This is a genomic window from Burkholderia sp. AU4i (assembly GCF_000466765.1).
Taxonomy (GTDB): Bacteria; Pseudomonadota; Gammaproteobacteria; order Burkholderiales; family Burkholderiaceae; genus Burkholderia; species Burkholderia cepacia.
The window spans coordinates 1-56,843 of the sequence record NZ_ASSI01000100.1 but is presented as its reverse complement, the minus strand read 5'-3'; the positions used below and the strand labels follow the sequence as shown (position 1 = coordinate 56,843).

Sequence of the window (56,843 nt, the reverse complement as noted above, 5' to 3'; positions counted from 1 at the left end):
ATCAACACGTTTCTCGTGCTGGGCCGCGAGACCGGGCTGCTCGGCGGCGCGACGCCGCTCGGCGCGGTGCTCGGGCTCACGGTCGTCACCGCGTTCGCCGCGTGGTACATCGCGTTTCGCGACATCCGGCTGTCCACGCGGTTCACGCTGTTCGTCGAACTCGCGACGCTGCTGCTGATCGCCGTCGTCGTGATCGGCACGATCGCGTTCGGCGGGCATCCGGTCGATCGCGCGCAACTGACGCTCGAAGGCGTGAAGCCGACCCAGCTGCAGCTCGGGATGGTGCTCGCGTTCTTCAGCTTCACGGGGTTCGAGAGTGCAACCGTGCTCGGCGCGGAAGCGCGCGACCCGTTCCGCGCGATTCCGCGCGCGGTGCTGATCAGCGTCGTCGGGCCGGCGATCCTGTTCGTGATCGGCGCGTACGGGATGGTGAGCGCGTTCCACGGGCAGACGCCGCCGCTCGACCGGGTCGACGGCCCGCTCGCGGTGCTCGCGCATCGGCTCGGCGCCGGCTGGGTCGGCGTGCTGATTGACGCAGGGGTGGCGTTGAGCTTCTTCGCGGCGTTCTTTTCGTCGATCAATGCGGCGGCGCGGATCGTCTATACGTTCGGGCGGCAGGGCGTGCTGCATGCGTCGACGGGTCACGCACACGAGCGCAATGCGACGCCGCACGTCGCGGTGGCGCTGATCGCGGTGCTGGCGCTGGTCACCGCGCTGGTATTCACCGCGCGCGGCACCGCGCTACTCGACTCGTATGGCTATCTCAGCTCGATTGCCACCTATGGCTGGCTGCTTGCATACGTGCTGGTGGCGATCGGCGCGCCGCTCTATCTGCGCCGCCAGCGCCGGCTTCGCGCGCGGCATGTGGCGATCAGCGTCGTTGCGGTCGTGCTGCTCGCGATCCCGCTGGCCGGCAGCGTGTATCCGGTGCCGGAGGGCGTGTATGCGTGGCTGCCTTATGTGTTCGTCGCGCTGCTGGCGATCGGGCTCGGGTGGTTCCTGGTGCTGCGCGTCCGCTTTCCGGAGAGGCTGCGCGAGCTGGAGGCCGAGTTGCTGACGAAGTGACGGGGGCGCCGTCGGCCGGTTCGGCGTCCTCGGCGCATGCCTGGCGCGACGACCGGCCGGCGACGCGCCCGGCTCGCCGATTCCTTTTCATGAGCACGCGCGGACGTCACGCCACACCTGCCATCCTCGACGCATCGACCACCATCTGCACGCCGAGCCCGCCGAGGATGAGCCCCATCGCCCAGCGCTGGGCGAGCAGCAGCGTCGGGCGCCCGTGCAGGAACTTCGCGATGCTGCTGGAACAGATCGCCACCGTCCCGTTCGCGCAGGCGAATGCGGCGATCAGCAGCGAACCGAGAAACAGCGACTGGCCGAGCACGCTGCCGTTCCGGTAGTCGATGAACTGCGGCAGCAACGAAATGAACAGCATCGCGAGCTTCGGGTTCAGCACGCTGGTCGTCGCGCCCATCGCGAGCAGCCGCAGCGGCCGCTCGCTGGGCAACGCCCGCACCTCGAACGGCGAACGGCCGCCGGGCCTGACGGCCTGCCATGCGAGATACAACAGGTATGCCGCACCGACCACGGCCAGCCCGCTGCCCGCATAGGGCACGCTCATGAACAGCGTGGTGATGCCGAACGCCGCGCCGAACATGTAGAACAGGTACCCGATCATCACGCCACCGAGTGAAATGAGCCCCGCCGTGCGGCCCTGCGCGATCGAGCGCGACATCACGTAGACCATGTTCGGCCCGGGCGTGACCGCGAGCATGCCGCCGATGACGAGAAACCCGTAGAGCGATCCGGACGTATGCATGTCTGACGATTCCTGCAACGAGTGAGTGCTGACGGGAGTCATTGTCCGATCGTGGAGGTGAACAGTAAAACGGGATAAACTGAATCGATTGATCAGTTTTTCTGAATACGATGAAAAAGCTCGACCTCGATGTGCTCGCGATGGTGGTGGCCGTCGCCGAATCCGGATCGTTCGCTCAGGGCGCGCAGGCCGTGCACCGGTCGCCGTCGGCGGTGAGCATGCAGATCAAGGCGCTCGAGGATGCGCTCGGCAAGCCGCTCTTCATCCGCGACACGCGCAACGTGACGCCGACCGGCGAAGGCACGATGCTTGCCGAATACGGCCGCCGGATGCTGGCGATGCGCGACGAGGCCTGGGCGTCGGTCGTGCGCCCGGAGATTCGCGGCCGCGTGACGATCGGCGTGCCCGACGACTACATTTCGTCGCTGCTGCCGCAGGTGCTCGGCAAGTTCGCCGCGATGCACCCGCGTGTGGAAGTGCGCGTGATCGGCCAGCCGAGCAGCGCGCTCGTGCCGATGCTGAAGGACAACACGGTCGACCTCGCGTGCCTCACGCGGATCAAGGGCGTGACCGGCGAGCTGATCCGGCTCGAACCGCTCGTGTGGGTCGGGTCGCCGAAGCGCAACGTTTGGGAGGAGCGGCCCCTGCCGGTGGCCTTTTTCACGCACGGCGGCAGCATGGCGCGCGATCACGCGGTCAAGGCGCTGAACCGGCGGAAGATCCCGTACCGGATGTCCTACGAGAGCCCGAGCCACCTCGGCCTTCTCAGCATGGTGGAGGCCGGGCTCGCGGTCGCGCCGCTGGCGCGCTGCTGCATTCCCGATCATCTCGTGCAGCTGTCGGAAAGCCACGGGCTGCCGCCGCTGGGCGAACTCGAGGTCGTGCTCGCGCGCAGCGCGCAGTCCGCGCGCCCGCCGTGCGACTACCTGGCCGAACAGATTCTCGGCGAATGGCGTACCTGAACGCGGGCAGTCCGCCGGCGGCCCTGTTTCAGCACGACTTCAGCAGCCATTCGCGGAACGCGACGAGCGACGGCAGCGTCTCGTTCCCCGGCGGATAGACGAGGTAGTAGCTGCGCTGGCTGGTGATCGCGTCGCCGATCGACACGAGTTCGTTGCGGCCCAGCTCGTCTTCCACCAGCACCTTCGGCACCAGCCCGATCCCCATCCCGGCCCGCACGGCCTGGATCAGGTGCGACGTCAGCTCGAAGCTCGGGCCGATGCGCATCTGCCGATGGTCGAGCCGATAGTGCGAAAACCACTCGGCCCACGCCTGCTGGTTGCTCGTCACGCCGAGCAGCGTCTGTTTCGCGGCCCACGCCGGCGAACGCGCGTCGGCCTTGCGGCGGCTGCCGGGGTCCGGCGGCGCGATCGCGATCAGGAACTCGTTGTACAACCGGTGCGCGTGCAGGCCCGGCCAGTCGCCCGCGCCGACGGTGATGGCCGCATCGAGGTCGTCGTTGAGGAAATCGATGGCGCCGATCCGCGAATGGAGGTGCACGGTTACGCCCGGATGCGCGGTGTAGAAGTCGTGCAGGTGCGGCAACAGCCATTTCGAGCCGAACGTCGGCAAGGTGGCGAGCCGCAGCGTGCCGGCGCCCGCCTGGTGGGACATCGCCTGCAGCGTCGCGCCGCGGATGCGCCCCAGTGCGCCGCTCAGCTCGGCGAAGTAGCGGCGCCCGACCTCGGTCAGCTTCACGGAGCGGCCCTCGCGCCGGAACAGCGGCACGCCGAGTTGATCCTCGAGCGTCTGGACTTGCCGGCTGATCGCGCTCTGGCTCAGCGACAGCTCCTCGGCCGCGCGCGTGTAGCTTTCATGCCGCGCGGCTGCCTCGAACACGAGCAGCAGCGACATGGACGGGGTGAGGCGACGGTAATTCATGAGTTTTATGCAATATTTGCCGGGCGAGAATTCGTTTGTTTCTCGCGGAAATTCCAAAGATACTGGAATTCCCGGTCGCGCGGAAACTTGCCAAAAAATCATGTTTTGGAGCGCGCGAACCGGCCGGCTCCACCCACACTGCGCTTTTGCCCCATGTCGATCGCCTCGTTGCCCCGTCCCGCCAGCCCGCCCGCGAATGCGTACCGTGACTTTCTCGCCGCGCTCCGAGCTGCCGGATTCGCGGGGGAGATCCGCGCGGACCATGCGAACCGGACGGTGCAGGCCACCGACAACTCGATCTACCAGCGCCTGCCGCAAGCGGTGATCTGCCCCGCGCATGCCGACGACGTCCAGCTGCTGGCAAGGCTGCTCGCCGAGCCCGTGCATCGCGACGTCGCGGTGGCCGCGCGCGGCGGCGGCACGGGAACCAACGGGCAATCGTTGACCGACGGCGTGGTCGTCGACCTGTCGCGGAACATGAACCGGATCCTCGAAATCGACGTCGAGCGCCGCTGGGTGCGCGTGCAGGCGGGCGTCGTCAAGGATCAGCTCAATGCGGCGCTGAAGCCGCACGGGCTGTTTTTCGCGCCGGAACTGTCGACGTCGAACCGCGCGACCGTCGGCGGGATGATCAACACCGACGCGAGCGGGCAGGGCAGCTGCACGTACGGCAAGACGCGCGATCACGTGCTCGAACTGGATTTCGTGCTGATGGGCGGCGAGCGGCTGCACAGCGACGCACTCGATGCGGAAGAACTGGAGCGCCGCTGTGCGCGGCAGGACCGCATCGGCAAGGTGTACCGCACCGCGCGACGCATCAGCGACGACAAGGCCGCGCTGATCGAAGCGAAGTTTCCGAAGCTCAACCGCTGCCTGACCGGCTACGACCTCGCGCACCTGCGCGAACCCGACGGCCGCTTCAACCTGAACAGCGTGCTGTGCGGCGCCGAAGGTTCGCTCGGCTTCGTCGTCGAGGCGAAGCTCAACGTGCTGCCGATCCCGAAGGTTTCGATGCTGGTCAACGTGCGCTACGCGGGCTTCATGGATGCGCTGCGCGACGCGCGCGCACTGCTCGCGCACCAGCCGCTGTCGATCGAGACGGTCGACTCGAAGGTGCTGATGCTCGCGATGAAGGACTTCGTGTGGAGCAGCGTCGCCGAGTATTTCCCGCAGGACGACGCACGTCCGACGCTCGGCATCAACCTGATCGAATTCAGCGGCGACGACGCGGACGACGTCGACGCACGCGTGCGCGCATTCGTCGACCATCTGCGCACCGATGCCAGCGTGGAGCGCCTGGGCCACACGCTCGCGGCCGGCGACGACGCGGTGAAGCGCGTGTATGCGATGCGCAAGCGCGCGGTCGGCCTGCTCGGCAACGTGCAGGGCGAGGCGCGCCCGCAGCCGTTCGTCGAGGACACCGCGGTGCCGCCCGAGAACCTCGCCGCGTACATCGCCGAATTTCGCGCGCTGCTCGACGGCCACGGGCTGCAGTACGGGATGTTCGGCCACGTCGACGCGGGCGTGCTGCACGTGCGCCCCGCGCTCGACATGAAGGACCCGAAGCAGGCGGCGCTGGTGCGGCCCGTGTCGGATGCGGTGGCCGAGCTCACGCAGCGCCACGGCGGCCTGCTGTGGGGCGAGCACGGCAAGGGCGTGCGCTCCGAATATGCGCCGGCGTTCTTCGGCGAGCTGTATCCGTCGCTGCAGCAGCTGAAGGCCGCGTTCGATCCGCACAACCAGTTCAATCCGGGCAAGATCGCGACGCCGCCGGATCACACGATGCGGCTGCTGAAGATCGACGAAGTGCCGACGCGCGGCGACCACGATCGGCAGATCGACGAGCGCGTGTGGCAGAGCTACGGCACGGCGATGCACTGCAACGGCAACGGCGCGTGCTACAACTTCGATCCGGACGACGCGATGTGCCCGTCGTGGAAGGCGACGCGCGAACGCGTGCAGTCGCCGAAGGGGCGTGCGTCGCTGATGCGCGAATGGCTGCGCCTGCAAGGGCAGGCCGGCGTCGACGTCGTCGCGGCCGCGCGCGCACGGCAGCCGTTCCTGCGCGGCCTGGCCGCGCGCTGGCGCAACAGCCGCGCGGCCCGCAACGGCGAGACCGATTTCTCGCACGAGGTGTACGACGCAATGGCCGGCTGCCTCGCGTGCAAATCGTGCGCCGGGCAATGCCCGGTCAAGGTCAACGTGCCCGAATTCCGCTCGCGGTTTCTCGAGCTGTATCACCAGCGCTACCTGCGGCCGGTGCGCGACTACCTGATCGGCTCGCTCGAATTCACGATGCCGTGGATGGCGCGCGTGCCCGCGCTGTACAACGGGCTGATGCGCGCCGGCTGGGTGCGCACGCTGCTCGAGCGGCACGTCGGCATGGTCGACAGCCCGCTCCTGAGCCGCTTCGATCTCGCCGCCGTGATCCGCGAATGGCGCGTGAAGCCGGCCGACCCGCAGGCGCTCGCCGCGCTGAGCGACGCGCAGCGCGCACGCAGCGTCGTCATCGTGCAGGACACGTTCACGCGCTATTTCGATACCGAGCAGCTGGCGGCGCTGATCGAGCTGGCGGCGCGCACGGGTTTTCAGGTGTGGCTCGCGCCGCTCGCGCCGAACGGCAAGGCGCTGCACGTGCAAGGCTTTTTGCGCGCGTTCGAGAAGGCGGCGATCCGCAATGCCGGGCAGCTGGCGGCGCTGGCGCGCTCGGGGGTCGCGCTGGTCGGCCTCGATCCGGCGATGACGCTCACGTATCGGCAGGAATACCTGAAGGTGACGGGGCTCGCCGATGTGCCGAAGGTGGCGCTGCCGCAGGAATGGCTGCTGCAGGCGCTGCCGGAAGCGGATGCGGGCGGCGTGCCGCGCGTCGCCGGTTCGTACCGGTTGCTGCCGCACTGCACCGAGAAGACCAATGCGCCCGACAGCGGCAAGCAATGGACACAGGTGTTCGCACGGCGCGGGTTGCGCTTGCACGTGCAGGCAACCGGGTGCTGCGGGATGTCGGGCACCTATGGGCACGAAGCGCGCAATCTCGAGACGTCGAAGACGATCTACGCGCAGTCGTGGGCGGCGCACGTCGATGCGGCGGGTGGGGAAGGCGAGGCGCTGGCGACCGGCTATTCATGCCGCAGCCAGGTGAAGCGGATGTCTTCGAAGCAGGTGCGTCATCCGTTGCAGGCGCTGCTCGATCACGTGCGGGCGGCGGGAGGATGATCGGGCGTCGCATGGCGCGGTGCCCGTGAAACGACTTCCGTTCCGGCATCGAGCGTCCAGCGGCAAGCGTTGAGCCGCTGTCGACGCATGCCTGCACTCAGGCGTCGGTCTTCGCCGTTTTTCTGGAACGCGGCTTGTCCGCCGCAGGAAATACGCCGCCGCCGCGCGGCCGTTTCGGTTCGATCCGCATCTGCCGGATCACGCGCCGGAAATCGATCTCGTGCGCGGCCAGCGTGCCGATCAGTTTCGCGATGACCGCGAGGTGGGACGGGACGGTGCCCTTGCTCGAATAGTTCGTGATCGAACTTTCGTTCATCCGGATCAGGCGGGCGAACTCGCGCGCCGTCAACTGTGCCTTCCTCAACTCCTGTTGGAATTCCGCATACGCCATTGCGCACATGATGCTTCGTCTCCGTGAATCAGAAATCGGCCCGCGCGGCGCCGGCGCCGACGAGTGGCGTTCCCGTCGTGCCGGCGCCGCGGCGGGTTACATCTTCACCTGGTCGAGGAAGGTCTTCTTGCCGCTCTTGTAGCCGTAGATCGAGATGATCCCGTGCGTCAGGTCGCCCTTCGCATCGAAGGTCGTCGTGCCGATCACGCCGTCGTACTTCGTCGCCGGCATCGCCGCGAGGATCTTCGCCGGGTCGGTCGAGTTCGCGCGCTTCATCGCGTCCACAGCGATGTAGACCGCGTCATACGCGAACGGCGCATCGAACTTGATGCCCTGGTTGAAGCGCTTCTGGTACTTCGCGAGGAAGTCCGCGCCGCCCGGCATCTTCTCGAGCGCGGCGCCTGCCTGCGAGCACAGCACGTTGTCGGCTGCCGGGCCGGCCAGTTCGGCCAGCGAGTCGGTGCACACGCCGTCGCCGGACAGGATCTTCGCGCGCAGGCCGAGCTGCTTCGCCTGCTTCGCGAGCGGGCCGCCGGTGGCGTCCATGCCGCCGTACATGATCGCGTCCGGGTTCTCGCCCTTGACCTTCGTCAGGATCGCGCGGAAGTCGACGGCCTTGTCGTTGGTCGCGTCGTGCGACAGCACCTTCAGGCCGAGCGCCTTCGCCTTCTTCTCGAACTCGTTCGCGAGGCCCTGGCCGTACGCGGTCGAATCGTCGATCACCGCGACGCTCTTCACGCCCTTCGCCTGCGCGTAGCTCGCGAGCGCCGGGCCTTGCTGCGCGTCGGTCGCGACCACGCGGTACGTCGTCTTGAAGCCTTGCTGCGTGTAGGTCGGGTTCGTGGCCGACGGCGAGATCTGCACGATGCCCGCGTCGCTGTAGATCTTCGACGCCGGGATCGACGTGCCCGAGTTCAGGTGGCCGATCACGGCGACGACCTTGTCGTCGACGAGCTTCTGCGCAACCTGCGTGGCCTGCCGCGGGTCGGCCGCGTCATCCTGCGCATCGAGTTGCAGCGTGATCTTCTTGCCGCCGATCGTCAGGCCCTTTGCGTTGATTTCCTCGACCGCGAGGCGCGCACCGTTCTCGTTGTCCTTGCCGAGGTGCGAGATGCCGCCCGTCGTCGGTTCGACGCTGCCGATCTTGACGACCTGGTCGGCCATCGCGCCCGACGCGGCCGCGAATGCGGCGGCAGCCAGTGCGACGGTGATCAGGGGTTTGCAGCGCATGCCGACAGTGCTTCGTTCCATCTGCCATCTCCGATTTGAATGATCGTTCTATTGGACGTCTCGACCGTCCGACGGCGAGGCCGGGGCGATCGGACGAGTCTCCATACCCATCATGGGCTTCACTTGCATCGCGTCCTGCCCGTCGGTGTGATGCCCGGATGAGCGGGCCGGGGCCTGACGGCGTGCAATTCGTATGAATATATATGAAGCCGATTTTGCGCGCTGCAGCGAATCGCGCCACGGGGCGGGCGCGGCAAGGCCTGCGCCCGAAATCCGGAGGCGCCGGACGCCGGAAATCGTGCGCCGCGGCACGCGATGGATTGCGATTCGCTGTCGACGGCCTTACGGCCGCATCCATTATTCGGCCGACGGCCGGGGCGAAGCCATGGACACTGATGCACGGTCAATCCGGAACTGTTCGGTCGATTTGTCTGCACAGTTTGGACGGTTGTAAATGCGCATCCGGTTGAGTTGCCGGGTTTCATCGGGATCGATGCCCCTATCGATGCAACTAACGGTCAAACCCAGGCGGCGCTGGCGAACTGGCGCGAGTCGACAGTCCGCGCCATCCGATCGGCTTTGCAGGTGCCGGGGTTCATCCGACCGGTTCGCTTGACGAGCGTCGGGCTGACTGTACCGGCCCGATGCGGCGTTGCGCCTAAGCGCGTCCGCGCAACGCCACGAAGATCACGCCGGCGATCGCCAGCAGGCCGCCGCACACCGTCTCGATCCCGGGCCGCTCGCCCGTCAGGACCATCGACAGGGCCGTCGCGACCGCCGGCGTCAGATAGAGGAAGTTGGCGGCGCGCGCCGCGCCGAAGTAGCCGAGTGCGAAGGTCCAGGTCGCGTAGCCCAGCGCGGCCGGGAAGATGCCGAGCATCAGGACGGCCAGCGTCGTGTCGCGCGACCCGCTGCCCAGTGCCCCGAGCGCGCCGGGCAGCCATGGCGCGAGCAGCAGCGCGCCGGCCAGCAGCGTGTAAGCGGTGCAGGCCAGCGCGCCGTATACCGGAATCAGCCGCCGCTGCAGCACGAAATAGCTGGCCGAACACAGGGCCGCGCCGAGAATCAGCGTGCTGCCCGCGCCGAGGACGAGGCCGCCCGGCTGCCCGCGCGCGATCACCGCGATGCCGGCGAGGCTGACGAGCGAGCCGAGCCAGCCCCACCGATTGAAGCGCTCGCCGAGAAACACGGCGGCCAGCAGGGCCGTGAAGATCGGCAGGGTGTTCACGATGAAGCTCGCCGCGCCGGCCGACACGGTCTGCTCGCCGGTATTGAGCAGCGCGTTGTACAGCGCGATGCCGAGAAAGCCGCACAGCAGGAAGCGCAGCGCATCGCTCCGGGTCGGCACGCGCGGCCGCCGCGCCACCAGCCACGCGACGATCAGCACGGCCGCGGTGGCGAAGCGTGCCGCCGCGAGCTGAAGCGGGGTCAGGCCATGCAGGCCGATCCGGATGAACGGGAAAGCGGACGCCCACGAAACGATCGTGAAGGCGACCGCGCCGGCCGCGACCAGCGGCTGCCGCGCAGTGCGCGACGACGGTGTGGAGAGTGTGTTCATGCGGCGATGATGCGGCGTCGCGAGATGTTAAGCTAGCGCACAGATCAGCATCCAGATATGAAGATGATTCACAGCTCGAGCCGGCGGCCGGCCGGCGCTTCAGGCCGCGCGAAGCGTGGCGCGGCGTTGCCCGCCGCGGCGCCGGCGCCGGCTTCGCGGCCGCCGCTCGCGAGCCTGGAGACGGTGTGCACGGTCGCGCGCGAGGGTTCGTTCCTGGCCGCCGCCGACGTCTCCGGCGTGACGCACGGCGCGATCAGCCGGCGGGTGGCCGCCGTTGAAAACTGGCTCGGCCTGAAGTTGTTCGAACGTCATGCGCGCGGCGTGCGCCTGACGCCGGACGGGCAGCGCTTCGTCGGCCGGATCGAACAGGCGTTCGCGATCATCGACAGTGCGGCCGACCAGTGGCGTTCGCCGCGCGCGCCGCGACTGGTCAGGATGAGCGTGGTGCCGGCGTTCGCGCAGCTGTGGCTGTTCGAGCGGCAGCATGCGCTCGAGAGCGAGGCCCCCGCGTTGCAGATCGAACTCGGCATCGATCTTCGCAACGTGGATATCGCCGGCGGCGAAGCGGACCTGTCGGTCCGGTACGGGCGCGGCAACTGGCGCCAGCTCGAAACCCGTGCGTTCATGCCGGAGCGGCTCTATCCGGTCGCGCATCCGCGGCTCGCCGCGCAACTGGCTGCGGAACGCCGCCGGCGCGGCGATGCCGCGTTGCTCGACATGCCGTTGCTGCACGATTCCGATGTGACCGGCTGGCGCACGTGGTTCGATGCGTTGGGCGTGCCGTTCAAGCCGCGCGCGCAGGATCGCCGGTTCGAGGATTACAACCTCGTGCTGGCCGCGGCCGAGGCCGGGCTCGGCGTGGCGCTGGCGCGCGTACCGCTTGCGGACGCCTATCTCAAGCGCAGCGAACTCGTGCGCGTGAGCCGCCACGAGGTCGATTCGGTGCTCCGGTATTACTTCGTGCACGCGAAGGGGGAGAATCGGCCGGAGGTGCTGGCGTTGATGGAGCGGATGCGGGCGGCGGTGGCGGCAGGCAAGTGAGCGAAATGGAAATGGTCGTGGCGACCCGCCACGGCGGGCCGGCTGGTGCGAAGGACGCGGTGTGCGATTCGAGGCACTAGGCCGGCGGCGCCGGATCGACGACAATGCGTCCGCGAAAAAACGATGAGGTGGAGAGATGAACGAAAATCGGAAATGTATGCATCCGTGCGGGTGCAAGCGAGGTCAACAATGAACAGGCCGGACAAATCGTCGAAAGCGCGTGCAGCGCTCGACCAGCTTTTTTCGGGCATGGCGCCCGCGGACGAGACGCGCGCGTCTCGTCCCGGCAACCCGTTCGAAGCGAACGCAAACGAGGCATCCGCCGGCACGGGCGTGCGCGGCGGGATCGAAGTCACGCTGTCGACCCGGATTCAGCTGCGCGGTTATCCGAATGCGGACGCATTCATGAAGCGCATGGCCGAAGCGTGGGGGCTGGATTGGGGGATGTACGACAGCGTCAAGGCCATCGCGACGCTGCCCGCCGGATGGCGAGCGCGCCGGCTTCCGGAAGTCACGCAGATCGTCGACGGGCACGACGTGCTGCGCGCGGAGAGCAGCCTGCAGGGCGGCGAGATGTCGTACCTGAAAGTGCATCCGCGGTACTACATCGACGCACGCAAGGGGTTCGGCTGGGGCAAGTCGTCGAAGGCGTCCGACGATCCGGATCTCGACGGGCCCGACTGGAACTGCTTCGTGGTCGATCGCGAGAAGTCCGTCGAAGTGCATGAATTGACGACCTCGTCGCTGAAAGCCGACATGGACAACGCACGGGCGACCTTGCTGAAATGGCTGGACGAAAACTATCCGAAGCATCGCGATCCGTTCGCTTACTGGACGGATTGCGAACGGGCGTCGTGATGTTGCGTGGCTGCCCGGTTCGGCATCGCGGGCACATGCTGCACGGCCGGCGCCGGAGCGGAGGCGGCACACGCTGCTTCGATTCCTCGGCCGGTTGCGCCGGGGGCGCCAGTTGAAACGCGCGAGTGTCGTCCCGATTCTCTGGGCGGCGTTCGCCGCGGCGGTCGGCTCGACCGTCGTCGAGCTGCTGCTCTGGCCGATCGCCGGCGATGATGCCGTCGGGAACCTGCTGCGCGACGCACGCCTCACGGCCGCCATCGTGATGGGGCGCCGCGTGCTCGACGTGTCCGCCGGCTTCGATCCGCTGGTCATGGCGGTGGCGACCTTCGTGCATCTGGTGCTGTCGCTGGTCTATGCGGCCGTGCTGGCGAAAACGATCCGCACCCTGTCGCTCGCGGCCGCGCTACTCGCAGGCGGCGCGTTCGGCCTCATCCTGTACGGCGTCAACCTGTACGCCTTCACCGCGATCTTCCCGTGGTTCGTTCCGGTCCGTGGTGCGATCACGCTGGTGGCCCATCTGGTATTCGGGATCACGGCGGCAGCGGCTTACCGCTTCGCGAGGCGCTAGGCCGGCGCCGGCCGCCAGCCGCGGCATCGACTGTCGAAGGTTCCCGCGTCGGTCAATCGCACCAGACCCCTGGAATAAGCACGCGCGCCGCATCGTTCAGCAGGCAGGAGACCTTGTACGAAGCGGCGGCGCGTTACCGCCGCGTGGTGAATCGTGCGTGAGCAATCCGATGTGTCGGGCGCCGTCAGCGGCGCCACGCGATCGAGTGGTCGGGGGCAATCAGGAGCCGATCATGTGCAACTTGTTTCGAGCCGGGATAGGTATCGTCTGTCTCGGCTGTTCCGCGGCGGTCTTCGCGCAAACGTACGACGATCTGGCGGACGACACGGCCAACTGCCGTGCAGTCGTCGCGCGAGCGAACATCGACGGTACGGACCAGCAAATCGTGGGGCGTGCGTGCCTGCAGGACGACGGCACATGGCAGTTCGTGCAGAGTCCCGATGGTAGTGTTTTATGGTATCCGGCGGTGGACTACCCGTATGCCGACCTGGGGTACTGGGGGCCGCCGCTTTTCATCGGCGCGGGCGTGAGCTTCGTCTTCATCGATCGTTTCCACCACTTCCACCATTTCCACCATTTCGATCCGGTCGTTCACGTCAACGGGATCGAACATCGCCGCTTCGGCGTGCCTATCGGCGCCGGTTTTCGCCATGGCGCGTTCCCGGTCGGCGCGCATCGCGAATTCGGCGGAATGCATGCGTTCGGCGGCATGGGCGGGGCGGGGGGCATGCGGCGACATTAGGCTCGCATTTCCGGCTTGATCGTGTGCCTTCTTCCAGCTGCGCCAGGCATGGGTGCGCTTACAGGATCGACGCGAGTCTCGGCAACCGGAGCAGGAGGCCGGCAATCAGGTAGCACGTGACGCAGGCGACGCCGCCGGTCACGGCGAATTTCAGGAACGGCGACGCCGGCACGGTTCGCCATACGAGGGCGATACCCACCAGCACCGGGGGATGGATGATGTAGATCGTGTACGCGCGCCGGGACAGCGACCGCCATGCGCCTGTCAGTCGATCGAAGCGCCGCTGGAAACGGCTGGCAAGAAACAGGCTCGTTCCCCACGCGACCAGCGGCTCCCAGAATGCGTAGATCACGTCCTGCGGGCGGCCGTGCAATGCAGGAACGTGCTTGGCGAGCAGGTAAGCGACCGGCAGGACAGGGAGTGCCAGCAGTGCGATGCGCCACCACAGTCTGACCTGCCGTGCCGGCAGGTGCTCGATCCAGTGCACGCGCGCGGTCCGGCACCCGGCTGCGTACAACACGACGTAGCTCGCGAAGTAGCCGAGCTGCAGCCCCCATACGTTGGTACCTACCGGCCATCGCGACCGCAGCGCGAGTGCCGCGATACCCGTGAACAACGCCGCGGCGGCCAACGTCCTGTCGGAAGGAAAGGGGTTGCGGGCGGGGCGGTTCGTATCGCGCGCCACGGTGCGCCGGAAGGCGATGTGCCAGAGTGCTGCGGCTGCGCTGAACATCAGCAGCGCCTCGGCGAACCACATCGGGCCGTTCTCGAACGTGCCTTTGCGCCACAGGCGGCCCAGCGTATCCGCGAACGGGTGGCCTGCGCCCGATTGCGCCAGGGCGATCGTTGCCGGGCCGATCACGAAGCCGTACACCAGCAGAGGCAGGCCGAGCCTGATGAACCGGTCGGCGACGAAACGGGCGGTGCCCTTGCGATCGATGGACGGCGACGTGTAATAACCGGCCAGGAAAAAGAACAGGCCCATGAAAAAGGCCTGGTTGATCGCGCAGAAGAGCGTCAGCAGTGCGGATTCCACGGACGGCCCGGCAGCCACCTCGTGGTAGTACCACCCGCCGAGCGCGCCGTATGTGATCGCGCAGTGGTGAAAGACCACCAGCAACGTCAGGCACGCGCGCAACGCGTCGAGGCCGGCGTTTCGATGGACGGCTGCCGCCGTGTCCTGCTGAAAAGCGAAGTCGACCGGAATGTCCTGAGCGCTCATCACGTTGCCTGCGTGGTTGGTCAGCGATGACCCGCCTGGCGACGATCCTGGTCGCGACGACGCATGCAAATCCGGCGGGCGTACAGGTCGGCACCCTACACCGTTGTTCTTACAACCATCCAACAAGCCGCCTGCCGTTGGCGCGGCGCCCGCTCAGTCGAGCTTGCCCCGCAGGTCGTCGAACGGAATCATCACGTGCGCGCGATACGCGGGCCGCGCTTTCAGCCGTTCGTACCATGCTTGCACGTGCGGCAGGTCCGGCCGGGCGATGTCGAGCTCGAAATAGCGATACAGATGCGTGCCGGCCGCGATGTCGGCGAGCGTGAGCGTGTCGCCCGCGAGAAACGGTTGCCCGGCCAGCACCGCATCGAGCGTGCGGAAGTATTGCGCGCACTGCGCGATGCTTTGCTCGACGCGCGCCGCGTCGCGCTGCTCGGGCGGCGTCCGGTAGAAGCCCCGGAACACGCCGTTCAGGAACGTCGGCTGCAGCGTGGTTTGCGACCAGTCCATCCAGCGGTCGGCGCGCGACTGTTCGGCCGGATCGTCGTGCCAGAAACCGGGGCGCCCGTAACGCGCGGCGAGGTAGCGCAGGATGCTGTGCGATTCCCAGACGACCGTGCCGCCGTCGTCGATCACGGGCACGCGCCCGTGCGGGTTCATCGCGAGAAATCCGGGCGTGTCGAGCACGCCGAACTGCCCGCCGGCCGGCACGTGCCGATGCTCAAGCGCGAGCTCGTCGACGAGCCACATCACCTTCTGGACGTTGAATGCATTGCGGCGCCCCCATACGGTCAGCATGCCGGCCTCCTTGTGTCGTGCGGAACGTGAACGCGGACAGTGTAAACGCCGCAGGCGCGCACCGCGGTGCGCGCCTGCCGGCTGTCGTCCGTCGCTGTCGTCGCCTGGCGGCGACGCGATCAGAACTTGTGGCGAATCCCGACGATCGCGAGTTCCTGCGTATCGGTGCCGGAGTTCACGCCGTACGAGCCGACCGACGCGGCGGCCTTCACGACCGCGCCGTTCGCGTTGAGCGTGTTGCCGCTCGCCTTCTGGTAGCCGAACAGCGCATACAGGTCGGTGCGCTTCGACAGCGCGTAGTCCGCGCCGAGGTTGACCTGGTTGTAGTGCGCGGAAGACGGGCCCGTCAGCGACGTGTAGTTGTAGCCGACACCCGCGCGCAGCGCCGGCGAGAACTGCCAGTTGAAGAACGCGGAGCCGTTGTTGAACTTCGCGTTCTGGCTGAACGCCGACAGCGTGTCCGCGCCGTACTGCGTATTCGAATACGCGAGGCCGAAGGTGGCGGGCCCGGCCACGTACTGGCCGGCCACACGCACGATCTGGATCGACTTCGCGCTCGAGAAGCCCTGGTTGATCACGGTGTTGAACAGCGTGTCCGAGCTGCTCGACCACGTGCGCACGCCGTTCGCGACCGAGGAGCCGCCGTTCGCATAGAAGAAGCCGGCGCCGAGCGACAGCGGGCCGTTCGCGTAGCTTGCGCCGAAGCTGTACGTGCGGCCGCTGCCGGTGGCGCCCGCGACGCCGCCGAAGCCGTACAGGCCCTCGAACTGGAAGCCCGAGATCAGCGGGCTCGTGTATTTCACCGAGTTGCTGACGCGCAGGCTGTTGTCGTAGTTGTCGAGGTCGCCCGGCGTCGCGAACACGCCGCCGAAGTAGTTGTCCTGAGTGAGGCCCTGCACGAGGTCGACGACCGGATCGTACTGGCGGCCGAGCGTGACGGTACCGTACGTGCTGCTCGCGAGGCCGACGACGGCCTTGCGGCCGAATTCGCGGCTGCCCTGGCCGAGTGCGCCCGTGCCGATGTTGAAACCGTTCTCGAGCTGGAACAGCGCGGCCAGGCCGCCGCCGAGATCCTCGGTGCCGCGCAGCCCCCAGCGGCTGCCGGACAGGTTGCCGCTGCTGAACTTGACGAGGCTCGACGCATTGCTGCCGTTCGCGTTCTGCGCGTTGTGGACATAGGCGATGCCCGCATCGGCGATGCCGTACAGCGTGACGCTGCTTTGCGCGTGGGCGCCGGCGGCGAAGAGCGCGGCCGGCAGCGCGAGCAGTGCGAATGAACGGACTGGTTTCATTGTTGGATTCCCCCGTTGGTCGATTGGTCTGACGAGTCGGTGAACGATACGGACAGCGCATCGTCGAGGGAACCAATAAATTGTCGGATCGTTATGAGGCGGCGCGGAGATGGATGCGCGCGCAACCGGCCGGTGGCCGGTGCGTGGGGACGTTATGCGCCGTGCCGCCGCGACGCGTTTTTCAGCACGAGCGTCATCAGTTGCCGGCGCGAATCGACGCCGAGCTTTGCGAAGGCGCGCTTCGCGTACGTGTCGACGGTGGACGTCTTGAGCCCCATCGATTGCGCGATGGCCGCCGAGGTCATGCCCTGGATGAACGATGCGCATACGTGCATCTCGCGCGCGGTCAGGCGTTCGTGCCATTCCGGCAGCCATTGCGCGACGAGGTCGGGATCGAGCTCGTCGCGCGGCGCGTCGTCCGCGGAGATCGCGCCGAGCAGGCGCTTGTGCGTGGACGCCAGCGGCAGCACGACCTGTGAAAGCTGCTTCAGCAGGCTCAGTTCCTTCAGCGAAAACGGCGGTAGCCGCCGCGAGCGCGCGATCGAGATCGAGTAGCGCGTGCCGCCCGTCACGCCCGCGATCACGCATTCGTCGTGAATGTCGCCGGCGTCGAAGAACAGATGCCGGAGTTCGCTCGCCACGCGCTGCGCGGATACCTGCAGCAGCTGCACGTCGTTTTCGGTTTCGATCGCCGCGTACGTTGCATCCTCGCTCGCGTAGCTGCGGTAGTAGTGGCGCATGACCTGCGCGATCAGCTCGGGCTCGCGGCCGAAGCTGCCGATCCAGCCGACGTTGCGCCGGCCCGACGACGGGCCGCGCTCGTAGTCGAGATGCACGGCGTCGAAATCGACGTAGCGCACGAGCGTGTCGTAGACGGCGCGCATGAACCGCGGCGTCCCGACGGCCTGGGCGATGTCGCCCAGCGTTTCGGTCACGAACGCGACGTGGCTCAGCGGGAGATCGGGGGCGGGCAGCGCAGCGTTCATGACGTCGGGTGTCGAGGAATTTCCGGTGGCGCTACAGGTATCACGAATATTTTCGACTGCCTACACGGGAATCTACCCAAACGGGGCCGGTCGACGTCGCCGTTTGTCCCGGTTTTCAGGACTGACGCTGCCGGCCGCGATCTCTACATTGCCTCTTGTGCCGAACACCGCCTGACGGCGTTGACGCGAATCCCGACCCGGACCGGGCGCAACGGCCGATCGCCATCACAAGGAGAATCCCCATGCGTATCCGTATCCGTCGTCAACCGGCGTTGCGCGTCGCGCTCGTCACGTCGGCGGCGCTGGCCTGCGCGGCCAGCCTGCCCGCCCATGCCGGCGATGCCAACCTGAACGTGTACAACTGGTCGGAGTACGTCGCGAAGGACACGGTGCCCACTTTCGAGAAGCAGTCGGGCATCAAGGTGCGCTACGACAGCTACGACAGCGACGATACGCTGCAGACTAAGCTGCTCGCGGGCAGCTCGGGCTACGACATCGTCGTGCCGACGTCGAACTATCTCGCGCAGCAGATCCAGGCCGGCGTGTACCAGAAGCTCGACAAGTCGAAGCTGCCGAATCTCGCGAACCTCGACCCGGTGCTGATGAAGATGGTCGCGAAGGCCGACCCGGGCAACCAGTACGGCGTGCCGTGGGCGTGGGGCACGACGGGTATCGGCTACAACGTCGAGGCGGTCAGGAAGCGGCTCGGCGACAACGCGCCGACCGACAGCTGGGCGCTGCTGTTCGACCCGGCCAACGCGGCGAAGCTGAAGGGCTGCGGCATTTCGCTGCTCGACGCGCCGGACGCCGCGTTCGCGGCGGCACTGCAGTACCTGGGCAAGGACCCCGACAGCAAGAACCCGGCCGACTACCAGGCGGCCTACGACGTGCTGAAGAAGATCCGCCCGTACGTGACGCAGTTCAGCTCGGCCGGCTACGCGGACGACCTGGCGAACAACGATGTGTGCGTCGTGCTCGGCTGGTCGGGCGACGTCGGCGTCGCGCGGCGGCGCACGCTGGACGCGAAGCGCTCGTACGAAATCCGCTACGTGAATCCGAAGGAAGGCGGCCTGCTGTGGTTCGACGTGATGGCGATCCCGAAGGATGCGCCGCATCCGGAAGCCGCGCTGAAGTGGATCAACTACATCGAGGAGCCGAAGACCAACGCGGCGATCACGAACGAGATCTTCTACCCGAGCGCCAACAAGGCCGCGCGCGCATTCGTGACACCGGTGATCGCGCAGGACACGAGCGTCTACCTGTCCGATGCCACGATCGCGAAGACGTCGCTCGCAATGCCGCGAAGCGCCGACATCGCACGGATGCAGAACCGGCTGTGGCTGCAGCTGAAGTCGGGCGGTTGAGGGAGGCGACGATGATCCATACGCTCCCTGCCGCGTCGGTGGCGGCCGGCATGTGCCGCGATGCGGACGCCTTCGTCCGCATCGAAAACGTCGTGAAGAAATTCGGCGACAGCACGGCCGTCGACAACGTGAACCTGACGATCGAGAAGAACGAACTGTTCGCGCTGCTCGGCAGCTCCGGCTGCGGCAAGTCGACGCTGCTGCGCATGCTCGCCGGGCTCGAGACGGCCACCTCCGGCAAGATCTTCGTCGACGGCGAGGACCTCGCGTCGCTGCCGCCATACCGCCGCCCGGTCAACATGATGTTCCAGTCGTACGCGCTGTTCCCGCACATGACGGTCGAATCGAACGTCGCGTTCGGCCTGAAGCAGGAAGGCACGCCGAAGAACGAGATCCGGGAACGCGTGGCCGACGCGCTCGCGCTCGTGCAGATGAGCAAGTACGCGAAGCGCAAGCCGCATCAGCTTTCAGGCGGCCAGCAGCAGCGCGTCGCGCTGGCTCGCTCGCTGGTCAAGCGCCCGAAGCTGCTGCTGCTCGACGAGCCGATGTCCGCGCTCGACAAGAAGATCCGCCAGAAGACCCAGCTCGAACTCGTGAACATCATCGAGAAGGTCGACGTGACCTGCGTGATGGTCACGCACGACCAGGAAGAAGCGATGACGATGGCGAGCCGCCTCGCGGTGATGAGCGAGGGCAAGATCGTGCAGATCGGCTCGCCCGGCGAAGTCTACGAATACCCGAACAGCCGTTTCTCGGCCGAATTCATCGGCTCGACCAACCTGTTCGAAGGGCGCGTGGTCGAGGACGAACCCGACCACATCTTCGTCGAAAGCGACGACCTCGAGGCGCGCATGTACGTGAGCCACGGCGTGACGGGCCCGCTCGGGATGCCGGTCGGCATCTCGGTGCGCCCGGAGCGCGTGCACGTGTCGCGCGAGAAACCGGGCTCGAAACACAACTGGGCGCGCGGGGTCGTGACCGACATCGCGTACATGGGCAGCTACTCGCTGTACCACGTGCGCCTGCCGAGCGGCAAGACGGTCGTGTCGAACCTGTCGAGCTCGCACCTGATGAACGACAACGCGCCGGCGTGGAACGACGACGTGTTCGTGTCGTGGTCGCCGGCCAGCGGCGTCGTGCTGACGCAGTGAGGACGCCACGATGAGAACCTCCGCTTCCACTTCGTCCGCGCCGGTGTCTGCCGGCGCCGCGAGCACCGGCGCCGGCCGATCGCGTCCGGGCCGTTTCTCCATGCTGTCGCGCTTCCTGCCGTCGGGCCGCAGCGTCGCGATCGGCGTGCCGTTCGTGTGGCTCGCGATCTTCTTCGCGCTGCCGTTCGTGCTGGTGCTGAAGATCAGCTTCGCCGACCAGGTGATGGGCATCCCGCCGTACACCGCGCTCGCGCGGCTGGAGGCCGGCACCGTGCACGTCGCGCTGTCGCTGAAGCATTACGCGCTGCTGCTGCAGGACGACCTGTACCTGAACACCTACGTCAGTTCGCTGAAGATGGCGGCCTCGTCGACGCTGATGTGCCTGCTGGCCGGGTATCCGATCGCCTACTTCATCGCGCGCGCGACGCCGGCTCGCCGCAACCTGCTGATGATGGCCGTGATGCTGCCGTTCTGGACGTCGTTCCTGATCCGCGTCTACGCGTGGGTCGGCATCATGAAGGACGACGGGCTGCTGAACCACGCGCTGGCGGCGCTCGGCGTGATCGCGACACCGCTGCGCCTCTATCACACCGACGCGGGCGTCTACATCGGGATGGTCTATTCGTACCTGCCGTTCATGGTGATGCCGCTGTACGCGCATCTCGTGAAGATGGATCTCACGCTGCTCGAGGCGGCGAACGATCTCGGCGCAACGCCGTGGTCCGCGTTCTGGCGCATCACGCTGCCGTTGTCGCGCAACGGCATCGTCGCGGGCAGCCTGCTGGTGTTCATTCCGGCGGTCGGCGAATACGTGATCCCCGAACTGCTCGGGGGCGCAAACACGCTGATGCTCGGCCGCGTGATGTGGGACGAGTTCTTCAACAACATGGACTGGCCGATGGCGTCCGCCGTGACGGTGACGATGGTGCTGCTGCTGCTCGTGCCGATGGCGCTGCTCCATTACAGCCAGACCGAAGCGGAGGCAAAACCATGACCCGCGCGAATCGCATCCTGTCCGTGTGCGTGCTGGGCGCGGGCTTCCTGTTTCTGTACGTCCCGATCGTCAGCCTGGTCGCGTACTCGTTCAACGCGTCGAAACTGGTGACGGTGTGGTCGGGTTTCTCGCTGAAATGGTATGGCGCGCTGCTGCACGACGACGAGCTGCTGACGGCCGCGTGGCTGTCGCTGAAGATCGCGCTGCTGACGGCCACCGCGTCGGTCGCGATCGGCACCTGGGCCGGTTTCGTGCTCGCGAGGATGGGGCGCTTTCGCGGCTTCACGCTGTATGCCGCGATGATCAATGCGCCGCTCGTGATTCCGGAAGTGATCCAGGGCATCTCGCTGCTGCTGCTGTTCGTCGCGATGCAGCAGGCGTTCGGCTGGCCGGCCGGGCGCGGCTGGCTGACGATCTGGATCGGCCACGTGATGCTGTGCCTGTCGTTCGTCGCGGTGATCGTGCAGTCGCGCGTGAAGGAGCTCGATCGCTCGATCGAGGAGGCCGCGCTCGATCTCGGCGCGCGGCCGTGGAAGGTGTTCTTCGTGATCACGCTGCCGCTGATCGCGCAGGCGCTGGTGTCCGGCTGGCTGCTGGCGTTCACGGTATCGATCGACGACGTGATCCTGTCGGCGTTCCTGTCCGGCCCCGGGTCGACGACGCTGCCGCTCGTCGTGTTCTCGCGCGTGCGGATGGGGCTCAACCCGGAGATGAATGCGCTCGCCACGGTGTTCATCACGGTCGTGACGATCGGTGTCGTCGTCGTGAACCGCGCGATGCTGGCCCGCGAGCGGCGGCAGGCGCGCGACATGCGTACGTGGCGCGCATCATCCGCGCCCGAGGTGCCCGACACCCCCGCGTCGCCGTCCGCCATGCCGCCCGCGAGCGCGCCGGCCCCACGGCCGCTGCACGACCGCATTCCGCATCCCACGAAGTGACGAACGACCAGGAGACATTCGATGAAAAAGAAGATGCTCTGCGCGCTGATCGCCGGAGCGCTACCGGGGCTGGCCGCGGCGAATTCGAGCGCCGACCAGATCCGCACACTGCAGCAGCAGATCGCCGTGCTGCAACGGCAGATGGGCGCGCTGCAATCGCAGCTCGCCGCGAAGCCATCGGCCACGCCGGCCGCATCGGCCGCATCGGCCGCATCGGTCGCGGCGAACGCTGCGAACGCGACGACCGGTGCGGCGGCTGACCCGTCCGCACCCGGCTACGGGCAGGCGCCGGCCGTGCTGACCAACGACGACGTGTCGGAAATCCGGCAGCAGGTCGCCAATCAGCAGCTGAAGGTCGATTCGCTGACCGACGCCGCGCGCACGGGCCCGATCGCGGGGCTGTCGGTGACGGGCTATCTCGACCCGACGTACCTGTACAACCGCGGTGGCGGCACCTCGTCGTTCCAGTTCGCGAACCATGAAAACGCGTACACCTACTACAACAGCACGTTCGGCGACGTATTCCTCGACATCAAGAAGACGTTCGGTGTCGGCCCGAGCGCACCGTCCGCGGAAATCACGCTGATGCCGAACCGCGGCGCGGGCCTGTCGATGATGACGGGCAGCGGCGCGAGCGGGCTCGACATCGTGAACACGGCGGTCGTCACGGTACCGCTGTCGGGCACGACGGCGTTCGTCGGCGGGCTCGTGACGGGGTTCGGCGGCTACGAGTACCAGCAGTCGAGCCAGATGCTCACGCTCACGCACAACCTGCTGTACGACTTCTCCGATCCGGGCTCGTCGATCGGCGCGGGCGTCAACTACCAGAGCGCGGACGGCCACTGGGCGTGGAAGTTCTTCGTCGGCAACGAGCAGTTCCGCAGCGCGGGCGCGGTGACGCAGACCGGCGTCAACGCCTTCGGCGACCCGATCACGACGAGCAACAAGGTGCCGACCTTCACCGCGCGTGTCGATTATCTGCGCGGCAGCGCGCTCGATGTCGGCGGCTCGATCAGCATCGGCCGACAGACGCTGCCGAGCGCGGTCGATCCGGCGACCGGCAACGTGCGCTACGGCGTGGGAGGCAATGCGCCGAGCGCATACGGCGCGTTCTTCTTCGGCGAAGCCGATGCGACCTACACGCTCGCCGACGCGCAGTACAACGCCGAGTTCGACTACGGCCAGCAGCAGCACGGCGCGTTCAACGGCGGGCTCGCGCAGTGGTTCGGGCTGTCGCTGCTCGCGCACCGCAAGTTCAACGCGCCGGTGGTCGGCCGCATGGGCGCGACGCTGCGCTACGACCTGCTCGTGAACCGGAAGAACGGCGGCGGCGGATCCTCGATCGGCCTGAACGGCAACGGGATGGATCCGTACAACGGCTTCGGCATCGATGCGGACTGCCTCGCGCTGTCGAAGGCGAACGGCGGTGTCGGCTTCGAGTGCAAGGGCACGACGCGGCAGGCCGCCGCGTTCGACCTGCTGTTCTACCCGACCCAGCAAGTGACGGTGAAAGTCGAATACCGGCACGACTGGGCGAGCAACAAGGTCTTCCTGCGCCACGACGGGTCGTACGAGAAGTCGAACGACCTGCTCGCCACCCAACTCATCTACGCGTTCTGACGCGACGCCGTTCGCGAGTCTTGCACATGCTCAAGTTCGAAAACCAGCAACATGTTCAGTCCTACTATTCAGCGACCGCCAACGACCGCGCACGGCATCCGTCGCTCGACGGGGCCGTGACGGCCGACGTCTGCGTGATCGGCGGCGGGCTCACGGGCCTGTCCGCGGCACTCGAGCTCGCCGAGCGCGGCCATTCGGTCGTGCTCGTCGAGGCGTCGAGGATCGGCTGGGGCGCGAGCGGACGCAACGGCGGCCAGCTGATTGCCGGGTACGCGTGCGACATCGATACGTTCTCGGCCTGCCTGCCGGAAGACGACGTGCGGCGCGTATGGGCGATGGGGCTGGAGTCGGTCGACATCGTCCGCCAGCGGGTCGGGCGCTACGGCATCGATTGCGACCTGACCTTCGGCTACCTGACCGCCGCGAACAAGCCGCGCCATTTCGATGCGCTGCGCGCGTGGCGCGATACCGCGGCGAAACGCTTCGGTTATCGCGGCTACGAAGTCGTCGAGCGCGCCGACATGCATCGCTTCGTCGCATCGGATCGTTACGTCGGCGGCCTGCGCTACGAAGGCAGCGGCCACCTGCATCCGCTGAACTACACGCTCGGCCTCGCGCGGGCGGCGCGCGAGGCCGGCGTGACGATCCACGAGGACACGACCGCGCTCGCGCTCGATCGTGCCGCGCCGCATCACCGCGTCACGTGCGCGCGCGGGCACGTGGATGCCCGTCATGTCGTGCTGGCCTGCAACGCGTACCTGGGGCGGCTGGCACCCGCGCTCGCGCGCAAGATCATTCCGGTCGCGACGTACCTGATCGCGACGGAACCGCTCGGCGACGCGCGCGCGGCCAGGACGATGCCGGCCGATGCGGCGGTCTGCGACACCCGTTCGGCGCTCGACTATTTCCGGCTGACGCGCGACCGCCGGCTCTTGTGGGGCGGCAAGGCCAGCAGCTCGACGAATACGCCGCGCGACCTCGCGGCCGCGATGCGGCGCGACATGCTGAAGACGTTCCCGCAGCTGGCCGATGTGCGGATCGACTATGCATGGGGCGGCCTGATCGACGCGACGATGAATCGCGCGCCGCATTTCGGCAGGCTCGAGCCGACCGTGTATTTCGCGCAGGGATTTTCCGGGCACGGCGTCAACGTGACGGGCCTCGCGGGGCGGCTGATCGCGGAAGCGATCGACGCGCAGGCCGCGCGCTTCGACCTGTTCGGCCGGATTCGCCATCGCGACTTTCCGGGCGGGCGCGCGCTGCGCACGCCGATGCTGGCGCTCGCGATGACCTGGCACCGGATGATGGACCTGCTCTGATGCGCGCGGGGCGGCTCGCCCGCGCGGCACCGAAACGTTTCGATTCACTCATGCCCTGGAGGCACACATGACCAACATCACGACTCTCGTCGACCTGATGCAGGCACCGGCGAAGCTCACGCAGAGCCGCGTGCCGAGCGGGCTGCTGCTCGACGGCAATCCGCTGCAGACGCTGTCGCATCACTACATCAGCCCGTGCGGGCAGTTCAGCTGCGGGATCTGGGAATGCACGCCCGGCCGCTGGACGATCGAGTACGACGAGTCCGAGTATTGCGAGATGCTGAGCGGCGTCGCGATCGTGCGCGACGCGGACGGCCGCGAGCGCGTGCTGCGCGCCGGCGACCGGTTCGTGATTCCACCGGGCTTTCGCGGCACGTGGGAAGTCGTCGAAACGTGCCGCAAGATCTACGCGTCGCACGCCCCGCTGGCCGGACAGCCGTGCGCGTAGCGCGCGTCCGGTACAAGACAATCATCGAGATCAACGAGGAGCAACTCATGACCCAGGAATGGTGGCGTCTCAGCGCGGCCGAGATGGCCGAGCGCGTCGCGCGTCGCGACGTGTCCGCAACCGAACTCACGCGCAGCTGCCTGCAGCGGCTCGACGCGGTGAACCCCGTCATCAACGCGATCGTCGACGTGATGGCCGACAGCGCGTTGCAGGCCGCGTCCGATGCCGATGCCGCGATCGCGCGCGGCGCACCGGTCGGCCCGCTGCACGGCGTGCCGGTGACCGTGAAGATCAACGTCGACACGGCCGGACACGCGACGACCAACGGCGTGCGCGCGTTTTCAGGCCAGGTCGCGCACGAGGACAGCCCGGTGACCGCGAACCTGCGCAAGGCCGGCGCGATCGTGATCGGGCGCAGCAATGCGCCGGCGTTTTCGTACCGCTGGTTCACCGACAACGACCTGCACGGCCGCACGTCGAATCCGTGGGATTCGTCGCTGACGCCGGGCGGTTCCAGCGGCGGTGCCGCCGCGGCCGTGGCCGCCGGCATCGGCGCGATCGCGCACGGCAACGACCTCGGCGGTTCGATCCGCTATCCGGCCTATGCATGCGGTGTCGCGGGGCTGCGGCCGAGCACCGGCCGCGTGCCGGCGTACAACCCGACGCAGTCGAAGGACCGCACGCTCGCGGTGCAGCTCGCCTCGGTGCAGGGGCCGCTCGCCCGCACGGTCGGCGATCTGCGGCTCGCGCTCGACGCGATGGCGGCAGGCGACGCGCGCGACGCTTGGTGGATGCCGGTTGCGCCGATGGCGCGCGAAACCGCGTTTCCCGCGCGCGTGGCCGTGTGCGCGGCGCTGCCGGGCGTGCCGTCCGATCCCGTGGTGGTCGATGCGATCCGGCAGGCCGCGCGCTGGCTCGAGGACGCCGGCTGCATCGTCGAGGAAGCGGTGCCGCCGCGGTTCGCCGAAGCGTGCGAGCTGTGGCTGGACCTGGTGACCAACGAAGCGCGCAGCGGCCTCGGCGACGTGATCATGCAGCACGGCGACGCCGCGATCCGTACCGCGTTCGCGAGCCAGCGCCGTCTCGCGAAGCCGCTGGATCTCGAGGGCTACATGAACGGCCTCGCGCGGCGCACCGCGTTGCTGCGCGACTGGCAGCAGTTCTTCGTGCGCCATCCGCTGCTGCTGATGCCGGTGTCGTGCGCGCGGCCGTTCGCGGTCGACGCCGATCAGCACGGCGACGACGCGATGCGCGCGATCGTCGACCGGCAGGGGCCGCTGCTCGCGACCGCGCTGCTCGGGCTGCCGGGGCTGTCGGTGCCGACCGGCATCCGCGAGGGCGTGCCGACCGGCGTGCAACTCGTCGCCGGACGTTTTCAGGAGGCGCTGTGTCTCGCGGCGGGCGAAGCGATCGAGGCGCGCGCGGGCATCTTGACGCCGATCGATCCGGTTACCGGATCGTGATGCGGGACTTTTCACGAGGATACGCATGAATCAATCGACATTCGAAGACTGGCAGGCCCGCGCGGCCGCGCTGCGGATCGAAGGGCGCGCGTTCGTCGACGGCGCCACGCGCCACGCGCAAACCGGCGCGACCTTCGCCTGCTTGAGCCCGATCGACGGTCGTGTGCTCGCGCACGTGGCCGATTGCGGCGCCGACGACGTCGACCTCGCGGTGGCGGCCGCGCGCCGCGCGTTCGACGCGGGCGTGTGGGCCGGGCTGAACCCGCGCGCGCGCAAGGCGGTGCTGCAGCGCTGGGCCGCGCTGATGCGCGAGCACCTCGACGAGCTCGCGCTGCTCGAGACGCTCGACACCGGCAAGCCGATCGCCGATACCACGGCGATCGACGTGCCGGCCGCCGCGCATTGCGTCGAATGGTATGCGGAAGCGATCGACAAGATCGGCGGTGAAGTGGCGCCGGTGGACCCTCGGCTGGTCGGGCTCGTCACGCGCGAGCCGATCGGCGTCGTCGCGGCCGTCGTGCCGTGGAATTTTCCGCTGCTGATGGCCGCCTGGAAGTTCGCGCCGGCGCTCGCGGCAGGCAACAGCGTGGTGCTCAAGCCGTCCGAGAAATCGCCGCTCACCGCGATCCGCGTCGCGCAGCTCGCGTGCGACGCCGGCATGCCGGCGGGCGTGTTCAGCGTCGTGCCGGGCGGCGCGGAACCGGGCAGGGCGCTCGCGCTGCATCGCGACGTCGACTGCATCGCGTTCACGGGGTCGACGCGCACGGGGCAGCAGATCATGGCGTGCGCCGCGCAGTCGAACCTGAAGCGCGTCTGGCTCGAGCTCGGCGGCAAGTCGCCGAACATCGTGCTGCCCGATTACCCCGATCTCGACCGCGCCGCACAGGCGGCCGCCGACGCGATCTTCTTCAACATGGGCGAAGTGTGCACGGCCGGCTCGCGCCTGCTCGTGCATCGCGACATCAAGGATGAATTCGTCGCGAAGCTGGTCGACGCGTCGCGGCGCTTCGTGCCCGGGCATCCGCTCGATCCGTCGGTGACGATGGGGGCGATCGTCGATCGCATGCAGCTCGATCGCGTGATGGGTTACATCGGCGCCGGGCGCGACGAGGGGCGCCTCGTGACGGGCGGTGCGCGCGTGCGCGAGGAGACGGGCGGGTTCTATGTCGAGCCGACGGTGTTCGAGGTGAAACCGGATGCGAAGATCGCGCGCGAGGAGATCTTCGGGCCCGTGCTGTCGGTGATCGTGTTCGACGACGTCGACGAGGCCGTGCGGATCGCCAACGACACGGAGTACGGGCTGGCCGCGGCGGTATGGTCGGCCGATCTGTCGACCGCGCATGCCGTTGCGCGGCGGCTGCGCGCGGGCACCGTGTGGGTCAACTGCTACGGTGACGGCAGCGACGACCTGAATTTTCCGTTCGGCGGCTACAAGCAGTCGGGCAACGGCCGCGACAAGTCGCTGCACGCGCTCGACAAGTACACCGAGCTGAAATCGACGGTCGTGCGGTTGTAGCGTCGGGCCGCGCGGCACGCTTGCACGGTGCCGCGCGATCCTGCGCGCGGGTCAGTGGTGTTGGTTGCCGGCGCCGAACAGGCGCGGCTGCGCGGCGTTCAACGCGTCGTCCGCTTCCGGCTGCCACGGGAACACCCCGTCGCGGTCGGGCCACAGCAACTGCACGCACGGGAACTCGTCGTTGCCGTAGAACCAGCGGTTCCAGCCGAGATGGGCTTCGTAGTGCGCCTTCTCGACCGGCATCAGCAGCGCGTTCGCGTTGCCGAAGACGGCATCCGTGACTTCGCCGACCGGCGGCGGCGTGCCGGCTGCGACCATCCGGTAGACGTCCCACAGCACGTCATGGACGATGCGCGCCGGCATCGAGAACACGATGAGTTCCGGAAAACCGTGGTTGACCCACAGCCCGGTCGTGAAAGAAAACCCGGGCGCGTCCCCTTCCGCGAACACTTCCGTGCGGAACCACCCGTGCTGACGAATCCGCTGCACGAATCGCTGCTCGTCTTCCTCGAGCACCGAATCGGGCGCGTCGAGCGCGGTGGCGATATCCGGTCGCGTGGTCATGCGGGGCTCCTTGGATCTGCGTCGGGCGACGGCAAGCCGGGGGCGGGCATCCCGCCGGCGGGAATGCGACCGCGGCCGAACCGGCCGACGATCGCCGTGCGCCATGTTGCCACAGCGCTCCCGCCTACTGCGCCGCCTTCTCCACCTCCGCCGTTTCACCGAGGAACCCGCCGCTCTGGTGCGCCCACAGCGCCGCATAGATGCCGCCGGCCTGCAGCAGTTGCTGGTGCGTGCCTTCCTCGACGATGCGCCCTTCGTCGAGCACGATCAGCCGGTCCATCGCCGCGATGGTCGACAGCCGGTGCGCGATCGCGATCACCGTCTTGCCGCTCATCAGGCCGTCGAGGCTGCGCTGGATCGCGACTTCGACCTCGGAATCGAGCGCGCTGGTCGCTTCGTCGAGCACGAGGATCGGCGCGTCCTTGAGCATCACGCGTGCGATCGCGACGCGCTGCCGCTGGCCGCCCGACAGCTTCACGCCGCGTTCGCCGACCTCGACGTCGTAGCCGCTGCGGCCGTGGCGGTCGCGCAGCCGGTCGATGAACTCGGACGCTTCCGCGCGCTCGGCCGCGTCCTGCATCTCGCGCTCGGTCGCGTCGGGGCGGCCGTACAGCAGGTTCTCGCGCATCGTCCGATGCAGCAGCGACGTATCCTGCGTGACCATCCCGATCGCTGCGCGCAGGCTGTCCTGCGTGACGTGCGCGATGTCCTGCCCGTCGATCCGGATCGCGCCGCCGCTCACGTCGTAGAAGCGTAGCAGCAGGTTCACGAGCGTCGACTTGCCGGCGCCCGAGCGGCCGATCAGGCCGATCCGCTCGCCCGGCCGGATCGTCAGGTTCAACCCGTCGAATACCGCGCGATCGTTGTCCTCGTGCGCGAACTGCACGTTGTCGAACACGATTTCGCCACGCTGCACCGTAAGCGGCTTCGCATCGGGCGCGTCGACCACGCTGCGCACCTTCGTCAGCGTGTTGATGCCGTCCTGGATCGTGCCGACGTTCTCGAACAGCTCGGTCATTTCCCACATGATCCAGTGCGAATAACTCGACAGGCGCAGCGCCATCGCGATCACGGCCGCGACGACGCCCGCGCTCGCCTCGCCGTGCATCCACAGATACAGCGCGAGCCCGGCGGAGCCGACCAGCAGCAGCGTCGACAGCAGGTGATTGACGACCTCGAACGCGCTGACGAGGCGCATCTGCGCGTCGCCGGTCTCCTTGAATGCTTCCATCGCGCGTCGTGCATGGTCGGCTTCCCGCCGCGTATGCGAGAACAGCTTCACGGTCGTGATGTTCGAATACGCGTCGGTGATGCGGCCCGTCATCAGCGCGCGTGCATCGGCCTGCCGGCTGCCGACCGCACCGAGGCGCGGCACGAAATACGCGCACGCCGCGCCGTAGCCGAGCGCCCACAGCACGAGCGGAATCATCAGCCGCCAGTCGAAGCTGGCGGCGAGCGCGAGGATGCCGATCAGGTAGGCGGTGACGCCGATCACGACGTCGACCGACATGAACAGCGCGTCGCGCACAGCCAACGCGGTCTGCATGATCTTGGTCGTCACGCGGCCCGCGAATTCGTTCGCGTAGAACGACAGGCTCTGGTCGAGCATCAGCCGGTGAAACAGCCAGCGCAGCCGCATCGGGAAGTTGATCGCGAGCACCTGGTGCTTGACCATCGTATGCAGCGCGATCAGCAGGGCACTGCCGGCGAGGATCGCCGCGAAACCGGCGAGCGTGCCGAAGTGCCGGCCGCCGAAATCCGCCGGCGTCGCGGATGCGAGCCAGTCGACCACGCGGCCCATCATCGCGAACAGCGCGGCTTCGTACGCGGCCAGCGCGGCCGACGTCAGCGCGATCAGCAGGATCCAGCCGCGCGCGCCTTTCGTGCACGCCCAGACGAACGAGAAGAATCCCTTCGGCGGCGTGACGGGATCTTCGAGCGGGAAAGTCGGCAGGCGCCGTTCAAACCACGAAAACATTGGAACCTCTCCTTGATGCGGCCATGCCAGCCGGCGCGGCCGTATTGCCTGTTTCAGGTGCGGCGCCTTCGCGGCGCCGCGGTACTGCACACGTGTTCACTGCGACCGGATCCACGCCTCGATCGGGGCGAGCGTGCCGGGCGCATACGCATGGCGGCCGAGCGCCATGTACAACCAAATCTTCCACGTCGGCCAGTCGGACTCGAGCTGGTAGTCGAACCAGCCGGCGCGCAGCAACCCATGCGTCGCACCGGGCACGACCACCACGCGCCGGTCGGGCCGGTTCGTGAAGGCTTGCGTGTAGGCATGCGCCTCGTCGACCGGATCGACATTGCGGTCCTGCGCGCCCCACACAGCCAGCACGGGCCCCTGCATCGTCGCGAGCGCCTGCGACGAATCCTCCAGGTAGTTGCGTGCGATGAAGCCGAAGCGGCGCGGCTCGATGTCGGGGCGCCGGCTCGGATCGGCCGGTACGTCCGACCGACCGAAGATTTGGTCGTTGTCGCGTCGCTCGGCGGCCAGTGTCGCATCGATTCGATCCGGCTGCAGGCCCGTTGCCTGGAGCTGCTGCCGGCTCAGGTAGGTGCCTTGCCGGCGCCAGCTGACGGCGCCGCCGACGATCACCGAGAACGCGGGCCGCACCGCATTCGCGACGCGCGGCACGACCCAGCCGCCTTGCGAGAAGCCGAGCAGGCCGATCTTGTGCGCGGGACCGACGACGGCGCGCACGCGCGCCATCGCGGCGATGGTTTCGTTCGCACGATCCTGCATCGATTGCCCGAGCCAGTCGCCGCCGCTGCGGCCGGTGCCCTGCTTGTCCCATGCGAACACGCCGATGCCGGCGTCGAGCAGGCTGTTGACGAGCGGCAGCATCGCGTCGTCGGAGAAGCGGGTGCGCGGCCCGTCACCGTGCACGAGCAGTACGATCGGCGCGCCGGGCGCATGGGCCGGCAGCGCGAGCGTGCCGGCGAGGTCGGCGCCGTTGGCGCGGAACGTGAGCGACGACACGTTCGCGCCCTTCAGCTCGAAGTCGGCGAGGCCGCGCAGCACGAGCGCACCGGCCACGACGAGCACGAACAGGACGAGCGCGATGCCGGCGATGACGATTCGTTTCAAGAGGCCTTCGGTACGGTGGCGTGAGTGGATGCCGCAGGCGGCATGTGCGGGGGCACGCTGCCTTGACGCCTGCCGGACGTCGCCACGATAATAGATCGATTAATCAGTCTAATAAAGATTCGAGTCATCGTCGAGTACGGAGTGCCTGTTGAGAAAGATCGACCCTGAAAGAGTGGAAGCGAAGCGGCGCCAGATCCTGGATGCCGCGATCGACTGTTTTGCGCGCGACGGCTTCCATGCGACATCCACGGCCGCGATCTGCAAGGCGGCCGGCATGAGTCCCGGCAACCTGTTCCACTACTTCCCGACGAAGGCGTCGATCATCGAGGCAGTCGCGCAGGACGACCAGCGCGAGATGGCCGAACTGTTCGCGCGGCATGCGGACGCCGACGACGCGCTGGCCGCGATCGAGGAAATCGCACTGACGTTGATGGAACTGTCGAGCGATCCCGTCTATGCGCGCATCTGCGTCGAGACCGCGGCGGAGGCGACGCGCAATCCGGACGTCGCCGCGCTGTTCGCGGCGAACGAGGCGCAGGTGAAAGGGCGGATGGTCGCGCTGATCAAGCGCGGCGTGGCGCAAGGGAAGATCGACGCAAGCCTGAAGCCCGACCTTGTCGCGACGTGGCTGCTCGCGCTCGCGGAAGGCGCGGTCGGGCGCGTGGTGTTCGAGCCGGGGTTCAAGCCGCGCGCGCACCGGGCGATGTTGCGGACGATCATTCAGCGGATGTTGAAGCCGCAGTGAGGATCGCTGCCGTGGATTTGCTTACGCCGATGGATGGGGCTGAGTCCCTGGTTCCAGCTTCAACGCTGCGGCAATCTCGGTCGCCGTTTTTTGCAACTCGGGCACATAGCGGCGAGTGGCATCTGCGAGACTGACCGCGCGCGACAGGAAGACGATATTGAGACTCGCGATCACGCGCTCGTCCGCGCTGATCGCGACCGCCACCGCGCCGATCTTCGCCTGTGCGGTCCAGTCCCCGTGATTCGAGCCGAAACCATCCTCTCGCACACGCCGGATCAGCTTGCGCACGAGCGCATCGTTTCTCGCGAACGCCTGTTGCTCTTCGCCGCCCGCACCGGAGCGCAGCAGTTCCAGAATGTCCTCACGCTCCTCGTCGGGGCACATTGCGAAGTAGGCGCGGCCCGCAGCCGTCAGCAAGATCGGCAAACGCCGCCCGACCATCGCGCGATGAAACGACAGCCGGCTGAAGCGATGCGTCGTCTCACGGATGATCATCGCATCGCCATCGGGCGTGGTCAGATCTGATGGCCACGCGACGCGCTGCAGGAGCTGCCCCATGATCGGCGGCGCCACGGTGGCGATGCGCTCGGTATCGGTGAAGCCCTCGCTCAGCGAACGCACGGCGAGCGTCAGGCGGAAGCTGTCGTCCGATGTGCTGCGGCGCACGAATCCTTCCTCCATCAACGTTTCGAGCAGGCGGCGCACCGTAGTGCGATGCAGGCCGGTCAGATCGGCGATCTGCTGACTCGTTGCGCGTCCGTCTTCCATCGCATTCAGAGCCCGCAGTACCTGGAGGCCGCGCGCCAGTCCGCGCACGTTCGTATAGGTTGTCACGGAAAAATCCCATTGAAATCAATCATGTGCATTCTATGCACATTCCGGAGATTTTGTTGAGGGGGTTATCCGCCATCCATAAACTGCGTTCATAAGCTGAACGATCGAGAGCCAGGCGCTTCGTCGGTTCAGCACATCGGACAAGCCCAGTCAGGAGACAAGCATGCGCCCCGCCTTTGAACCGGCGGCCGGCAACGGCCGCGCTCATCCTCACGAAACGACACACCGTTCGATCGACGCAGATGTCGCCATCATCGGCGCGGGCCCGGTCGGCCTGATGATCGCGAACATTCTCGGCCTGCAAGGGGTGCGCGTCGTCGTGATCGAGAAGCTCGCGCAGATCATCGACTATCCGCGCGCCATCGGCCTCGACGACGAAGCACTGCGCGTATTCCAGTCGGTCGGCCTTGTCGACGCTCTGCTGCCGCACACCACACCGAATCACTGGATGCGCTTCACGCTGAAAGGGAAGTGCTTCGCGTCGATCGAGCCGCGCACCGACGAGTTCGGCTGGCCGCGCCGCAATGCATTCATTCAGCCGCTCGCCGATCAGATTCTGTACAGGGGGCTCGGGCGTTTCGAGAATGTATCGACGCTGCTTGGCCACAGCGTCGACAGCTTCGTGCAGGACGAGAGCGGGGTGACCCTCGACGTGACAGACGCGAACGGTGCGAAGACGACGATTCGTGCCGCATACATCGTCGGTGCGGACGGCGGCAACAGTTTTGTGCGCCGCGCGCTCGACGTGCCGTTCGAAGGCCGCACGAAGCCGAATCAATGGATCGTGATCGACGTGCGCAACGACCCGATCGGCTCTCCGCATGTCTATCTGCATTGCGACGCGCGGCGTCCCTACGTTTCGGCGGCGCTGCCGCACGGGATCCGGCGCTTCGAGTTCATGGTGATGCCGGGCGAGACGGAGGAGGAACTGTCGAAGCCGGAGAACATGGCGGCGTTGGTGCGCGGGGTCGTCGACGATCCTGACAAGGTCGACTACATTCGCCGACGGGTCTATACGCACAACGCGCGGCTCGCGAGCACGTTCCGCGTCAAACGTATCCTGCTCGCGGGGGACGCTGCACACATCATGCCGGTGTGGCAGGGGCAGGGTTACAACAGCGGCATTCGCGACGCGAGCAATCTCGGCTGGAAGCTCGCGATGGTCGTGAAAGGCACGGCGCACGACGCGCTGCTCGATACCTACACGACTGAGCGGCGCGCCCACGCGCGCTCGATGATCCACCTCTCGGAAGTCGCGGGCGATATCTTCGCGCCGACGAGTTTCTTCGGATCGAAAGTGCGCGACGCGTTCGTGCGCTGTTTCGACATGCTGCCTTCCCTGAAGCGTTACTTCGTCGAAATGCGCTTCAAGCCGATGCCGCGCTATGAAGAGGGCGTCGTGCTTCTGGCGCGACGCGCGCGGTCCGAAGGGCTGCTCGCGCGCATGATCGCGAAGCGCGGACACGGCGCGTTCGGCAGGCTGGTCGGTTTGATGAGCGAGAAACGTGAATCGCTGATCGGGCGGATGGTGCACGGCCGCGATGCGCAGGCGGGCACTCCTGTGGGCCGCATGTTCATCCAGCCACGCGTGCGTCTGGTGGATGGCAGCATCGTCCGGCTCGACGATGCGATCGGCAACCGTTTCGCGATCGTGGGGTGGGGCACGGACCCGACTTTCGGCCTGACGCCCGAGGCGCGCCGCATCTGGAACGCGCTTGGGGGGTGCTTCGTGATCGCGAAGCCCGACCCGCAGCTCGCCTTCCAAGACGACGTGCCTGACGACGTGATCGCTGTTGGCGATGTCGACTCGCGCTTGCGCGACTGGTTCGCGCGCGTGCCCGAATCGGTCGTGCTGTTGCGGCCCGACCGCTTCGTGGCCGGCATGTGCTCGCCGCAATGTGTATCGGGTTGCGTGTCGCAGCTTGCGCAACGGCTGTCGCTTGTGATGGCAACGGGCGCGACGGCCAACGGCGCGACGTTCGCGCACGCCGCCGACCTGGTAGGGGCCTGAGATGCCGATTCATCTCGAATGCATGTCGCACACCCCCTTGCACGGGTATTTCGACCCCAGTCCGAAAGTCGTCGCGGAAGTCGAACTGGTGCAGCGCGCGGCGCGCGAGCGGGTCGATGCGTTCGATCCGGAGCTGGTGATCGTGTTCGCGCCGGACCACTACAACGGATTTTTCTACGACGTGATGCCGCAGTTCTGCATCGGCGTGAGTGCAACGGCCATCGGCGATTTCGGCAGCGCGGCCGGCCCGTTGCCCGTCGCGCGCGATGTGGCGCTCGCGCTCGCCGATGCCGCGCTCGCGAGCGATATCGACGTCGCCGTTTCGTATCGCATGCAGGTCGATCACGGCTGCGCGCAGGCGCTCGAGGTACTCACCGGTGGCATCGACCGCTATCCAGTGGTGCCCGTGTTCATCAACTCGGTTGCGCCGCCGATGGCGTCGTGCCGCCGCGCGCGGCTGCTCGGCGATGCGATTGGCCGTGCCGTCGCGCGCATGCCGAAGCGCGTGCTGCTGATCGGCTCGGGCGGCATTTCGCATGAGCCACCGGTGCCGGAAATCTCGGGCGCGGACGATGTCGTCGCGGAACGGTTGATCGCGGGACGCAACCCGTCACCGGAGTCGCGCGATGCGCGGCAATCCCGCACCGTCGCGGCGGCCAAGGCGTTCGCTGCGGGTGACAGCCGGCTGCATCCGCTCAATCCAGCATGGGACCGCGCGTTTCTCGAACTGCTCGAACGCGGTGAACTCACCGCCGCCGATGGCTTCACGAACGAAGCAATCACGCTTGAGGCAGGCAAGTCCGCACACGAGATCCGCACGTGGGTTGCGGCATTCGGTGCGCTTGCCGCGAGCGGTCGTTACGCGGCATCGATCGATTACTACCGCGCGATTCCGGAATGGATCGCCGGCTTCGGCGCGATGCACGCGCAAGAACAGGCCCTTTCCAGGAGATAGAACCATGTCGGATGACAGCAACATTCTTTCGATGGCCGCGCGCCTGCGTGAAGCGCAGGCCTCGCGTCGGACGATCGCGCCACTGCGCGAGACGTGTCCCGAAGGCGACGCGACACTCGCTTACGCGATCCAGCAGATCAACAACGACTTGCGCGCAGCGAACGGCGAGCGCGTCGTCGGCAGGAAGATCGGCCTGACTTCGCCCGCGGTGCAGAAGCAACTCGGCGTCGATCAGCCCGACTTCGGCGCGTTGTTCGCGTCGATGGCTTACGGCGACAGCCAGCCGATGCCGCTCGCCTCGTTGATTCAGCCGAAGGTCGAAGCGGAGATCGCACTCGTGCTCGAACGCGACCTGACCGCCGAAAAGCACACCTTCGCGGATCTGATCTCGGCGACCGCTTATGCGGTCGCCGCGGTCGAGGTCGTCGACAGTCGCATCCGCGACTGGGATATCCGGTTTTTCGACACCGTCGCGGACAACGCGTCGAGTGCGCTGTTCGTGCTCGGCAGCCGCCCGGTGCTGCTGCGCGATATCGATCTGACCGCTTGCGCGATGACGCTCACGCAGGACGGCGAAGTGCTTTCACGCGGCAATGGAAGTGCGTGCCTCGGCAATCCACTGAATGCGGCTGCGTGGCTCGCCGACCGGATGGCTCGACTCGGCACGCCGCTGCGCGCGGGCGAGATCGTGCTGACGGGTGCGCTCGGCCCGATGGTCGCGGTGAAGGCGGCCGGCACTTATACGGCGCATATCGAAGGGCTCGGCAGTGTGCGCGCCAGTTTCAGCGAATGACGGACGGAGACATTTCCATGGCAACAGACAACACGAGGTGCAAAGCCGCGATCATCGGATCCGGCAACATCGGCACCGACCTGATGATCAAGATCATGCGTCGCGGCAGGCATCTCGACGTCGCGGCGATGGTCGGCATCGATCCGGCTTCGGACGGCCTCGCGCGCGCCGCGAGGCTCGGCGTGGCGACGACGCATGAAGGCGTGGAAGGGCTGGCGCGCCTGCCCGTATTCGACGAGATCGACTTCGTGTTCGATGCGACGTCCGCCGGCGCGCATGTGAAGAACGACGCGTTCCTGCGCGCGCTCAAGCCCGGCATTCGCGTGATCGACCTGACGCCCGCTGCCATCGGCCCGTATTGTGTGCCGGTGGTGAACCTCGACGCGCATCTCGATGCGCCGAACGTGAACATGGTCACGTGCGGCGGACAGGCGACGATCCCGATGGTCGCGGCCGTGTCGCGGGTCGCAAAGGTGCATTACGCGGAGATCGTCGCATCGATCAGCAGCAAGTCGGCGGGGCCCGGCACGCGCGCCAACATCGACGAATTCACGGAGACGACGTCGAAGGCGATCGAAGCGGTCGGCGGCGCCGGAAAGGGCAAGGCGATCATCGTGCTCAACCCGGCCGAGCCTCCGCTCATGATGCGCGACACGGTCTATGTGCTGTCCGAAGCGGCAGACCGGGCGCAGATCGAAGCGTCGGTCGGCCAGATGGCCGCTGCGGTCCAGGCCTATGTACCCGGCTATCGCCTGAAGCAATCCGTGCAGTTCGACGAGATCCCCGCCGCTGCGCCGTTGCATATCCCCGGACTCAGCCGTTTCAGCGGACTCAAGACCTCGATCTTCATCGAGGTGGAAGGCGCGGCCCATTATCTGCCGGCCTACGCGGGCAATCTCGACATCATGACTTCCGCCGCGCTGGCAACGGCCGAGCGCATGGCTGCGTCGCTCGTGAACGCCTGAAGCAAGGAGCACCCGATCATGGACAAGAAACTCTATATCTCCGATGTGACGCTGCGCGACGGCATGCACGCGATCCGTCATCAGTATTCGATTCGGAACGTGCAGGACATCGCCCGCGCGCTGGACGAGGCGAAGGTCGACAGCATCGAGGTCGCGCATGGCGATGGCTTGCAGGGCTCGAGCTTCAACTATGGCTTCGGCGCGCATGGCGATCTGGAATGGATCGAGGCGGTCGCCGATGTGGTGAAGCACGCGCAAATCGCGACGCTGCTGCTGCCCGGCATCGGCACGATTCACGACCTGAAGGCCGCGTACGACGCGGGCGCGCGTGTCGTACGTGTCGCGACCCATTGCACGGAGGCGGACATTTCGAAGCAGCACATCGAATATGCGCGCAGCCTCGGCATGGATACCGTCGGCTTTCTGATGATGAGCCACATGACCACGCCTGACCACCTCGCTATCGAGGCGAAGAAGATGGAAAGCTACGGAGCGACCTGCGTGTACGTGGTCGATTCCGGCGGCGCGATGAACATGAACGACATCCGGGCGCGCTTCAGGGCGCTCAAGGCCGTGCTTCGCCCCGAGACCCACACGGGCATGCATGCCCATCACAACCTGAGCCTCGGCGTGGCCAACTCGATCGTTGCGGTCGAGGAGGGGTGCGACCGCATCGATGCGAGCCTGGCGGGCATGGGGGCGGGAGCGGGCAATGCCCCGCTCGAAGTGTTCATCGCGGCGGCCGAGCGCCTTGGCTGGCATCACGGCACCGATCTTTATCGCCTGCTCGATGCGGCCGACGATATCGTCCGCCCGTTGCAGGACCGACCGGTGCGGGTGGACCGCGAAACGCTCGCGCTCGGTTATGCGGGCGTGTATTCGAGCTTCCTGCGGCACTCTGAAATCGCGGCGAAGAAGTACGGCCTGAAAGCCGTCGACATTCTCGTCGAACTCGGCAAGCGACGCATGGTGGGCGGCCAGGAAGACATGATCGTCGACGTCGCGCTCGATCTCAAGAAGCGCGAAGCACGCGCCTGAACCATTCGGTATGCCACGCGCCATGAAGAGCGCTGCATCGTTCAACCTGGAGAGATCAATGAAAACGTCAACGGCTTCCCCCCCGCGCGCCGGTGGCGCCATCACCATCGGCTTGTGCCTCGCGGTCGCGCTCCTCGAGGGGCTCGACCTGCAATCCACCGGCATCGCCGCGCCGCGCATGGCACGCGAGTTTCATCTCGCGGTCGCGCAGCTCGGCTGGGCATTCGGCATCGGCGCGCTCGGCCTGCTGCCGGGCGCGGCGATTGGCGGCAGGCTCGCGGATCGCATCGGCCGCAAGCGCGTGCTGATGATGTCGGTCGCGCTGTTCGGGATATTTTCGATTGCAACGACCCAGGTGTGGGATCTGCAGAGCCTGCTCGTCGCGCGCTTTCTCACGGGCCTCGGTCTCGGTGCTGCGATGCCGAACCTGATCGCGCTGTGTGCGGAGGCGGCAGCGCCCGGACAACGCAGCACGGCAGTCGGCGCGATGTACTGCGGCATGCCTTTCGGCGCGGCGCTCGCGGCCGTGATCGGCATCGTCAGCCCGGGCGCTGAGGGCTGGCGGCACATTTTCTATGTCGGCGGGATCGGGCCGCTGTTGACCTTGCCGCTGCTGGCGCTCTTCCTGAAGGAGTCGACGCACTTCGTCGCGGCGAGCCAGTCTGCGACCCGCGAGTCGAAGGACGGCATCGTGCGCGCGCTCTTCAGCGACGGGCGCGCGGTGACGACCATCGCGCTGTGGATCAGCTACCTGGGAACGCTGATCGTGCTGTATTTCCTGATGAACTGGTTGCCGTCGATGGTGCTCTCGCGCGGCCTCACACCGGTACAGGCAAGCATCGTGCAGATGATGTTCAACATCGGCGGCGGCGTCGGTGCGATCGTGATCGCAGGGCTGATGGATCGCATGGGCAAGCGGCCGGTCGTGGTCGGCATGTATGCGGGCATCGCGATTGCGTTGCTGGCGCTCGCCAGCGCGACGGGCAGCGTGTCGATGGCATGGGGCGGCCTGCTGGCGGGGCTGTTTCTCGTCGGCACGCAATCGGTGCTGTATGCGCTTGCCGGGGCAACGTATCCGACGCGGGTGCGCGGCACGGGCGTCGGCGCAGCGGTGGCCGTCGGCCGTGTGGGTTCGATGGTCGGCCCGCTGATCGCCGGGCAACTGCTGGCGTTGGGCCAGAGCGCGTCGATGCTCGTGATCTCGAGCATTCCGCTCATCGTGATCGCGGCGCTCGGTGCGCTCGCCGTGGTCGCGAAATCTCCGCGCGAGTCGGCCAACGGCTCGCACACACTTGGAACCGAATCGATCTGACGAAGGACATCGACATGACTGACACCGTGATTCATACAGAGGCCGCGACCAGCAGGTTCGTGAACGTGATGGAAGGCGGCACGGAACTGCGCGTGCACTACAACGACACCGGCGCGGGCAAGGAAACGCTCGTTCTGCTGCACGGCTCCGGTCCGGGCGCGAGCGGCTGGGCGAACTTCCATCGCAACGTGGACGCGTTCGCGAACGCGGGTTATCGCGTGATCCTCGTCGACTGTCCCGGCTGGGGCAAGAGCGATTCGATCATCTGCACCGGCTCGCGCTCCGACCTCAACGCGCGTGTGCTGAAGGGCGTGCTGGATACGCTCGGCATCGAGCGCGCGCATCTCGTCGGCAACTCGATGGGCGGGCATAGCGCGGTGGCCTTCGCGCTGTCGTATCCGGAGCGCGTCGGCAAGCTGGTGCTGATGGGCGGCGGCACGGGCGGTCCGAGCCAGTTTGTGCCGATGCCTACCGAAGGCATCAAGCTGCTGCAAGGGCTGTATCGCAACCCAACGCTCGAGAACCTGAAGAAGATGCTCGACGTGTTCGTCTACGACGCGAGCACGATGACCGAAGAGCTGATGCAGACGCGGCTCGATAACATGCTGGCGCGGCGCGATCATCTCGAGAACTTCGTGAAAAGCCTGGCTGCCAATCCGAAGCAGTTTCCCGACTATGGTCACCGGTTGAACGAAATCAAGGCGCCCGCGCTCGTGATCTGGGGGCGCGACGATCGTTTCGTGCCGATGGATGTGGGCCTGCGGCTCGTGTGGGGCATGCCGAATGCTCACCTGCATGTATTCGGGCGATGCGGGCACTGGGCGCAGTGGGAGCATGCGGACGCATTCAATCGCATGGTGCTCGACTTTCTGCAAAATTAAGTGGCAGGCACGCGCGGTTGTCGCGGGTGCCGCGCCTCTTTCCTGCAAGCGGGGCAGTGGGCTCGGCACGTTCGGGGAAGCCGGGTTCATCGAGTCGCCCGAGTCGCTGAATGCGTACGTACCGTTCGGTCTCTGAAGGCTTTCACCCAGCAGAACCGGTAGGGCACGGATGTCGAGTCCGGTGCGTATGAGCACACGTCGAGGCTTGTTACGGGTGGTTGATCACAGTGTTGCCGCCATCGTTTGCACAATCGAACGCCGCCTGCTTGCCTTCGCATTTGCCTACCGTTTCTGATCGAAGCGACGCAGGCGCCGGTCATCCGCGCTCTGATCACTTGGGCGCGGATTCAAGTGTGACATCCGGCCGTGGCCGGTTCGCGGTGCCCGCGGACTCATCAAGCGAAATGCCGGGCGTCGGTTGAATAGCCTCGGCACGGCGTTCCGCGCATCTCGACAGTCGAGCCACGGCTTGCACACCGTCTCATCGCGCCCCAAATAAAGTCCTTGACTATCTATCTATGAGTAGATAAAGTTCGATCCATGGAAACGAAACCGACCGTCCGCGAACAGATTCTCGACCACGCGATCACGCTGATGATGCAGCGCGGTTACAACGGCTTCAGCTATCGAGACCTGTCCGACCTGGTGGCCGTGAAGACGTCGAGCATCCACTACTACTTCCCGTCGAAGGACGACCTCGTGCTGGAAGCGGTGGCGGCCTACAGCGACGAAGTCCTCGCGGCCGTGCGGGCGATCGATCCGGCGTTGCCGGCCGACGTGAAGCTGAGCCTGTACACGAAGATGTTCGGCCGCACGCTCGGTGACGGCAACCTGATCTGCCTATGCGGGATGCTCGCGGCCGACATCGAAACGTTGCCGGAGAATGTGCGGCAGGCGGTGCAGGCGTTCTTCAAGGCCAACGAGAGCTGGCTGGCGGAATTGTTGAAGCAGGGTGCGCAGGAAGGCACGCTGCAGTTCAGCGGCGAGCCCGATACGGCTGCGCGCACGTTGTACGCGGCGTTCCAGGGCAGTGTGCTGGCCAGCCGGCTGTTTCACACACGGGCGCGCCTCGAAGATGTCGAGGCCGTCTGGAAAAAGCGGTCCTGACGGAGCGCGCATGCAGTGAGGCGGTTCGCCGCCTTTTTATTGAATCTTGCTGTCTATCTATCTATAGATAGAGTTTTGGCGCAGATGGCTCGACCATCTGCATTTTTTGGGGATGTTTGTCTATCTATGAGTAGATAAACAAGCGCGATGCGGGCAGCAAGGCTGTCGGCACGCGGTCCCCGGTTCGAAGGCTGTTTCATTCATTTGCTGAAAAGGAGTCTGTCATGTCGATCGAAAAAGTGCTGTACCGCGCCCATGCAAAAGCCACCGGCGGCCGTGACGGCCGTGCCACGGTGCCCGAGAGCAACCTCGACCTGAAACTGACCACGCCGCGCGAGCTCGGCGGCGCGGGCGGCGCAGGCGCGAACCCCGAGCAACTGTTCGCCGCCGGCTACAGCGCGTGCTTCATCGGCGCGATGAAGTTCGTCGCGGCCCGCGACAAGATCGCGATGCCCGCGGACGCTTCCATCGAAGGCAGCGTCGGCATCGGCGCGATCCCGAACGGCTTCGGCATTGAAGTCGAACTGACGATCTCGCTGCCGGGCCTCGATCGCGACATCGCGCAGACGCTGATCGACCGAGCGCACCTCGTGTGCCCGTATTCGAACGCGACGCGCGGCAACATCGACGTCACGCTCACGCTTGCCTGATCGATCGCACTGCGAATCATCACTCGTCATTTACCGGCTAAAGCCAAGGAACACCATCATGAAGATCGTCAAGCCGCTGCTGATCGCTGCCGCCGTCGCCGCTGTACTGTCCGCCTCGACCACCGCATTCGCCGCCGGTGCCGATACCGCCCGCCCCGATACGACGACGAGCGCTTTCCTCGCCGCGCTGAACGGCCAGAAGGGCCCGGGCCTCGAAACGCTGAGCCCCGCGAAGGCGCGACAGGTGCTGGTCGACGCGCAGAACGGCACGAAGGTCGACCTGTCGGGGATCGACGTGTCGAACCGCACGATCGAACAGGACGGCCTGTCCGTGCCGGTCACGATCGTTCGCCCGCAAGGCGCGACGGGCACGCTGCCGGTGTTCGTGTTCATCCATGGCGGCGGCTGGGTGCTCGGCGATTTTCCGACGCATGAACGCCTCGTTCGCGATCTCGTCGTGCAATCGGGGGCCGTCGCGGTGTTCGTGAACTACACGCCGTCGCCGGAAGCGCATTACCCGGTCGCGATCAACCAGGCGTATGCGGCGACGAAGTGGGTGGCCGCGCACGGCGCGGAGATCGGCGTCGACGGCAGCCGCCTCGCGGTGGTCGGCAACAGCGTCGGCGGGAACATGGCGGCCGTGGTGGCGCTGATGGCGAAGGACAAGGGTGGCCCCGCGATCCGCTTCCAGGGGCTGATGTGGCCGGTCACGGACCACAACTTCAACACGGGCTCGTACAACGCGTATCAGCAAGGGCACTTCCTGACGCGGCCGATGATGAAGTGGTTCTGGGATGCCTATACGAAGAACGAAGCGCAACGCAACGAGATCTACGCGTCGCCGCTGCGCGCAAGCACCGCGCAGTTGAAGGGCCTGCCGCCCGCGCTGATCCAGGTCGCGCAGTTCGACGTGCTGCGTGACGAGGGCGAAGCATACGGCCGCAAGCTCGACGCGGCCGGCGTCGATGCGACGACCACGCGCTACGACGGCACGATCCATGATTTCGGTTTGCTGAACGCGCTGGCCGGCGACGCGCCGACGAAGGCCGCGACGAAGGCGATGGCGAATGAACTCGCGACGCGACTGAAGTAAGCGACGGGTTCGCACTCGCGCTGCCCGTGAGGCGGGCAGCGTGAACGCGTATGACGACGAGGCGGGCGCATGCCCGCCTTTGTTGCGTGCGGCGCGTGAACCGGGCGAAGGTACCGGACTGCAACCCGCACGCCCCGATCGACCGCGCTTTTTCGTCCCGGTTCGGCAACACGAGCTCCTTCGCGAACCGCGCCGCATCCTCGTCGGCTTTGCGTGGTGCTTCACGGCGTGCCCGTGACCGCCCGCATCGTTGGCCCGGCGCCCGCAAGGCCCCGCGCGGCTGGCATTGTTGGTACGATCGCGCGTATCGTCCACGCCGGCGCCGCAAGTCGCCGGCCATCGGTCGCGCGGCCGTACGACAGCGCGGCCCCGTTCGGGAGAAGCGTTTCATGCTGCAGGCGTTCGCGGTCTTGCTGACCTTCCAGTGTCTTGGGGAAGGCGTGTCCTACCTGTTCGGCCTGCCGGTGCCCGGGCCCGTGATCGGCATGCTGCTGCTGTTCGGCTTCGTGATGCTGCGCCCGCAGGTGGCCGACGCGATCGAGCCGACCGCGCTCGAGCTGTTGCGCCACCTGTCGCTGCTGTTCGTGCCGGCCGGCGTCGGCATCATGGTGTCGGCCGATCGCGTGCGCGGCGATGCGCTCGCGGTCGTCGTTGCGCTGGCCGTCAGCACCACGCTCGCGATCGCCGTGACGGCGCTCGTCACGCGTGCACTGCTGCGGCGCCAGCGGCGCGCGGGCGATGCGGTGGAGGGCACGCAATGACGGCCTTCCCGAAACTCGGCGCGATCTGGGTCTATCTTGCCGCGAGCCCGCTGCTCGGCCTGACCATCACGCTGATCGCATATCTGTTCGCGCAGGGCGTCTATGCGCGGGCGCGCTTCAACCCGCTCGCGAACCCGGTGCTGATCGCGGTTGCGCTGATCGTCGTGCTGCTGACGATCACGCACACGCCGTACCCGACGTATTTCGAAGGCGCGCAGTTCGTCCACTTCCTGCTCGGCCCCGCGACCGTCGCGCTCGCGCTGCCGCTGTACCGCCAGTGGTCGAAGCTGCGCCGCGCCGCGGTACCGCTGCTGGTCGGCCTGCTCGCGGGCTCGCTGACCGCGATCGTGTCGGCGGTCGGCATCGCGGCGCTGTTCGGGGCGTCGCACCAGACGATCGCGTCGCTCGCGCCGAAATCGGCGACGACGCCGATCGCGATGGCCGTCGCGGCGGAAATCGGCGGGATTCCGTCGCTCACCGCCGTGCTCGTGATCTCGACCGGGATCTTCGGGGCCGTGTGCGCGCGGGGGATCCTCAACGCCCTGCGCGTCGACGAACCGGCCGTGCGCGGGTTCGCGCTCGGCGTCGCGTCGCACGGGATCGGCACCGCGCGCGCGTTCCAGGTCAGCGAGGAGGCCGGCGCGTTCGCCGGGCTCGGGATGGGATTGAACGGCGTGCTCACCGCCTTCGTCGTGCCGGTCCTGCTGCCGGTGCTGTCGCGCTGGATCTGAACGCCGGCCGGCCCAGGCCGGGTTATCGGTTTCCCTGATGGCGCGGGCGACGCGCCGGAACGACGGCATACGCGCTGCCCACGTATCGTTGCCGTTATCGGGAGAATTCAGGAACGCACAGGGACAAGCGGATACTGTTCGGCTAACGTTGCATCGGTGCCGTTGTCGCAAGCGGTCGTGTGCGCGCCGGTGTCCTACCCACAATCAACAATCGACAAGGAGGTCCGGCCATGAAGAAGTCTCGCGTGGTTTCGGTGGCAGTGGCAGTAACGGCGTCGTTCGGTCTGCTGTTGACCGCCGCGCCGGCGGCGTATGCGCAGGATCCGGCGTCCGCGCCGACGCAGAAGCAGATCGACAAGGCGCAGAAGAAGGCGGCCCGCAAGGCCGCCCGGGCGCGTCACGCGTCGGACCTGAAGGCGATCGGCACGGGCAGCGGCTACCGGCTGACCAACGACCAGAGCAACTACCCGCAGAACGCCGCACAGAAGGCGCCCGCGACGAAGGCGGCGCCGGCCGCTCCGGCGTCGGGCCAGTAACGGCCGGCCCTGGGCACAGCGCACACGGCGCCGGGTCGACCGGCGCCGTGTGCGCGTGTGCGAGGCCGCGAAGGCGGCCTGTTACGACGCGAGCTTGCTGGCGAGTTCCGCGACGTGCTTGCCTTGATAACGCGCGATGTCGAGCTCGTTCGCGCTCGGCTGGCGGCTGCCGTCCGCGCCCGCGAGCGTGGTGGCGCCGTACGGCGTGCCGCCGGTGATTTCGTTCATGTTGACGAGGCCGCTGCACGCATACGGCACGCCCACGATCACCATCCCGTGGTGCAGGAGCGTCGTGTGGAACGACGTGATCGTCGTTTCCTGGCCGCCGTGCTGCGTGCCGGTCGACGCGAACACGCTGCCGATCTTGCCGACGAGCGCGCCCTTCATCCACAGGCCGCCGGTTTGGTCGAGGAATGTGCGCATCTGGCCGGCCATGTTGCCGAAACGGGTCGGCGTGCCGAAGATGATCGCATCGTAGCCGGCAAGTTCGTCCACGGTCGCGACCGGTGCAGCCTGGTCGACCTTCACGCCGATCGCCCGGGCCTGGTCGACGGGAATCGTTTCCGGCACGCGCTTGAGCGTGACCTCGACGCCGGGCACCGACTTCGCGCCTTCCGCGACGTGCTGCGCCATCGTTTCGACGTGCCCGTAGGACGAGTAATAAAGAACGAGAACCTTGGCCATGTTGCGAATCTCCGATTAAAAGGGCCCCGCGTTCAGCGGGGCCCGGTTTCCCGAACGGGCTTCATGCCCACTCGGCCGTTACTTCGACCGGACGCAGGTCGAACACCAGCACTTCGGCATCCTTCCCGTCGGCGAACGTCAGCGTCCGTTCGTCGCGGATGCGCACGCCGTCGCCTTCGCCGAGCGTCACGCCGTTGACCGACACGCTGCCGCGTGCCACGTGCACGTACGCAAAGCGGTCCGGCGCCAGTTCCAGCGTCGCGCGTTCGGCGCCGTCGAACAAGCCCGCGTAAATCCGCGTGTCCTGCCGGATCTTCAGCGAACCGGCGTCGCCGTTCGGCGATACGACGAGGGCGAGCTTGCCGCGCTTGTCGTCTGCGGTGACATTCGTCTGCTGATAGCGCGGCTCGGCACCCTTCTCGGCCGGCCCCACCCAGATCTGCAGGAAGTGGACCGGCAGTTCCGGCGAGTGGTTGAACTCGCTGTGGCGCACGCCCGTGCCTGCGCTCATCAGCTGCACGTCGCCCGGCACGATCACCGAGCCGGTGCCCATCGAGTCCTTGTGTTCCAGCGCGCCGTCGAGCACGTACGACAGGATCTCCATGTCGCGGTGCGGGTGCGTGCCGAAGCCGCGGCCCGGCGCGACGCGATCGTCGTTGATCACCAGCAGGTCGGAGAAGCCGACTTGCTTCGGATCGTAGTAATTCGCGAACGAAAAGGAATGACGGGAGCTGAGCCAGCCATGCTCCGCACGGCCACGTTGGTTTGCTGCACGGATTTCGATCATGATTTTTGTTCCTCAAGACGCCGGACCTCGGAAGTGGGACCGGCCGTTCGTTGAGATGAATCTTAGGTCAATCGATTTGACAAATAAATGGCTGTAGAGATAATGACTGTCGCTATGGAGTGGACAATATGGAAATCAACGACCTGAGGATCTTCGTCGCGACAGTCGACGCCGGCAGCTTCACGGCGGCGGCCGATCAACTGATGCTGTCCAAGCAGTTCGTCAGCCGGCGCACGATGGCGCTGGAGGCGTCGCTCGGCGTGCGGCTGTTGCACCGGAACACGCGCAACCTCGCGGTAACCGAATCGGGGCAGGAGTTCTATGCGCGCGCGCAGCGGATCCTCGCGGAGATCGCCGACGCCGAGCAGGCGATGTCGGTGCGCAGCACCGAGTTGCACGGGTCGCTGAAAATCAGCGCGCCGCTGTCGTTCGGGATCACGCACGTGTCGCCGCTGATCGCCGAATTCCTGTCCGCGCACCCGGCCGTGCGGCTGAACCTCGACCTGACCGACCGGCGCGTCGACCTGATCGGCGAGGGCTTCGATCTCGTGCTGCGGATCGGCTCGCTCGAGGATTCGACGTTGATCGCCCGCCCGCTCGGCGCGTGGCGGATGGTCGCGTGCGCGAGCCCCGCTTATCTGAAGCGGCAGGGCACGCCGCAGACGCCGGCGGATCTCGCCGGCCACACGTGCCTGCTGTACGGGCGCGAGCGGCGCATCGGCTGGGAATTCCGCGTCGACGGCGCGGCGCGCACGTTCGACGTGCAGGGGCCGCTCGTCGCGAACAACGGCGAAGTGGTGCGCGACGCGGCGATCGCGGGGCTCGGCATCGCGCTGCTGCCGCACTTCATCGTCGGCGCGGCGCTCGACAGCGGCGCGCTCGTGCCGGTGCTCGACGCGTATGCGCCGTCGCCGATCACGCTCAACGCGGTGTTTCCGCAGCATCGGGAAGGATTCGTCACGCTGCGCACGTTCATCGGATTTCTCGCGGAACGGCTCGGGGAGGCCGCGCCCGCGGCGAAGGGCGGCGCGGGCCGGGCGCGGTAGCGGGGCGGGGGTTGCGGTGAATGGCGCGTTATTCTCCGCATGATTTGCGGAGAATATCGAGCCGTGCGGTGAATCGGTGGGATAATCTCCGCATCATGAGCGGAGATTACACCTTCATCTGGGCGTCGGCCGACTGGCCCGCATGGCGCTTCGACCTGCCTGCACTGGCAACGCCACTCGCCGACGTCAGTCGTGCGCAAGGCATGCTGGCCGGGCGGCTGGCGGACGTCGGCCTGGCGCTGCGCGACGAGGCCAGCCTGGCCGCGCTGACGGAGGACGTCGTCGAGACCAGCGCGATCGAGGGCGAAAGCCTGAACGTGGCATCGGTGCGGTCGTCGATCGCGCGTCGGCTCGGGGTCGATATCGGCGCGCTGGCGCCGGTCGACCGCCACGTCGAGGGCGTCGTCGACATGGTGCTGGACGCGACCACCCATGCGGCGGCGCCGGTCACCGAAGCCCGCCTGTTCGGGTGGCATGCGGCGCTGTTCCCGACCGGCTACTCGGGGATGTCGCGGATCACGGTCGGTGGCTGGCGCACGGATGCGACCGGACCGATGCAGGTCGTGTCCGGGCCGATCGGCCGCCAGCGCGTGCATTTCGAGGCGCCGCCCGCCGCGCGCCTCGCCGACGAAACCGGGCGTTTTCTCGCGTGGCTCAATGCCGCGCCGGTCGAGCCCCTGCTGATCCGGGCCGGCCTGGCCCACCTGTGGTTCGTCACGCTCCATCCGTTCGACGACGGCAACGGCCGCATCGCGCGTGCGCTCGGGGATCTGGTCCTGGCGCGTGCCGACCGCAGTCCGCAACGCTTCTATAGCCTGTCGGCGCAAATCCAGCGCGAGCGCAACGCGTATTACGACGTGCTGGAGCGGACGCAGCGCGGTTCGCTCGATGTCACGGAATGGCTCGCGTGGTTCCTGACCGCACTCGGCCGGGCCATCGATCACGCGCATGCGACGCTCGACGCCGTGCTGGTCAAGGCGCGCTTCTGGCAACGATGTGCCGGCGTCGCGATGAACGAACGCCAGGCCAAGGTCATGAATCGCCTGCTCGACGGCTTCGAGGGGAAGTTGACGAGCACCAAGTGGGCGGCGCTCGCGAAGTGCTCGCAGGATACGGCGCTGCGTGACATCACTGAACTCGTCGAGCGCGGCGTGCTGCAACGCTCTTCGTCCGGCGGCCGGAGCACGAGTTACGAGCTGGCGCCGTTCGACGGCTGACCGCCGTATTGCGTCGGCCCGCAGATCCGGAAGGCCGGCAGGCGCCACAACGCGATCACGCCGTGCGGCCTGTGCAAGGGGCATCATGCGAGCCGCGGGCTCGAACTGATCGTTGCGTGCGCATCGATCCTGTCGGTCGATGCCGACGTGGAAGCGGCATTGCGCGACGGCATCGTGCAATGCCGCGAGGCCGCCGCGACGGTTGCGCCGACATCGAACGTCGATTGATCGGCGTCGCGCATTCGGGTTAGGCTTCGGCGAGCAACGGCATGCACCCCATGCCGGGCCGGGCGTTTTTACCTCGAATGCCGCGTGCAGGTAGCTTCTACAGGCGCGCGATCCAGTGACGATCCAAGCCGATGATCCTCCATAACCGATCGAATGCTCGCGGGAAAACCGCGATTTCCGCCGAAGGTGCATTGCACATGCGTGTGCGATCCGTCGCGGCGGCCGCGCTGCTGACGCTGTTGCCGGCCGCCGCGCACGCGGCCGGCTTCGACTGCGCGAAGGCCGCTTCGTCAACCGAGAAGACGATCTGCGCGGATGCCGCGCTGTCGAAGCTCGACGGCGACCTCGCGGCGGCGTGGAAGCAGGCGCTCGCGAAAGGCGGCGATACGGCCGCGCTGAAGGCCGCGCAGGTGAAATGGCTCAAGCAGCGCGACCGGTGCGGCGCCGACGAATCGTGCCTCGGCGACCGCTACCGCGAACGGCTCGCGAGCCTGAACGGCAGGCCGCTGGCCGCCGATCGCTGGCAGCAGACGTGGTATCTCGACAGTGGTAATCCGTCGTTCGGTGGTGTGCTGACGTTCACCGGCACGGCGCCACGTTTACATTTCGAGCTGGCCGGCAACAACGGCGCGAATACCGGCGAACTTGGTGGCGATATCGAACTGCACGGCAATAGTGGCACGTTCAGTCACGATCAATGCCGTCTCGACTTCAGCCTCAAGGGTGCACGCGTTCAGGTCGTGCAGCACGGCGCCGACGGCGAATGCGGCGCCGGTGCGGGCGTCGTCTACTCGGGCGATTATGTGACGGCGTCGCAGATGCAAGCGAAGCCGCCGGCGGATCTTGTGAGCCTGCATGTGCTCGCCAATGCGCAGCAGAACGCGATCGCGCACAAGCTGCTCGGTGCCGATTACCAGACGCTCGTCGACATCGTCAATTACGGCGCCGAAGCAAGGGATCTCGACGGGCTGAACGCGCACGTGACGTCGTACTGGGTGCGCGGCATCGCGACGACGAACGCCGCGATCGTGATGCGCCGCGGCAACGATCTGTGGATCGGGCTGCTCGTGTTCGACGCGCAGAGCAACGTCCGGATGCGCTATTACTCGAACGTGCCCGCGTGGAAGAAAACCGTGCCGAAGACGATCCAGGCGTGGCACGACAGGCTCGACAAGACGCTGCCGGTCGACGTGATGCAGTGACGAGCGGGCCGGGCAGCCGAGGCTGCCCGCCACGGCTTCATTTCTTTCCCGCTGCGCGCGCGTGCGCCGGTGGCGCAGCCGATCCCCGCATACGCAATTCGGGCAAGACGGCATGACCGGGCCCCGTCGCGCCGTTCTCGAGCGCGTCGAGCAAGGCCTGGGCGGCCTGGCGCCCGATCGCGTCGGTGTCGACCCACATCGTCGTCAGCGGCGGCTGGATTTCGCGCGCGAGCGCGACGTCGTCGAACCCGGTGATCGACAATTGCGCGGGCACGTCGATGCCGAGCGCCTGCGCCTCGAGCAGCGCGCCCAGCGCGAGCGCGTCGTTCCCGCAGATCACGGCTGTCGGCCGCGTCGCCGCGTCGCTGTTCACGATCGCGCGCAGGCTCGCCCGCCCGAAGGCGATCGTGGCCGCGCCCTCGTGCTGATGGACGGGGCGCACCGCGAGCCCGCGCGCGGCGAGCGTGTCGTGTATGCCGCGCAGGCGGGCCTGTACGCGGTCGTTGTCGGCCGACGGCTGCATGATGATCGCGAAATCGCGATGGCCGAGGTCGAGCAGGTGAGTGGTGAGCCGCGCGAATGCCGCGCGGTTGTCGAAGCCGATGCAGCAGTGCGGGCTGTCGTCGCGGTACGCATACGTGACGACGTACGGCACGCGGTGCATCGCAAGGAGTTCGAACAGTTCCGGCGGATACGCTTCGCCGACCAGCGACACGGCTTCCACGCCGCGCGACAGCATCGCGCGTACCTGGGCCAGCGCCTGCGCGGGATCGTAATTCGAGCAGCCGAGGAACAGCGTGATGCCGTGCTCGGCCATGACCGTCTGCATGCCCGCGACCTGCGACGCGAACACCTGGTCGTCGAGTGTCGGAATGATCGCGCCCGTGATGTGGGTGCGCGTGGACGCGAGCGCACGGCCCGCCGCATTCGGAATCCAGTTCAGCGCGCGCGCCGCGTCGCGCACGCGCTGCTGCACGTCGGCCGACACCTTGCCGGGATCGTTGTACACACGCGAGACGGTCGCGGTCGATACGCCGGCCAGCTTCGCGACATCGCCGAGCACCGAGCGGCCGCTGCCGCGGCGCGCCCGGGGCGCGCCGGCGCGGGACGGAGGCGTGCTCATCGGCCGGCTCCCGGCGGGGCGGCAGTGACGGCGCCGCGCGTTGTCAAATGCGTCATTGTTTACCCTCGATTCGTGGTGGCGCCGCTTGCATTCCCGCTCGACCCTGTGAGAATGTAAGCGCTATCTTGGCGTGCTTCCGCATTATGTCAGACACATATTCTATCCATATCGTGAGATTTTCATCGACGACGGCCGATCCGGCCATTTTGTCCGCCGCAAATGTAAGCGGTTACATTGCAAGATGAGCGACATCCTTTCACCGCGCATTGCCGTCGTCGGCAGCGTGAACATCGACCTCGTGACGCGCGCACCGCGCCTGCCGGTGCCGGGCGAGACGCTGCTCGGCACGGATTTCCAGACCGTTCATGGCGGCAAGGGGGCGAACCAGGCGGTCGCGGCCGCGCGGCTGGGCGCGTCGGTCGCGATGATCGGCTGCGTCGGCGACGACGCGTTCGGTGCGCGCCTGCACGATGCGCTGGCGGCCGAACGTATCGACGTGACGCACCTGGGCCGGATCGGCGGCACGGCGACCGGGGTGGCCACGATCACGGTCGGCGCGGGCGGCGCGAACAGCATCGTCGTCGTGCCCGGCGCGAATGCGTGCCTCGACGCCGACCGGATCGACGCGGCGCGCGATGCGATCGCCGAGGCCGCGCTGCTCGTGTGCCAGCTCGAAGTGCCGGTTGCCGCCGTCGCGCGCGCCATTGCCTGTGCATCCGCGCACCACACGCCGGTGCTGCTCAATCCCGCGCCCGCGCAGCCGCTGTTCGACGCGCTGCTGGCACGGGTCGACTACCTCGTCGTCAACGAAACCGAAGCCGAATCGCTGACCGGCATCGCCGTCGGCGACGACGCATCGGCCGTGCGCGCCGCCGATGCGCTGTGCGCGAAGGGCGTCGGCAACGTGCTGGTGACGCTCGGCGCGCGGGGCGTCTGCTGGCGCGGCGGCGCCGGTAACGGCCGCCTGCGGGCGCTGACGGTGGCCGCCGTCGATACGACCGCGGCCGGCGACACGTTCGTCGGCGGGTTCGCGGCCGCCCGCGCGGGCGGCGCGTCGATGGACGACGCGATCGGCTTCGGCCAGCGCGCCGCCGCGATCAGCGTGACGCGCCACGGCGCGCAGACCTCGATTCCGACGCGCGACGAAGTGGCGCGCCTCGAACCCTGAATGCCGCATCAGACGGACAGGCCGGAACCGGCCGATACCAGTGACATGGAGACAACCGCAATGAACGAAACCTCGACCGTTCCACCCGCCCCGCCGCGTATCCGGCGCGGGCAACGCATCGCGCTCGCACTGCTGATGGCGAGCGGCATCGTCAACTACCTCGATCGCGGCACGCTGGCCGTCGCGAGCGCGGCGATCCGCGGCGATCTCGGCTTGTCGCTCGCGCAGATGGGGCTGCTGCTGTCGGCCTTCTCCTGGAGCTATGCGCTGTGCCAGTTTCCGGTCGGCGGGCTCGTCGACCGCATCGGGCCGCGCCGGCTGCTCGGCGTCGGGTTGATCGTCTGGTCGTTCGCGCAGGCGGCAGGCGGCATCGTGTCGACTTTCGGCTGGTTCATCGTCGCGCGCATCGTGCTCGGCATCGGCGAGGCGCCGCAATTCCCGTCGGCCGCGCGGGTGGTGAGCAACTGGTTTCCGCTGCGCGCGCGCGGCACGCCGACCGGGATCTTCAACGCCGCGTCGCCGCTCGGCACCGCGCTCGCGCCGTTGCTGCTGTCGATCCTCGTCGCGTCGTTCGACTGGCGCTGGGCGTTCATTGTGACGGGGGCACTCGGTCTCGTCGTCGCCGTCGTCTGGTTCGCGCTGTATCGCGATCCGGTGCGCGCGCAACTGTCCGCCGCCGAGCGCAACTACCTCGATGCCGACGCGCAAAGCGTGGCCGCGACACCGAAACTGACGTTCGCCGAATGGCGCAGCCTGTTCTCGCACGGCACGACCTGGGGGATGCTGGTCGGTTACTTCGGCTCCGTGTACCTGAACTGGGTCTACCTGACCTGGCTGCCGGGCTACCTGACGATGGAGCGGCACATGAGCCTGATCCGGACGGGCTTCGCCGCGTCAGTGCCGTTCCTGTGCGGGTTCGTCGGCTCGCTGGTGGCCGGCTGGGTGTCGGACCTGGTCACGCGCCGCAGCCGCTCGCCGGTCGTGAGCCGGCGCAATGCGGTGGTGGTCGCGATGCTCGGGATGGTCGTCTTCACGATCCCGGCCGCGCTCGTGCAGAGCAACACGGTGGCGCTCGCCTGCATCTCGGTCGTGATCTTTCTCGCGAATGCGGCCTCGGCCTGCTCGTGGGCGCTCGCGACGGCGGCCGCGCCGCCGAGCCGCGTCGCATCGCTCGGCGCGATCCAGAATTTCGGCGGCTTCGTCGGCGGCGCGCTTGCGCCGATCCTCACGGGCATCATTGCGCAGAAATGGTCGTTCGTGCCGGCGCTGCTGACCGCCGCGGCGATCGCGTTCGCGGGTGCGATCGCCTATCTGCTGCTGGTGCGCAAGCCGATTCCCGAGCAGGCCGCGAACGCCGCGCCCGGGCCGTTGCCCGCGTAAGCCTACCCCCGCATTCACTGAAGCAAGGAGAAACAGATGCAACACCCGCAGCAAGCGAACGTGACCATCGAAGGGATCGTGCCGGTGATGCTGACGCCGTTCGACGACACTGGCGCAATCGACTACGCAGGGCTCGAGCGGCTGATCGAGTGGTATCTCGCGCACGGCGCGGATGCGTTGTTCGCGGTCGCGCAATCGAGCGAGATGCAGTTCCTGAGTCTGGCCGAACGCGCGGAGCTCGCGCGTTTCGTGGTCGAGCGGGTGGCCGGGCGCGTGCCCGTCGTCGCGTCCGGGCACATCAGCGACGATCTCGACGCGCAGGCCGCGGAGCTGTGCGCGGCGGCCGAATCGGGCGCCCAGGGCGTCGTGCTCGTGACCAACCGCCTCGATCCGCAGCGCCAGGGCAGTGTCGCGTTGCTCGACCACCTTCACCGGCTGCTTGCGCGATTGCCGTCGGACCTGCCGCTCGGGCTGTACGAATGTCCGGCGCCTTACCGGCGGCTGCTGTCGGATGACGAACTGCGCGCGTGCATCGACACGGGCCGGTTCGTGATGCTCAAGGACGTGAGCTGCGACCTGGAAACGGTAAAGCGGCGGGTCGCGCTCGCCGAGGGCTCGCCGCTGAAGATCCTCAACGCGAATGCCGCGATCGCGCGGGATGCGATGAAGGCGGGTTCCGCCGGCTTCAACGGCGTGTTCACCAACTTTCATCCGGATCTGTACCGGTGGTTGCGCACACAAGGGGATGCGCATCCCGAACTGGCCGACGAGCTTTCGACGTTCCTGGTCGTCTCGGCGGTGTCGGAGGCGCTCGGGTACCCGGCGCTCGCGAAGCTCTATCACCAGCGGATCGGCACCTTCGCGTCGATCCGCTGCCGTGCGATCGACTACGACGTGCGTGAACGATTCTGGGCACTCGATGCGGTGCTCGACAAGATCGTGGCCGGCACCGAGCATTTCCGTCGTCGGATCGCTGCGCAATAGGGCGCGTGGTGTGCCGTCCGTGTTCTGCCGTGCGCGACGGCATCGCGTGCCGTGCAGGCGGATGCTCGCGCGTGGAGTTCTCGCGAGGCGCAGGGCGGCGCACGGTGGCTGCGAGCACGGCCGGTTTGTCGCGATGCGTTGCGTTGTGTACGCGTCGCGACAAGCGGTGTTGGTGGCGTATCCGCGATCGCCGATGATGTGAATCCGGCGCGTGCTCGGCCCCAACGTGTGGCGCGGCGAATCTATCGGGCGTTTCTATGCTGTCGAGGGCGGCGGGGTACCTGTCGCGGTGGGGCCGCTGCATTCGTCGACGGTCAGGGTTGCCTGCCATCATGAATGACGATGGGCTGTCGATACGGCATCGACGCGCGGTCCCACCTTCATCTATTCCATCGCACCATTTCGCCCGTGAGCCGTGAGCCGTGAGCCGTGAGCCGCGAGCCGCGAGCCGCGAGCCGCGAGCCGCGAGCCGCGAGCGCCACGCCCCAAGCCCCAAGCCCCAAGCCCCAAGCCCCAAGCCCCAAGCGCCAAGCGCCAAGCGC

The 56,843-nt window shown here is 67.3% G+C and carries 52 protein-coding genes (1 of these 52 running past the window's edge); 36 read left to right on the top strand and 16 right to left on the bottom strand.

What is annotated here, in order from left to right; all coding sequences use genetic code 11:
- On the top strand, window positions 1-1,065 hold the 3' portion of the coding sequence (locus L810_RS23010; RefSeq protein ID WP_021160724.1) for an APC family permease. It extends 384 nt beyond the left edge of the window; the window shows 1,065 of its 1,449 coding nt (coding positions 385-1,449); its start codon lies beyond the left edge, outside the window; the stop codon is at window positions 1,063-1,065.
- 106 nt (window positions 1,066-1,171) lie between these two features.
- Here L810_RS23010 and L810_RS23005 read toward each other — a convergent pair whose 3' ends face one another.
- Window positions 1,172-1,819, bottom strand: a complete 648-nt coding sequence (locus L810_RS23005) for a LysE family translocator (protein ID WP_021160723.1) — start codon at window positions 1,817-1,819, stop codon at window positions 1,172-1,174.
- 110 nt (window positions 1,820-1,929) lie between these two features.
- Between L810_RS23005 and L810_RS23000 the strand changes: the two genes are divergently transcribed.
- Window positions 1,930-2,781 carry a LysR substrate-binding domain-containing protein gene (locus L810_RS23000; RefSeq protein ID WP_021160722.1) on the top strand — a complete coding sequence of 284 codons (852 nt, stop codon included), beginning with the start codon at window positions 1,930-1,932 and terminating at the stop codon, window positions 2,779-2,781.
- Window positions 2,782-2,809: 28 nt separating this feature from the next.
- On the opposite strand, the gene L810_RS22995 is transcribed toward L810_RS23000, so the two are convergent.
- The gene (locus L810_RS22995; RefSeq protein ID WP_042975753.1) at window positions 2,810-3,700 is read right to left on the bottom strand and encodes a LysR substrate-binding domain-containing protein; all 891 of its coding nucleotides are present in this window, start codon (window positions 3,698-3,700) and stop codon (window positions 2,810-2,812) included.
- A 153-nt stretch (window positions 3,701-3,853) separates the two neighbouring features.
- Between L810_RS22995 and ydiJ the strand changes: the two genes are divergently transcribed.
- Window positions 3,854-6,913 (top strand): D-2-hydroxyglutarate dehydrogenase YdiJ, encoded by a 3,060-nt coding sequence (gene ydiJ, locus L810_RS22990; RefSeq protein WP_021160720.1) that lies wholly within the window; start codon window positions 3,854-3,856, stop codon window positions 6,911-6,913.
- 97 nt (window positions 6,914-7,010) lie between these two features.
- On the opposite strand, the gene L810_RS22985 is transcribed toward ydiJ, so the two are convergent.
- From L810_RS22985 to L810_RS22975, 3 genes are all read right to left on the bottom strand, one after another.
- Window positions 7,011-7,313 carry a hypothetical protein gene (locus L810_RS22985; RefSeq protein ID WP_021160718.1) on the bottom strand — a complete coding sequence of 101 codons (303 nt, stop codon included), beginning with the start codon at window positions 7,311-7,313 and terminating at the stop codon, window positions 7,011-7,013.
- 87 nt (window positions 7,314-7,400) lie between these two features.
- Window positions 7,401-8,555, bottom strand: a complete 1,155-nt coding sequence (locus L810_RS22980; protein ID WP_021160717.1) for a branched-chain amino acid ABC transporter substrate-binding protein — start codon at window positions 8,553-8,555, stop codon at window positions 7,401-7,403.
- A 637-nt stretch (window positions 8,556-9,192) separates the two neighbouring features.
- Window positions 9,193-10,092, bottom strand: a complete 900-nt coding sequence (locus tag L810_RS22975; RefSeq protein WP_021160716.1) for a DMT family transporter — start codon at window positions 10,090-10,092, stop codon at window positions 9,193-9,195.
- A gap of 57 nt (window positions 10,093-10,149) precedes the next feature.
- Between L810_RS22975 and L810_RS22970 the strand changes: the two genes are divergently transcribed.
- The 4 genes from L810_RS22970 (at window position 10,150) to L810_RS22955 (ending at window position 13,301) form a co-directional block, all read left to right on the top strand.
- Window positions 10,150-11,133 carry a LysR substrate-binding domain-containing protein gene (locus tag L810_RS22970; RefSeq protein ID WP_021160715.1) on the top strand — a complete coding sequence of 328 codons (984 nt, stop codon included), beginning with the start codon at window positions 10,150-10,152 and terminating at the stop codon, window positions 11,131-11,133.
- A 189-nt stretch (window positions 11,134-11,322) separates the two neighbouring features.
- Entirely contained in the window at window positions 11,323-11,991 is a 669-nt protein-coding gene (locus L810_RS22965; RefSeq protein ID WP_021160714.1) for a hypothetical protein, read from the top strand.
- Window positions 11,992-12,103: 112 nt separating this feature from the next.
- Window positions 12,104-12,559: a hypothetical protein gene (locus L810_RS22960; RefSeq protein WP_021160713.1), complete on the top strand. Its 456-nt coding sequence runs from the start codon at window positions 12,104-12,106 to the stop codon at window positions 12,557-12,559.
- 232 nt (window positions 12,560-12,791) lie between these two features.
- On the top strand, window positions 12,792-13,301 hold the full coding sequence (locus L810_RS22955) for a hypothetical protein (RefSeq protein WP_021160712.1): 510 nt from the start codon (window positions 12,792-12,794) through the stop codon (window positions 13,299-13,301).
- A 58-nt stretch (window positions 13,302-13,359) separates the two neighbouring features.
- On the opposite strand, the gene L810_RS22950 is transcribed toward L810_RS22955, so the two are convergent.
- The 4 genes from L810_RS22950 to L810_RS22935 form a co-directional block, all read right to left on the bottom strand.
- On the bottom strand, window positions 13,360-14,523 hold the full coding sequence (locus L810_RS22950; protein WP_179945681.1) for an acyltransferase family protein: 1,164 nt from the start codon (window positions 14,521-14,523) through the stop codon (window positions 13,360-13,362).
- Between the two features lie 153 nt (window positions 14,524-14,676).
- Complete coding sequence (locus L810_RS22945) at window positions 14,677-15,321, bottom strand: glutathione S-transferase family protein (protein WP_021160710.1); 645 nt, start codon at window positions 15,319-15,321, stop codon at window positions 14,677-14,679.
- Between the two features lie 119 nt (window positions 15,322-15,440).
- Window positions 15,441-16,613, bottom strand: a complete 1,173-nt coding sequence (locus tag L810_RS22940) for a porin (RefSeq protein ID WP_021160709.1) — start codon at window positions 16,611-16,613, stop codon at window positions 15,441-15,443.
- Window positions 16,614-16,765: 152 nt separating this feature from the next.
- Window positions 16,766-17,599, bottom strand: coding sequence for a helix-turn-helix transcriptional regulator (locus L810_RS22935; protein WP_021160708.1), 834 nt, complete (start codon window positions 17,597-17,599; stop codon window positions 16,766-16,768).
- Window positions 17,600-17,841: 242 nt separating this feature from the next.
- Between L810_RS22935 and L810_RS22930 the strand changes: the two genes are divergently transcribed.
- From L810_RS22930 to L810_RS22890, 9 genes are all read left to right on the top strand, one after another.
- Window positions 17,842-18,963 (top strand): polyamine ABC transporter substrate-binding protein, encoded by a 1,122-nt coding sequence (locus L810_RS22930; RefSeq protein ID WP_021160706.1) that lies wholly within the window; start codon window positions 17,842-17,844, stop codon window positions 18,961-18,963.
- A gap of 11 nt (window positions 18,964-18,974) precedes the next feature.
- The gene (locus L810_RS22925; protein WP_021160705.1) at window positions 18,975-20,114 is read left to right on the top strand and encodes an ABC transporter ATP-binding protein; all 1,140 of its coding nucleotides are present in this window, start codon (window positions 18,975-18,977) and stop codon (window positions 20,112-20,114) included.
- Between the two features lie 10 nt (window positions 20,115-20,124).
- The gene (locus tag L810_RS22920) at window positions 20,125-21,108 is read left to right on the top strand and encodes an ABC transporter permease subunit (protein WP_021160704.1); all 984 of its coding nucleotides are present in this window, start codon (window positions 20,125-20,127) and stop codon (window positions 21,106-21,108) included.
- The gene (locus L810_RS22915) at window positions 21,105-22,046 is read left to right on the top strand and encodes an ABC transporter permease subunit (protein ID WP_021160703.1); all 942 of its coding nucleotides are present in this window, start codon (window positions 21,105-21,107) and stop codon (window positions 22,044-22,046) included. Before L810_RS22920 ends, L810_RS22915 begins: the two co-directional genes overlap by 4 nt.
- Before the next feature lie 21 nt (window positions 22,047-22,067).
- Window positions 22,068-23,666 carry a DUF3138 family protein gene (locus L810_RS22910; RefSeq protein ID WP_021160702.1) on the top strand — a complete coding sequence of 533 codons (1,599 nt, stop codon included), beginning with the start codon at window positions 22,068-22,070 and terminating at the stop codon, window positions 23,664-23,666.
- Between the two features lie 26 nt (window positions 23,667-23,692).
- A complete protein-coding gene (locus L810_RS22905) occupies window positions 23,693-24,985 on the top strand; it encodes an NAD(P)/FAD-dependent oxidoreductase (protein ID WP_021160701.1) in 1,293 nt (430 codons plus the stop codon).
- A 67-nt stretch (window positions 24,986-25,052) separates the two neighbouring features.
- Window positions 25,053-25,433, top strand: coding sequence for a cupin domain-containing protein (locus L810_RS22900; RefSeq protein ID WP_021160700.1), 381 nt, complete (start codon window positions 25,053-25,055; stop codon window positions 25,431-25,433).
- 47 nt (window positions 25,434-25,480) lie between these two features.
- Window positions 25,481-26,896: an amidase family protein gene (locus L810_RS22895; protein ID WP_021160699.1), complete on the top strand. Its 1,416-nt coding sequence runs from the start codon at window positions 25,481-25,483 to the stop codon at window positions 26,894-26,896.
- 25 nt (window positions 26,897-26,921) lie between these two features.
- Window positions 26,922-28,412, top strand: a complete 1,491-nt coding sequence (locus L810_RS22890; RefSeq protein ID WP_021160698.1) for an aldehyde dehydrogenase — start codon at window positions 26,922-26,924, stop codon at window positions 28,410-28,412.
- 51 nt (window positions 28,413-28,463) lie between these two features.
- On the opposite strand, the gene L810_RS22885 is transcribed toward L810_RS22890, so the two are convergent.
- From L810_RS22885 to L810_RS22875, 3 genes are all read right to left on the bottom strand, one after another.
- Window positions 28,464-28,976, bottom strand: coding sequence for a DUF4262 domain-containing protein (locus L810_RS22885; protein ID WP_021160697.1), 513 nt, complete (start codon window positions 28,974-28,976; stop codon window positions 28,464-28,466).
- A gap of 124 nt (window positions 28,977-29,100) precedes the next feature.
- Window positions 29,101-30,954, bottom strand: a complete 1,854-nt coding sequence (locus L810_RS22880) for an ABC transporter ATP-binding protein (protein ID WP_042975748.1) — start codon at window positions 30,952-30,954, stop codon at window positions 29,101-29,103.
- 96 nt (window positions 30,955-31,050) lie between these two features.
- Window positions 31,051-32,070, bottom strand: coding sequence for an alpha/beta hydrolase family protein (locus L810_RS22875; RefSeq protein WP_021160695.1), 1,020 nt, complete (start codon window positions 32,068-32,070; stop codon window positions 31,051-31,053).
- Between the two features lie 148 nt (window positions 32,071-32,218).
- On the opposite strand from L810_RS22875, the gene L810_RS22870 reads away from it, so the two are divergent.
- Window positions 32,219-32,815: a TetR/AcrR family transcriptional regulator gene (locus L810_RS22870; protein ID WP_042975746.1), complete on the top strand. Its 597-nt coding sequence runs from the start codon at window positions 32,219-32,221 to the stop codon at window positions 32,813-32,815.
- A gap of 21 nt (window positions 32,816-32,836) precedes the next feature.
- On the opposite strand, the gene L810_RS22865 is transcribed toward L810_RS22870, so the two are convergent.
- Entirely contained in the window at window positions 32,837-33,649 is an 813-nt protein-coding gene (locus L810_RS22865; protein ID WP_021160693.1) for a DNA-binding transcriptional regulator, read from the bottom strand.
- 163 nt (window positions 33,650-33,812) lie between these two features.
- On the opposite strand from L810_RS22865, the gene L810_RS22860 reads away from it, so the two are divergent.
- From L810_RS22860 to L810_RS22800, 13 genes are all read left to right on the top strand, one after another.
- Window positions 33,813-35,660: a bifunctional 3-(3-hydroxy-phenyl)propionate/3-hydroxycinnamic acid hydroxylase gene (locus tag L810_RS22860; protein WP_021160691.1), complete on the top strand. Its 1,848-nt coding sequence runs from the start codon at window positions 33,813-33,815 to the stop codon at window positions 35,658-35,660.
- A 1-nt stretch (window position 35,661) separates the two neighbouring features.
- On the top strand, window positions 35,662-36,615 hold the full coding sequence (locus L810_RS22855; RefSeq protein ID WP_021160690.1) for a 3-carboxyethylcatechol 2,3-dioxygenase: 954 nt from the start codon (window positions 35,662-35,664) through the stop codon (window positions 36,613-36,615).
- Window positions 36,616-36,619: 4 nt separating this feature from the next.
- Window positions 36,620-37,408: a 2-keto-4-pentenoate hydratase gene (gene mhpD / locus L810_RS22850; RefSeq protein ID WP_021160689.1), complete on the top strand. Its 789-nt coding sequence runs from the start codon at window positions 36,620-36,622 to the stop codon at window positions 37,406-37,408.
- 17 nt (window positions 37,409-37,425) lie between these two features.
- Entirely contained in the window at window positions 37,426-38,373 is a 948-nt protein-coding gene (locus tag L810_RS22845) for an acetaldehyde dehydrogenase (acetylating) (protein WP_021160688.1), read from the top strand.
- Window positions 38,374-38,388: 15 nt separating this feature from the next.
- The gene (dmpG, locus tag L810_RS22840; protein WP_330759430.1) at window positions 38,389-39,411 is read left to right on the top strand and encodes a 4-hydroxy-2-oxovalerate aldolase; all 1,023 of its coding nucleotides are present in this window, start codon (window positions 38,389-38,391) and stop codon (window positions 39,409-39,411) included.
- Between the two features lie 58 nt (window positions 39,412-39,469).
- Window positions 39,470-40,723 (top strand): 3-(3-hydroxy-phenyl)propionate transporter MhpT, encoded by a 1,254-nt coding sequence (mhpT, locus tag L810_RS22835; protein ID WP_042975743.1) that lies wholly within the window; start codon window positions 39,470-39,472, stop codon window positions 40,721-40,723.
- 14 nt (window positions 40,724-40,737) lie between these two features.
- Entirely contained in the window at window positions 40,738-41,604 is an 867-nt protein-coding gene (locus L810_RS22830; RefSeq protein WP_021160685.1) for an alpha/beta fold hydrolase, read from the top strand.
- Between the two features lie 540 nt (window positions 41,605-42,144).
- Window positions 42,145-42,711 (top strand): TetR/AcrR family transcriptional regulator, encoded by a 567-nt coding sequence (locus L810_RS22825; RefSeq protein ID WP_021160684.1) that lies wholly within the window; start codon window positions 42,145-42,147, stop codon window positions 42,709-42,711.
- A 224-nt stretch (window positions 42,712-42,935) separates the two neighbouring features.
- Entirely contained in the window at window positions 42,936-43,361 is a 426-nt protein-coding gene (locus tag L810_RS22820) for an organic hydroperoxide resistance protein (protein WP_021160683.1), read from the top strand.
- A 58-nt stretch (window positions 43,362-43,419) separates the two neighbouring features.
- On the top strand, window positions 43,420-44,454 hold the full coding sequence (locus tag L810_RS22815; RefSeq protein WP_021160682.1) for an alpha/beta hydrolase: 1,035 nt from the start codon (window positions 43,420-43,422) through the stop codon (window positions 44,452-44,454).
- Between the two features lie 389 nt (window positions 44,455-44,843).
- The gene (locus L810_RS22810; RefSeq protein ID WP_021160680.1) at window positions 44,844-45,215 is read left to right on the top strand and encodes a CidA/LrgA family protein; all 372 of its coding nucleotides are present in this window, start codon (window positions 44,844-44,846) and stop codon (window positions 45,213-45,215) included.
- Window positions 45,212-45,946, top strand: coding sequence for an LrgB family protein (locus L810_RS22805; RefSeq protein ID WP_021160679.1), 735 nt, complete (start codon window positions 45,212-45,214; stop codon window positions 45,944-45,946). Before L810_RS22810 ends, L810_RS22805 begins: the two co-directional genes overlap by 4 nt.
- A 230-nt stretch (window positions 45,947-46,176) precedes the next feature.
- A complete protein-coding gene (locus L810_RS22800; protein WP_021160678.1) occupies window positions 46,177-46,482 on the top strand; it encodes a hypothetical protein in 306 nt (101 codons plus the stop codon).
- An 81-nt stretch (window positions 46,483-46,563) separates the two neighbouring features.
- Here the strand turns inward: L810_RS22800 and wrbA are convergent, their stop codons facing one another.
- Window positions 46,564-47,166 (bottom strand): NAD(P)H:quinone oxidoreductase, encoded by a 603-nt coding sequence (gene wrbA, locus L810_RS22795; protein ID WP_021160677.1) that lies wholly within the window; start codon window positions 47,164-47,166, stop codon window positions 46,564-46,566.
- Window positions 47,167-47,227: 61 nt separating this feature from the next.
- Window positions 47,228-47,953 carry a pirin family protein gene (locus L810_RS22790; RefSeq protein ID WP_021160676.1) on the bottom strand — a complete coding sequence of 242 codons (726 nt, stop codon included), beginning with the start codon at window positions 47,951-47,953 and terminating at the stop codon, window positions 47,228-47,230.
- A gap of 128 nt (window positions 47,954-48,081) precedes the next feature.
- Here L810_RS22790 and L810_RS22785 point away from each other — a divergent pair, with 128 nt between their 5' ends.
- The 3 genes from L810_RS22785 (at window position 48,082) to L810_RS22775 (ending at window position 51,646) form a co-directional block, all read left to right on the top strand.
- Entirely contained in the window at window positions 48,082-48,999 is a 918-nt protein-coding gene (locus L810_RS22785) for a LysR family transcriptional regulator (protein WP_021160675.1), read from the top strand.
- Between the two features lie 95 nt (window positions 49,000-49,094).
- Window positions 49,095-50,216 (top strand): Fic family protein, encoded by a 1,122-nt coding sequence (locus tag L810_RS22780; RefSeq protein ID WP_218921741.1) that lies wholly within the window; start codon window positions 49,095-49,097, stop codon window positions 50,214-50,216.
- 425 nt (window positions 50,217-50,641) lie between these two features.
- On the top strand, window positions 50,642-51,646 hold the full coding sequence (locus L810_RS22775) for a lysozyme inhibitor LprI family protein (protein ID WP_042975741.1): 1,005 nt from the start codon (window positions 50,642-50,644) through the stop codon (window positions 51,644-51,646).
- A gap of 37 nt (window positions 51,647-51,683) precedes the next feature.
- Here L810_RS22775 and L810_RS22770 read toward each other — a convergent pair whose 3' ends face one another.
- Window positions 51,684-52,769, bottom strand: a complete 1,086-nt coding sequence (locus tag L810_RS22770) for a LacI family DNA-binding transcriptional regulator (protein WP_021160671.1) — start codon at window positions 52,767-52,769, stop codon at window positions 51,684-51,686.
- Window positions 52,770-53,010: 241 nt separating this feature from the next.
- On the opposite strand from L810_RS22770, the gene rbsK reads away from it, so the two are divergent.
- From rbsK to L810_RS22755, 3 genes are read left to right on the top strand one after another with little or no spacing between them, the layout of a single operon-like run.
- Window positions 53,011-53,937 (top strand): ribokinase, encoded by a 927-nt coding sequence (rbsK, locus tag L810_RS22765; protein ID WP_021160670.1) that lies wholly within the window; start codon window positions 53,011-53,013, stop codon window positions 53,935-53,937.
- Window positions 53,938-53,997: 60 nt separating this feature from the next.
- A complete protein-coding gene (locus tag L810_RS22760) occupies window positions 53,998-55,317 on the top strand; it encodes an MFS transporter (RefSeq protein ID WP_021160669.1) in 1,320 nt (439 codons plus the stop codon).
- A 36-nt stretch (window positions 55,318-55,353) separates the two neighbouring features.
- Entirely contained in the window at window positions 55,354-56,301 is a 948-nt protein-coding gene (locus L810_RS22755) for a dihydrodipicolinate synthase family protein (protein ID WP_021160668.1), read from the top strand.
- The last annotated feature ends 542 nt before the right edge of the window (window positions 56,302-56,843 follow it).

What these genes read in the sequence shown, in the direction of transcription:
- L810_RS23005 (WP_021160723.1), bottom strand. Translation starts at nt 1,819, where the DNA reads ATGCATACGTCCGGATCGCTCTACGGGTTTCTCGTCATCGGCGGCATG.
- L810_RS23000 (WP_021160722.1), top strand. Translation starts at nt 1,930, where the DNA reads ATGAAAAAGCTCGACCTCGATGTGCTCGCGATGGTGGTGGCCGTCGCC.
- L810_RS22995 (WP_042975753.1), bottom strand. Translation starts at nt 3,700, where the DNA reads ATGAATTACCGTCGCCTCACCCCGTCCATGTCGCTGCTGCTCGTGTTC.
- ydiJ (WP_021160720.1), top strand. Translation starts at nt 3,854, where the DNA reads ATGTCGATCGCCTCGTTGCCCCGTCCCGCCAGCCCGCCCGCGAATGCG.
- L810_RS22985 (WP_021160718.1), bottom strand. Translation starts at nt 7,313, where the DNA reads ATGTGCGCAATGGCGTATGCGGAATTCCAACAGGAGTTGAGGAAGGCA.
- L810_RS22980 (WP_021160717.1), bottom strand. Translation starts at nt 8,555, where the DNA reads ATGGAACGAAGCACTGTCGGCATGCGCTGCAAACCCCTGATCACCGTC.
- L810_RS22975 (WP_021160716.1), bottom strand. Translation starts at nt 10,092, where the DNA reads ATGAACACACTCTCCACACCGTCGTCGCGCACTGCGCGGCAGCCGCTG.
- L810_RS22970 (WP_021160715.1), top strand. Translation starts at nt 10,150, where the DNA reads ATGAAGATGATTCACAGCTCGAGCCGGCGGCCGGCCGGCGCTTCAGGC.
- L810_RS22965 (WP_021160714.1), top strand. Translation starts at nt 11,323, where the DNA reads ATGAACAGGCCGGACAAATCGTCGAAAGCGCGTGCAGCGCTCGACCAG.
- L810_RS22955 (WP_021160712.1), top strand. Translation starts at nt 12,792, where the DNA reads ATGTGCAACTTGTTTCGAGCCGGGATAGGTATCGTCTGTCTCGGCTGT.
- L810_RS22950 (WP_179945681.1), bottom strand. Translation starts at nt 14,523, where the DNA reads ATGAGCGCTCAGGACATTCCGGTCGACTTCGCTTTTCAGCAGGACACG.
- L810_RS22945 (WP_021160710.1), bottom strand. Translation starts at nt 15,321, where the DNA reads ATGCTGACCGTATGGGGGCGCCGCAATGCATTCAACGTCCAGAAGGTG.
- L810_RS22940 (WP_021160709.1), bottom strand. Translation starts at nt 16,613, where the DNA reads ATGAAACCAGTCCGTTCATTCGCACTGCTCGCGCTGCCGGCCGCGCTC.
- L810_RS22935 (WP_021160708.1), bottom strand. Translation starts at nt 17,599, where the DNA reads ATGAACGCTGCGCTGCCCGCCCCCGATCTCCCGCTGAGCCACGTCGCG.
- L810_RS22930 (WP_021160706.1), top strand. Translation starts at nt 17,842, where the DNA reads ATGCGTATCCGTATCCGTCGTCAACCGGCGTTGCGCGTCGCGCTCGTC.
- L810_RS22925 (WP_021160705.1), top strand. Translation starts at nt 18,975, where the DNA reads ATGATCCATACGCTCCCTGCCGCGTCGGTGGCGGCCGGCATGTGCCGC.
- L810_RS22920 (WP_021160704.1), top strand. Translation starts at nt 20,125, where the DNA reads ATGAGAACCTCCGCTTCCACTTCGTCCGCGCCGGTGTCTGCCGGCGCC.
- L810_RS22915 (WP_021160703.1), top strand. Translation starts at nt 21,105, where the DNA reads ATGACCCGCGCGAATCGCATCCTGTCCGTGTGCGTGCTGGGCGCGGGC.
- L810_RS22910 (WP_021160702.1), top strand. Translation starts at nt 22,068, where the DNA reads ATGAAAAAGAAGATGCTCTGCGCGCTGATCGCCGGAGCGCTACCGGGG.
- L810_RS22905 (WP_021160701.1), top strand. Translation starts at nt 23,693, where the DNA reads ATGCTCAAGTTCGAAAACCAGCAACATGTTCAGTCCTACTATTCAGCG.
- L810_RS22900 (WP_021160700.1), top strand. Translation starts at nt 25,053, where the DNA reads ATGACCAACATCACGACTCTCGTCGACCTGATGCAGGCACCGGCGAAG.
- L810_RS22895 (WP_021160699.1), top strand. Translation starts at nt 25,481, where the DNA reads ATGACCCAGGAATGGTGGCGTCTCAGCGCGGCCGAGATGGCCGAGCGC.
- L810_RS22890 (WP_021160698.1), top strand. Translation starts at nt 26,922, where the DNA reads ATGAATCAATCGACATTCGAAGACTGGCAGGCCCGCGCGGCCGCGCTG.
- L810_RS22885 (WP_021160697.1), bottom strand. Translation starts at nt 28,976, where the DNA reads ATGACCACGCGACCGGATATCGCCACCGCGCTCGACGCGCCCGATTCG.
- L810_RS22880 (WP_042975748.1), bottom strand. Translation starts at nt 30,954, where the DNA reads ATGTTTTCGTGGTTTGAACGGCGCCTGCCGACTTTCCCGCTCGAAGAT.
- L810_RS22860 (WP_021160691.1), top strand. Translation starts at nt 33,813, where the DNA reads ATGCGCCCCGCCTTTGAACCGGCGGCCGGCAACGGCCGCGCTCATCCT.
- L810_RS22855 (WP_021160690.1), top strand. Translation starts at nt 35,662, where the DNA reads ATGCCGATTCATCTCGAATGCATGTCGCACACCCCCTTGCACGGGTAT.
- mhpD (WP_021160689.1), top strand. Translation starts at nt 36,620, where the DNA reads ATGTCGGATGACAGCAACATTCTTTCGATGGCCGCGCGCCTGCGTGAA.
- L810_RS22845 (WP_021160688.1), top strand. Translation starts at nt 37,426, where the DNA reads ATGGCAACAGACAACACGAGGTGCAAAGCCGCGATCATCGGATCCGGC.
- mhpT (WP_042975743.1), top strand. Translation starts at nt 39,470, where the DNA reads ATGAAAACGTCAACGGCTTCCCCCCCGCGCGCCGGTGGCGCCATCACC.
- L810_RS22830 (WP_021160685.1), top strand. Translation starts at nt 40,738, where the DNA reads ATGACTGACACCGTGATTCATACAGAGGCCGCGACCAGCAGGTTCGTG.
- L810_RS22825 (WP_021160684.1), top strand. Translation starts at nt 42,145, where the DNA reads ATGGAAACGAAACCGACCGTCCGCGAACAGATTCTCGACCACGCGATC.
- L810_RS22820 (WP_021160683.1), top strand. Translation starts at nt 42,936, where the DNA reads ATGTCGATCGAAAAAGTGCTGTACCGCGCCCATGCAAAAGCCACCGGC.
- L810_RS22815 (WP_021160682.1), top strand. Translation starts at nt 43,420, where the DNA reads ATGAAGATCGTCAAGCCGCTGCTGATCGCTGCCGCCGTCGCCGCTGTA.
- L810_RS22810 (WP_021160680.1), top strand. Translation starts at nt 44,844, where the DNA reads ATGCTGCAGGCGTTCGCGGTCTTGCTGACCTTCCAGTGTCTTGGGGAA.
- L810_RS22805 (WP_021160679.1), top strand. Translation starts at nt 45,212, where the DNA reads ATGACGGCCTTCCCGAAACTCGGCGCGATCTGGGTCTATCTTGCCGCG.
- L810_RS22800 (WP_021160678.1), top strand. Translation starts at nt 46,177, where the DNA reads ATGAAGAAGTCTCGCGTGGTTTCGGTGGCAGTGGCAGTAACGGCGTCG.
- wrbA (WP_021160677.1), bottom strand. Translation starts at nt 47,166, where the DNA reads ATGGCCAAGGTTCTCGTTCTTTATTACTCGTCCTACGGGCACGTCGAA.
- L810_RS22790 (WP_021160676.1), bottom strand. Translation starts at nt 47,953, where the DNA reads ATGATCGAAATCCGTGCAGCAAACCAACGTGGCCGTGCGGAGCATGGC.
- L810_RS22785 (WP_021160675.1), top strand. Translation starts at nt 48,082, where the DNA reads ATGGAAATCAACGACCTGAGGATCTTCGTCGCGACAGTCGACGCCGGC.
- L810_RS22780 (WP_218921741.1), top strand. Translation starts at nt 49,095, where the DNA reads ATGAGCGGAGATTACACCTTCATCTGGGCGTCGGCCGACTGGCCCGCA.
- L810_RS22775 (WP_042975741.1), top strand. Translation starts at nt 50,642, where the DNA reads ATGCGTGTGCGATCCGTCGCGGCGGCCGCGCTGCTGACGCTGTTGCCG.
- L810_RS22770 (WP_021160671.1), bottom strand. Translation starts at nt 52,769, where the DNA reads ATGAGCACGCCTCCGTCCCGCGCCGGCGCGCCCCGGGCGCGCCGCGGC.
- rbsK (WP_021160670.1), top strand. Translation starts at nt 53,011, where the DNA reads ATGAGCGACATCCTTTCACCGCGCATTGCCGTCGTCGGCAGCGTGAAC.
- L810_RS22760 (WP_021160669.1), top strand. Translation starts at nt 53,998, where the DNA reads ATGAACGAAACCTCGACCGTTCCACCCGCCCCGCCGCGTATCCGGCGC.
- L810_RS22755 (WP_021160668.1), top strand. Translation starts at nt 55,354, where the DNA reads ATGCAACACCCGCAGCAAGCGAACGTGACCATCGAAGGGATCGTGCCG.